This window comes from Pseudomonas sp. P1.8 (genome assembly GCF_001269805.1).
Lineage (GTDB): Bacteria > Pseudomonadota > Gammaproteobacteria > Pseudomonadales > Pseudomonadaceae > Aquipseudomonas.
This window is the reverse complement of sequence record NZ_LHVM01000005.1, coordinates 1-48,835: the sequence shown is the minus strand read 5'-3', so window position 1 is coordinate 48,835 and position 48,835 is coordinate 1. Positions and strand designations below refer to the sequence as shown.

Sequence of the window (48,835 nt, the reverse complement as noted above, 5' to 3'; positions counted from 1 at the left end):
TGATAATCTGTTGACTAGCAGTCTGACTCCACAAGCACCCACACGAATTGCTTGATTCAGTTGTTAAAGAGCGGTTGGTTAAGATCTTTCGTCTCAACCGAGGCGCGCATTCTACAGCAGCCTCATTTGCTGTCAAGTGGTATTTTTCAGAAGTTTTCAAGGATTTCCTTAACAACTTCAACCACTTGCGCTTCAGATCTCTCGTCAGCGGGAGGCGAATTCTACAGCGTTACACGCTGCTGTCAACACCTCTTTTTCAACTTCTTTCTAGCTTCGATGACCTGAAGCAACCCGCTGCCGAAAACTGCGTAACTCTTTGTTTTCCAAGGAGTTTTCAGTTTCTACTGCGCCGGAAGTGGGGCGAATTATAGACATCTGAAATCTGCCGTCAACACCTATTTTCACAAATCTGTCATATAGGTCAAAACCGCCCCGAAAACAAAAAGGCCGACCCAATGGGTCGGCCTTTTGTGCCCCTCTACTTACAAGCTAGGGAACGCGAACTGCGAAGCTTCATGGCTTGCACGCTGCGGCCAGCGCTGGGTAATAGCCTTGCGGCGGGTATAGAAACGCACGCCATCCGGACCGTACGCATGCAAGTCGCCGAACAGCGAGCGCTTCCAACCGCCAAAGCTGTGGTAAGCCACTGGCACTGGCAGCGGTACGTTGACACCCACCATGCCGACTTCGATCTCGTCGCAGAACAACCGTGCGGCTTCGCCGTCACGGGTGAAGATGCAAGTGCCGTTGCCATATTCATGATCGTTGATCAGTTGCATGGCTTCTTCCAGGCTATTGACCCGGACAACACACAGCACCGGCCCGAAGATCTCTTCTTTATAGATGCGCATTTCTGGCGTCACATTGTCGAACAGGCAACCACCCAGGAAGAAGCCGTCCTCGTGACCCGCGACGGTCAGACCACGACCGTCTACGACCAGTGTCGCGCCGGCAGCTACGCCGTCTTCTACATAACCGCTGACTTTGTCGCGAGCCTGACCAGTGACCAAAGGGCCCATGTCCAGACCGCAGGAGGTACCGGCACCGATTTTCAGCGCCTGGATTTGCGGAACCAGCTTGGCCACCAGCGCATCAGCCACTTGATCGCCCACGCACACGGCAACCGAGATCGCCATGCAGCGCTCGCCGCAAGAGCCGTAAGCCGCGCCCATCAGTGCGCTGACGGCGTTATCCAGATCCGCATCCGGCATCAGCACCGCATGGTTCTTCGCCCCACCCAAAGCCTGAACGCGTTTGCCGCGCTTGGTGCCTTCGGAATAGATGTACTCGGCAATCGGCGTCGAGCCAACAAAGCTCAACGCTTTGACTTCCGGAGCTTCGATCAATGCGTCCACCGCAGTCTTGTCACCGTGCACCACGCTCAGCACGCCTTTCGGCAAGCCGGCTTCGATCAACAGTTGGGCGATCAACAGCGTCGAACTCGGGTCACGTTCGGATGGCTTGAGGATGAAGCAGTTGCCGCAAACGATCGCCAGCGGGTACATCCACAACGGCACCATGGCCGGGAAGTTGAACGGCGTGATACCGGCGACCACGCCCAGCGGCTGGAAGTCCGACCAGGCATCGATGTTCGGGCCGACGTTACGGCTGTATTCGCCCTTGAGGATTTCCGGTGCAGCGCAAGCGAACTCGACGTTCTCGATACCGCGTTTGAGTTCACCGGCCGCATCTTCCAGGGTCTTGCCGTGCTCTTCACTGATCAATTGCGAGATGCGAGCTTCGTTCTGCTCCAGCAGTTGCTTGAAGCGGAACATCACTTGGGCGCGCTTCGCCGGCGGGGTGTTGCGCCAGGCCGGAAATGCTGCCTTGGCGGCGTCGATGGCGCTCTGGATGGTTTCGCGGGTCGCCAGTGGCAACTTGTGGATTGCCTGACCGGTAGACGGGTTGAACACATCCACTGCGCGACCGTTCTCGGTCACCAGTTCGCCATTGATCAAATGCGGAATAACGCTCATGGAAGCTCCTGAAAAGTTGTCCACAGGCACCCGTTACCGGGCACCCGTTGTTTATAGGTATATAGAAGGAGAAATCAGTCGATCTTGCTCAGCACTTCGCCGACCGCGTCGAACAGACGATCCAGGTCCTGCGGCTTGCTGTTGAAGGTTGGGCCGAACTGCAGGGTGTCGCCACCGAAGCGAACGTAGAACCCGGCTTTCCACAGCGCCATGCCGGCTTCGAACGGACGCACGATCGCGTCGCCGTCACGAGGGGCGATCTGAATCGCGCCAGCCAGGCCGAAGTTGCGGATGTCGATGATGTTCTTGGTGCCCTTCAGGCCATGCAGCGCATTTTCGAAATGCGGTGCGACTTCGGCCACGCTCTGCACCAGGTTTTCCTTCTGCAGCAGATCGAGTGCTGCCAGGCCCGCGGCGCAAGCCACCGGGTGTGCGGAGTAGGTATAACCGTGAGGGAATTCCACTGCGTACTCAGGCGTCGCCTGGTTCATGAAGGTCTGGTAGATCTCGGAGCTGGCAATCACCGCGCCCATCGGGATCGCGCCGTTGGTGACTTGCTTGGCGATGCACATCAGGTCCGGAGTCACGCCAAAGGTGTCGGCACCGAACATGTTGCCGGTACGGCCGAAACCGGTGATCACTTCGTCGAACACCAGCAGTATGTTGTGCTGATCGCAGATCTCGCGCAGACGCTTGAGGTAACCCTGTGGCGGAACCAGTACGCCAGCGGAACCGGCCAGCGGCTCAACGAACACGGCGGCGATGTTCGACGCATCGTGCAGTTCGATCAGCTTCAGTAGTTCGTCGGCCAGGGCGATACCACCCTGCTCCGGCATGCCACGGGAGTAAGCGTTGCTTGCCAGCAAAGTGTGCGGCAAGTGGTCGACATCCATCATCGCCTGACCGAACAGCTTGCGGTTGCCGTTCACGCCGCCGAGGCTCGTGCCGGCGATGTTCACGCCGTGGTAGCCACGGGCACGGCCGATCATTTTGGTCTTGGTCGACTGGCCTTTCAGTCGCCAGTAGGCACGCACCATTTTCACGGCGGTGTCGGCGCACTCGGAACCCGAGTCGGTGAAGAACACGTGATTCAGATTGCCCGGCGTCAGGTCGGTGATTTTCTCAGCCAGCTGGAACGACAGCGGATGGCCGTACTGGAAGCCTGGCGAGTAATCGAGGGTGCCCAGTTGCTTGGCGACCGCGTCCTGGATTTCCTTGCGGGTGTGCCCGGCGCCGCAGGTCCACAGACCGGACAGCGAGTCATAAACCTTGCGCCCCTTGTCGTCGATCAGCCAGCTGCCTTCAGCACCAACGATCAAGCGCGGATCGCGCTGGAAGTTGCGGTTGGCGGTGTACGGCATCCAGTGAGCATCGAGCTTGAGCTGGCTGGCCAGAGAAGTCGGTGCGTTTTCGGGCAAGTTCATGAGCGAAACCTCGCAAGGCAATAAGCGGCGTAAGGATTAAAAACCGTTGTTGCAGCTAAATTGCCACGGAGATAAAGTCTGTGAAATCCAACTTTTGTAACCTTCAGTCAGGACTCCACTAAACTATGTCCAGTCGCCGACCCGATCCTCTGGCGCAAGTCAGCGACTTTGATATCCGCCTGTTGCGGATCTTTCGCAGCGTCGTCGAGTGCGGTGGTTTCTCCGCGGCCGAGACAGTGCTCGGCATCGGTCGCTCAGCGATCAGCCAGCAAATGAGCGATCTGGAGCAGAGACTCGGTTTGCGCCTATGCCAGCGTGGACGGGCCGGCTTCTCCCTGACTGAAGAAGGCCGCGAGGTCTATCAATCGGCCTTGCAGCTATTGAGTGCGCTGGAAAGTTTCCGCACCGAGGTCAATGGACTGCACCAACACTTGCGCGGCGAGTTGACGATCGGCCTGACCGACAACCTCGTCACCCTGCCCCACATGCGCATCACCCACGCCCTTGCACAACTGAAAGAACGTGGCCCGGACGTACAGATTCAGATCCGCATGATCGCGCCCAATGAAGTTGAACAAGGCGTGCTCGACGGTCGCTTGCATGTCGGCGTGGTGCCCCAGGCCAGTGCGCTGTCTGGCCTGGAGTATCAGCCGTTATATAGCGAGCGCTCGCTGTTGTATTGCGCCGTCGGCCATCCGCTGTTTTATGTTGATGACAGACAACTGGACGACTCGCGCCTGAACAGCCAGGACGCCATCGCGCCGACCTTTCGGTTGCCGGCGGACATCCAGGCCCACTATCAGGCGCTCAACTGCACCGCCAGCGCTTCGGACCGCGAGGGCATGGCGTTCCTGATTCTGACCGGGCGTTACATTGGTTATCTGCCGGACCATTACGCTGCACTTTGGGTACAACAAGGTCGCCTGCGTGCGCTGAAACCCAAGGCGCGGTTCTATGACCTGAGCCTCGCCTCGGTCACGCGCAAGGGTCGCCGCCCTCATTTGGTGCTGGAAAGCTTTCTGGAGAGCCTGGCCGCGACGCGATAGAAACCACCGAAAGCCCAGCAAACAAAGGCTCTGGAAGTAATAAAGATTCAATAACCTGAGCACTTGGACAGCTTTTTGCAATACATGGACAAACGTCCCGCTTGCGAAAAAGAAGACCCATGCCCATGCAGCCAGAAACTCCAAGCCAAAGTGATCTGATCTACGGCCTCGACGATCGCCCAAAACCAGCCGCCGCCCTCCTCGCCGCCCTGCAGCATGTCCTCGCCAGTTTCGTCGGCATCATTACGCCGCCGCTGGTGATCGGCTCAGCCTTGGGTTTGACCGCTCATCTGCCTTACCTGATCAGCATGGCGCTGATGGTCTCCGGGGTCGGCACCTTCATACAGGCACGTAGGCCTTTTGGTATTGGCGCCGGAATGATCTGCCTGCAAGGCACCAGTTTTGCGTTTTTGGGTGCAGTGTTGTCCGCCGGGTTTCTGGTCAAGCAACGAGGTGGAAGTCCGGAAGACATTCTGGCGATGATCTTCGGCGTGTGCTTCTTCGGTGCATTGGTGCAAATCGTGCTCAGTCGCTTTATCGGGCAACTTCGCCGGGTGATCACACCGTTGGTGACCGGTATCGTCATTACCCTGATCGGCATCAGCCTGATCAAGGTCGGCATTACCGACCTGGGGGGAGGCTTCAATGCGCCGGACTTTGGTGCGCCGGGCAATCTGGCCCTGGGCCTGTTCGTGCTGCTGACGATTATTTTGCTGAACCGCTCGAACACGCCGTGGATTCGCCTGTCCGCCATCATCATCGGGCTCGCGCTGGGTAGCCTGGCAGCCTGGTTCAGTGGAAAACTGGTCCCGCAGCCCTTGCCCGACCTGCCGCTGGTCAGCCTTGCGACGCCCTTCAAGTTCGGCTTCAGTTTCGACTGGAGCGCGTTCCTGCCGGTGGCGTTGATTTACCTGATCAGCACCATTGAAACCGTCGGCGACCTCACCGCCAACTGCATGCTTGCCCGACAACCCATCAGCGGCCCGTCCTATATCAAGCGACTCAAGGGCGGCGTGCTGGGCGACGGCGTCAGCTGCCTGATCGCCGCGACGTTCAGCGCGTTCCCCAACACCACATTTGCACAAAACAATGGCGTGATCCAATTGACCGGCGTCGCCAGCCGCTACGTCGGCCTGTACATCGGCGTGCTGCTGTTTTGTCTCGGGCTGTTTCCGTTGATTGGTGCGGTGTTGCAACAAATTCCGAAGCCCGTACTCGGCGGTGCCACGCTGGTGATGTTCGGCAGTGTCGCGGCGGCCGGTGTGCGCATCCTCGCCCAGGCGCCACTGGATCGGCGCAGCATGCTGATCATCGCCACTTCGTTCGGCGTCGGCCTGGGCATTGCAGCACAACCAAACTTGCTGCACTTGTTGCCAAAAGTGGTGCAAAACCTTTTCGACTCGGCCATTACCAGCGGCGGTCTGACCGCAATCCTGATGTGCGTGTTGCTACCGGAGTCGAAAGCCGATACACGTGCGAACAGTCACGAACCGATCGAGCAGGTATAAGGGTTTTATCGCTTCAGGACTTGTCTGAAACCGGTGGGTGCGCTATCAACGCACAGGCTGCACCCACCCACCCGTTCGGAAGTGCCCATGACCTTTGAAGTCCCAGCCCACGGCGGAAAACCCGCCAGCCGCATTCGTCAGAAGAACGAAGAGACCATCATCAAAGCCGCCGAAGACGAGTTCGCCCGTCACGGTTACAAAGGCACGAGCATGAACACCATCGCCCAGAATGCCGGATTGCCCAAAGCAAACCTGCATTACTACTTCACCAACAAACTCGGTTTGTACGTGGCGGTGTTGAGCAACATCATCGAGTTGTGGGACAGCACCTTCAACACCCTGACCGCCGAGGATGACCCGGCCGAAGCCCTGAGCCGCTACATTCGCGCGAAGATGGAGTTTTCCCGTCGACAGCCGCAGGCATCGCGGATCTTTGCGATGGAGGTCATCAGTGGCGGCGAGTGCCTGACCGAGTATTTCAACCAGGATTACCGCGCCTGGTTCCAGGGACGAGCGAGCGTGTTCCAGAGTTGGATCGACGCTGGCAAGATGGACTCGGTCGATCCGGTACACTTGATCTTCCTGCTGTGGGGCAGCACCCAGCACTATGCCGACTTTTCCACGCAGATTTGCCGAGTCACAGGTCGTTCCCGGTTGACCAAGCAAGACATGGAAGACGCCGGCAATAACCTGATCCGAATCATTCTCAAGGGCTGCGGCCTGACACCTGCCATTTAAGTACTTATGCCTTTTACCCTCAGCGACTTTTGCGAATACCGCGAAGAAATTCGCAAAAGCCGTTTCATCACATTCGCCGCCCCAATCTCCAGCCCAGTTGAAGCCCAGACTTTCATCGAACAACACAGCGACTTGAATGCCACCCACAATTGCTGGGCGTGGAAACTCGGCGATCAATATCGCAGCACCGACGATGGCGAACCTGGGGGCACCGCAGGTCGACCGATCCTGGCAGCAATCGAAGCGCAGGATTGCGACCAGGTCGTGGTGCTGGTGATTCGCTGGTATGGCGGCATTCAACTCGGCACCGGTGGCCTTGCCCGAGCCTACGGTGGCGGCGCCAATAAATGCCTGCAAGCGGCACCGAAGGTTGAGCTGATCAGCCGGGTACCGCTCAGTTGTGCCTGCGCCTTTGCCGAGTTGCCCCTGGTGAAGCTTCGGGTGGCGGAGGCAGGTGGACTGGTTGTGGACGAAACTTTTACCGCCAATGGCGTGGAGTTGCGGTTGGCGGTGGGTGAAGCGCGCATCGACTCCTTGCAATTGCAGCTTGCCGACCTGAGTCGCGGGCGGATTCTGTTGCAGCGGTGAACTGCGATCTTTTGGGGCACGGCGTTTTTTCGCCCATTCAACATTTGCCCACATCTACTGTGCACCCGGCTGTGGATAACCTGAGCACATACGTCTGTAACCCTTCTGTCATGCGGCTTTGCGGGCATTGTTCAAATTTCATCCAATTTTTTGTTCTGAACACCAAAATCTCGCAAAAACAATCAGTTACAGTGGTTTATCGCCTTTAGAAGAAAGCCACACAGTGCTTATGCCCGAGCTTTGCGCTTGCGCACAAATACTGTGGAGCAATCTGTGGATAACCCGTTCATGGCGGTCCCGGCGCCACGCACGGTATGGCCTGCATTCGATTGATCATTTTTTAATCAAAACACCACGATCAAATTCGGGGCCTGACCGAGGGCTCTGCCCTCAAGTGGTGCCGGATCCAGATCGACTGCTAGCGAAGCCGCGCACTGAGCAACTCGGCGGACGGGGCTTAAGCAATTTCCTGACCTAGTGGCCAGAAAATTGCTTTATCCACAGGCACAAGTCCAACAGCACCGAGCCTGCCATGTCCAATCCTGCCTCTACCCTTGATCCAACTCCACGGTTGCAACTACGTCGAATCAGCAAACGCTACCCCGGCTGCCTGGCCAACGATGCCATCGACCTGAGCATTGCGCCCGGCGAGATCCATGCCCTGCTCGGCGAAAACGGCGCAGGCAAGAGCACGCTGATGAAGATCATCTACGGCGTTACCCACGCTGATTCGGGCGAAGTGATCTGGCAAGGACAGCGGGTCAACCTGCGCAACCCGGCTCAGGCTCGCGAGTTGGGGATCGGCATGGTGTTCCAGCATTTCTCGCTGTTCGAAACCCTGAGCGTGGCGCAAAACATTGCCCTGGCCATGGGCTCGGCAGCGGGCACGCCGACACAGCTTGAACCGAAAATTCGCGAAGTGTCGCAACGCTATGGCATGGCACTGGAGCCAGAGCGACTTGTCCACAGCCTGTCCATCGGCGAACGGCAACGCGTCGAAATCATTCGCTGCCTGATGCAGGACATTCGCCTGTTGATTCTCGACGAACCGACTTCGGTGTTGACCCCGCAGGAAGCCGATGACTTGTTTGTGACCTTGCGCCGCCTCGCTGTCGAGGGCTGCAGCATTTTGTTTATCAGCCACAAATTGGGTGAAGTTCGCGCGTTGTGTCATAGCGCGACGGTGCTGCGAGCCGGGCGAGTAGCCGGGCATTGTGTACCGGTCGAGTGCTCGGATCAGCAACTGGCGAGGTTGATGGTCGGCGAAGCGGCGGACTTGATAACGGACTATCCGAAGGTGACCGGGGGGGATGTCTTTCTTGAGGTCAGCGGATTGTCCTGGCACAACCCGGACCCGTTCGGTTGTTCGCTCAAGGACATCGCGCTTGAAGTGCGCAGTGGCGAAATTGTCGGGATCGCCGGAGTGGCCGGTAATGGCCAGGATGAGTTGCTCGCGTTACTCAGCGGTGAAGAACCACTGACCGGCGACGAAAGCGCCAGAATCAGTTTCGGCCACGAGCCCGTCGCGCATCTGCGCCCCGACGCACGCCGTCAACTCGGACTGGCGTTTGTTCCTGCCGAACGACTGGGCCATGGTGCCGTACCGGAACTGAGCCTGGCGGATAACGCCCTGCTTACCGCGTTCCAACAAGGGTTGGTGAGCAAAGGACTTATTTCGCGCAGCAAGGTTCAGGCGCTCGCCGAAGACATCATCCACCGCTTCGGGGTCAAGGCGCCGAACAGCCAAGCCCCGGCCCGCAGCCTGTCCGGCGGCAATTTGCAGAAATTCATTCTTGGCCGTGAAATCCTTCAGCAACCCAGGTTGCTGGTGGCGGCGCACCCGACCTGGGGTGTGGACGTCGGTGCCGCCGCGACCATTCACCGAGCATTGATTGCCTTGCGCGACGCTGGCGCGGCGATCCTGGTGATCTCCGAAGACCTCGACGAACTGTTCCAGATCAGCGACCGCCTGGGCGCACTGTGCGGTGGTCGGTTATCCACGCTCAAACCTGCGGTCGATACCTGCCTGAGCGATGTCGGCGGCTGGATGGCCGGCCAGTTCGACGCGCCCCCATCATCCGCATCAGCCACGCGTTAACGGAGCCACACATGCTGCTTTCTCTTGAACCTCGCGGCCAGCAATCACGCCTGATGTTGTGGTGCTCGCCGTTGCTGGCAGCCGCCCTGACACTGGGCTGCGGCTCGCTGCTGTTTCTTACGCTCGGGCATGACCCGCTGCTGACCTTGCATACGTTGCTGATCGCACCAATCAGCGACTTGTACGGTGTCTCTGAACTTCTGGTAAAAGCCTTGCCAATCTTGCTGTGTGCGTTGGGTTTGGCCGTCGCCTACCAGGCGCGGATCTGGAATATCGGCGCAGAAGGCCAATTGCTGTTAGGCGCATTGGCCGGAAGTGCATTGGCGGTCAATATCATTGGCGTGCAAAGCCGCTGGGCGCTAGTGGCGGTCCTCCTCACGGGGACCTTCGCGGGTGCAGCCTGGGCCGGGCTGACCGCCTGGTTGCGCACGCGTTTCAACGCCAATGAAATCCTCACCAGCATCATGCTCAATTACATCGCCCTGAACCTCTTGCTGTACTGCGTCCACGGGCCGCTGAAAGACCCCGAGGGATTCAATTTCCCGCAATCGGCGATGTTCGGCGACGCCAGCCGCTTGCCGCTGTTGATGGAAGATGGCCGGGTGCACGCGGGGGTGTATTTCGCCCTCCTCGCGCTGGTGACCGTGTGGGTGTTGCTGCAGAAAAGTTTTGTCGGTTTCCAGATCAAGGTGCTCGGGCTGGATAAACGCGCGGCCAGTTTTGTAGGTTTTCGCGAGAAGCGCCTGATCTGGCTCGCGCTGTTGATCAGCGGCGGGTTGGCGGGGTTGGCGGGCGTGTGCGAAGTCACCGGGCCGATCGGGCAATTGGTGCCGCAGGTCTCCCCAGGGTATGGCTACGCGGCGATCACGGTGGCGTTTCTCGGCCGACTCAATCCTGTCGGCATTCTGTTTGCAAGCCTGCTGATGGCGTTGCTGTACATCGGCGGTGAGAGTGCGCAGATGAGTCTGAACCTGCCCCAAGCGATCACCCAATTGTTCCAGGGGATGATGCTGTTTTTCCTGTTGGCCTGTGATGTGCTGATTCTCTATCGACCCCGTTTGAACCTGCGTTGGGCACGCCGCGCACCCGCCACCGCCGTACACGCTGGAGCGCTGTGATGGATATCGATCTGTTGAGCAATATTTTCTACGCCATGATCCGCTGCGGTACGCCGCTGCTGCTGGTGGCACTGGGTGAACTGATCTGCGAGAAAAGCGGCGTCCTCAATCTGGGCCAGGAAGGCATGATGCTGTTGGGTGCGGTGACCGGTTTTATCGTCGCATTCAGCACCGGCAATCTTTGGCTCGGCGTGCTGCTGGCGATGCTGGCCGGGATGCTCTTGTCGTCGCTGTTCGCATTAGTGGCGCTGGTATTCAATGCCAATCAGGTCGCGACCGGCCTGGCGTTGACGATCTTCGGAGTGGGTCTGTCGACTTTCATAGGCGCAGCGTGGGTGGGCAAACCCCTGGCGGGATTCGAACCCTTGGCAATCCCTTATTTGAGTGAAATCCCGTTGATCGGGCGAATGCTGTTTGCCCAGGACCTGCTGGTGTATTTGTCTTTCGCACTGTTTGCGCTGGTGGCCTGGGTGATTCTGAAAAGCCGCGTCGGTCTGATTATCCAGGCAGTCGGGGAAAACCCGGACGCGGCCAGTGCCATGGGCTTGCCGGTATTGGCGGTACGTACATTGGCTGTGCTGTTTGGTGGGGCGATGGCCGGGTTGGCCGGGGCGTACCTTTCCCTCGCCTACACACCGATGTGGGCAGAAAACATGAGTGCCGGGCGTGGCTGGATTGCCTTGGCGCTGGTGGTGTTTGCCAGTTGGCGAGTCTGGCGTTTGCTGCTGGGTGCTTACCTGTTCGGACTCGCCAGCATCCTGCACCTGGTGGCGCAGGGGTTGGGGCTGGCGATACCGTCGAGTCTGCTGGCGATGCTGCCGTATGTGGCGACGATTGTGGTGTTGGTGTTGCTGTCCCGGGATGCGCTGCGTACTCGGTTGTTCGCGCCGGTTTCGTTGGGGCAGCCCTGGCAGGCCGGGCACTAGTGGTTGACGGGTCTGGCCATTTCGCGAGCAGGCTCGCTCCTACATTTGACCGAGTTCACACCCATCAAATGTGGAGTGAGCCTGCTCGCGATGGCTGCCGAACAGGCAACACCTGAGCGATGCCCAACGCCAGTTCAAACATCAGAAAAGCCATCAGAATCGAACTCGCGCCATGGATAAGCGCGTATGCCTGCCAAGTCGAAAACAGGAATCTGGCCACCGCGTCATATCGACCATACATCGCCCGGGGATCACGAATCCGCAGCACCGCCCACACGCAGACAATCGACCCCAACAAATTTGCCAGCAACATATGCACAGGTTCGAACGACGGCAGCTCGCCGGGCAGACCCAGCGCCTGACTTATCCCCAGCAAAACCCCATGCAATGCCGCAAAACTCCACGGCGTGACAAACGCCACCATCACGATCAGGTCATACCAGGCACTGCCTTGCACCAAACGACGATATTGCGTAGTAGTCCACATCGACATTGCTCCATCAATTCAGGGAGCAACAAGGCTAAAGCCTGGAGTATGCTCCAGGGTCAAGCCCCTCCATGAGACGTCATGATGCGCATCGGTGAATTAGCCCAGGCCAGCGCCGTCAGCCGCGACACACTGCGTTTCTACGAGCAGCGCGGTTTGATCGCGGCTCAACGCAGCGCCAATGGGTATCGCGATTATCCGGCGGACATGGTGCAGCTGGTGCAATACATCAAGACCGCTCAACGGCTGGGCTTCAGCCTCAGCGAGATTGGCCACAGCGTCGCGGCAATCTGGCAGTCGCCCGATCCCGACAGCGCTGTCACGCAATTGCTGCAAGACAAACTCAAACTGATCGAAGCCCGAATGGCTGAACTCGGCGCGTTGCGCGATGAGTTGCAACAACGACTCGGGCAACAGTGTCCATTGAATCCACGACCCTGACTTTTCAAGGAAGCCACTCATGTCCACGGCAAAAAACGCACTCATCATTGGTGCCTCTCGCGGGTTGGGCCTCGGCCTGGTGAAAACCCTGCTGGCCGATGGCTGGCAAGTCACCGCTACCGTACGCAATCCACAGAATGCCGAAGCCCTGCAGGCGTTGGGCAAGGTGCGGATCGAAAAACTCGACATGGACGATCAGCAAGCCGTGCTTGCCCTGAGCCAGCAACTCAATGGCGAGGTATTTGACTTGCTGTTCGTCAATGCCGGCGTCAAAGGCCCGGACGTTCAAACGCCGAACGGTGGGGCAACGATGGCCGAAGTCGGTCAGCTGTTTTTTACCAATGCCGTGGCGCCCATCAACCTGGCCCAGCACTTTGTCGGGCAGCTTCGTCCCGATACTGGCCTGCTGGCATTCATGAGTTCGGTGCTGGGCAGCGTGACCATGCCCGACGCGCCGGAGCTGGCGCTGTACAAGGCCAGCAAGGCGGCGCTGAATTCGATGACCAACAGCTTTGTCACTCAATTGGGCGACACCCGACTTACCGTGCTGTCGTTGCATCCGGGCTGGGTGAAAACCGATATGGGCGGTGAAGGCGCGGATATCGATGTGGACACCAGCACGCGCGGCCTGGTCGATCAGGTGAATGCGTTTGTTGGCAAAGGTGGGCATCACTTCATCAATTACCGGGGTGAGACCATTCCCTGGTAACACTACCGCCCACCTGTAGGTTATTTGTTGTCTTGTCGGGCCGGGCTTGCCGGCATCGACGTTTTGATCGACACTGCGCCCCTCGCCTCCCCGGCGACCCTGGATCAGCAGACAGGGCAACACTGAGCTGGCAACCCTGAACCCAACTTTCAGAGGAGCCGGCCAACATGCCTGCGACCCGTACCTGGTTAAAAAATCCCCTCGCCATTTTCACCTCCAACGAGCTCGATGCCCGTGGCGGCCTGGTGTTGCAAGACGGTGTAATCGTCGAAGTGCTCGGCGTCGGCCAGCAACCGTCCGCGCCATGCAATGAAGTGTTCGATGCCCGCGAACATGTGATCCTCCCGGGCCTGATCAACACCCATCACCATTTCTACCAGACCCTGACCCGTGCCTGGGCGCCAGTGGTCAATCAGCCGTTGTTCCCATGGCTGAAAACCCTCTATCCGGTCTGGGCACGCCTGACCCCGGAAAAACTCGCCCTCGCCACCAAAGTCGCCTTGGCCGAATTGCTGCTGTCCGGCTGCACTACCGCCGCCGACCACCATTACCTGTTCCCCGAAGGCCTGGAAAACGCGATTGACGTGCAAGTCGAAAGCGTTCGCGAACTGGGCATGCGCGCCATGTTGACGCGCGGTTCGATGAGCCTCGGCGAAAAGGACGGCGGCCTGCCACCCCAGCAAACGGTGCAGGAAGGTCAGGTGATTCTCGACGACAGCCAGCGCCTGATCGCCGAGTACCACGAACGCGGCGACGGTGCGCAGATCCAGATCGCCCTGGCGCCCTGCTCGCCGTTCTCGGTGACGCCGGAAATCATGTCCGCCAGCGCCGAACTGGCCAACAAACTCGACGTGCGCCTGCACACGCACCTGGCCGAAACCCTCGACGAAGAAGACTTCTGCCTGCAGCGTTTCGGCCTGCGGACCGTGGATTATCTGGACAGCGTCGGCTGGCTCGGCCCACGCACCTGGCTGGCCCACGGCATCCACTTCAACCCGGACGAAATCGCCCGCCTCGGCGACGCCAAAACCGGTATCTGCCATTGCCCGAGCTCTAACATGCGTCTGGCTTCGGGCATCTGCCCAAGCATTGACTTGACCGATGCCGGCGCCCTGCTTGGCCTGGGTGTGGACGGGTCGGCGTCCAATGATGCGTCGAACATGATGCTTGAAGCGCGTCAGGCGCTGTACATCCAGCGCCTGCGTTACGGCGCCGAAAAGATCACGCCAGAGCGCGTGCTGGGTTGGGCGACCAAGGGGTCGGCCAGTCTGCTGGGACGGACCGATATCGGCGAATTGGCCGTGGGCAAGCAGGCCGACCTGGCATTGTTCAAGCTTGATGAGCTGCGCTTCTCCGGCAGCCATGATCCGGTCTCGGCATTGCTGCTGTGCGGTGCGGATCGCGCGGATCGGGTGATGGTCGGTGGCAAATGGCGAGTGATTGACGGGCAGGTTGAAGGGCTGGATCTGAAGGGATTGATTGCCGATCACAGCCAGGCGGCTCGGCAGTTGATCAGCGGCGTCTGATAGGACGCCATCGCCAGCAAGCCGGCTCCTACAGGGTTGCTTTCGTAGGAGCCTGCTTGCTGGCGAAGCTTTTAAAGACCCAACAGCGACAACATGATGAACGTCGCAAACAAAACAAAATGCGTCATGCCTTCGATAGCGTTGGTTTCGCCGTCGTTGAGGTTGATCGCGCTGACGATCAGGGTGATGAAAATCATCACGGTCTGCACCGGGGTCATCGCCATCTGAAAGGGCTGGCCGGTGTAGAGCGCCATCGCTTCCATCACCGGTACCGTCAGGATCACCGTCGACAGCGACGCCCCCAACGCGATGTTCACCACCGACTGCATGCGATTGGCCAACGCGGCGCGCAACGCGGTCAGAATTTCCGGCGCCGCTGAAATCGCCGCGACCAGAATCGCCGTGATCACCGGCGGTGCACCCGTTCCTTCCAGGCCCAGGTCGAGGGTCTTGGACATTACCTCGGCCAGCGCGCCAATCACCACCACGCCAAATACCAACAGCCCGATGGACAGCGTCAGATTGACCGGCTGAGGTTCTTCGCCTGGCTCTTTCCTGCGGCGTTTGTCCGGGTAGCTGTAACTGAAAAAATAGCTGTGCGGACCGACCTGCATGCGCAAAAACAAAGCGTACAGCACCACCATTGCGCCGATGGTAAACGCGGAATAAAGCTTCCAGTTGGCTTCTGGAATGAACTCCGGCACCACCATCGACACGCCCATGGCCGTGAGAATCATCACCCCATAGCTACGCGCAGAATCATCGTTGTAGGACTGCTCGCCATGCTTGAGCCCGCCCATCAATGCGGCCAGGCCAAGGATGCCGTTGATGTCGAGCATAAGTGTTTTCTAGACATATTAATGGGTATACCAAACCTATACTCATTAAAATCAATGGGTTACGAGCATTTTTTGACACTGAAAATTTGACACCGTCAAACGAGCGGCTACTTTTGAAGAAGACCTCTGCTACGGGCCTCATTCAAATGCTCAGTTACGAAATCACCGACGACTCCCTATATTTCAGTTGGCCAGACGACGAGACGATACTCGGGTTTCGCTCTTCTACCCTGGCCGTTCCCTCTTGTTTTGACAGAGCTGCGCTCATTCAAATGGCTGAAGGAATCAAAAGCTTGTGCCTGAGTAATGCTGTGACCAGCTACAGGGGCCACTTCAGGTCTGCAAGAAACATTTTCAGCCAGGTTAAAAGCGATTCCCGACCGTTTCCGCCAGAACCAGAAAATTGGGACAACTTTGTCTTATCGCATTACGGTAATTTCCTTACAGATTCCCGGCGGAAATACGAAACGAGAATTGACCATTGGTCAGGGATTGCTTTTCTCTACAAGAAGCTGCAACGCAGCGGATTTATTCCCTCAGATGTTTATATCCCCAATGAAACGCTTTCCTCTAATGCGACATCAGATAGTAACAATGGCAACCCCCTTGGCCATCAACGTGAAAGGGCCCCCATACCAAAGGACATCGAATGTTTGCTACCAAAAAAATATCTAATCGAGGATGGCTTAAGTCTAAATGATGACGCATATCTTCTGAATCTCAAAAAGACCCTAGACCTTCGGACAGGCACAGTTGTTGATTGCTGCGTCGACTACTGGGAAAAAATGCTTCGGTGCCATGAGAAAGGTAGAGTTATTATTGAGAGCATTTCAATTGAAGAAATTGAAGATGTGTTGTCGTCAGGCTGCTTCCGCAAAAACGGTAAACATATTGCAGATCCTTCTACGGAAGACGGAATGCGCTGGTTTCTCGCTGCAGCGCACTATTACTTAAATTTTACCGACGAGCTCCCAACCTTAACCTACAAAGAGCTTAAAAAAATACCATTTTTTCACGGCGTTATACAAAACTCACACACCAGACCGAAAATAACTTCTGGTATATGGAGGGTCGCGCAAGATGATGGAATTGAAAACAACCAGGTAAATGAAACGTTTAATCGCCTACTTGGAAACCTCTCACCTAGAGATTGCGCGGTTGCTTGCGCAATCATCATCACTGAAAACCCAACGTTCAATCCAACTGCTCTAGGCAATGTCAAGCTTTACACACAAAATGGAAAATTTTATCTTCGAGGAAATTCTGATACGAAACGCATTACACTAAGCGTGAGCAAGCCTCGCGGTAGAGAGCGTAAAGTTTCGGTTCTTCCATCCCTCAGTACACGAATTATCCAAGATGTGATTCGGTGTACAAGAAATGTCAGGAAGCGACTTCTTGATAAAAAGAAAAGCGGCTGCCGGAAACTCTTCCTAATTTCAACACGCAACCAAGTAGGGTCTAACCCCGACTTTGCTAAATCGCTCTCTACCAATCCAGGACTTTCTCTGTACGACATTTACACATCGCAGCTAAAAAATGTCGGCATAACTCCACCCATGGTTAACCTGTATCGACTTAGATGCACGCAGGGAATGCTGGAATTTTTACGTACAGGAAGCCTCCAGGCAGTAGCTGATTTATTAGGAAATTCCGTTCAAGTTGTTGAGGCCAAATACATTCCTAAATGGATGGTTCACCGCTGGAATACTAGACTGTTAAGAGTCCTACATCAAAAATTAATCCTAGTTTCCACCGAGGGTAGCCCATGGCAACAGGAGGCTTCTGATTTTGAAACAAGAGAAGATCTTCAGAACTTTATTCGAAAAGTACTCCTGGGCCTAAACAGGGGTGACGCTTTGAGCGAAGCCATCCGCTCTCGACTGGGGCATTACGCTGCTGATCCAAGCTCGCTTATTCAGATGTTCGTAGAAAGTGAGATATTGTTTCAGTTATGTCCAAAAAGCCTCGCAGCGATTTATGCGTATGCAGACGTGATTGAAAAAATGCCACGCGAGGAAACAATGAAAATTGATCCCGGAACAGATCTCCCACTCTGGGTCTATGTAATCCTAAAAAAACTTTTTACCCAAACCGCTAATCTGGACTTCAATACTGCCTCGAACGCAGAAATCGCAATCGCGGACAGGATTGGAGGCGATTCATTGAGTTTATTAAAAAAAGCACACACTGAAGCACAAAACCTAGCCAAGAAATTCCAGCCATTAGTTGAGACTTTATAATGAACCCACTGATGGTAACTTCTACATGAATGATCTCCAAACAGATTTAAACGAAGCACGCATCCGAGCCATGATCGATCAGGCCGAATCGAAAAGTAGATTGAACAAACGTGATCTTACGTATAAGGCTGACTGGTTGGTGTCGGGTGAAATAGGCAGTGATAAATGGGAAGTCAACTTTCCAAATATTAATGAACCTACCTTTATTGACTTTAATCGTCTAATGCCGGACGGGAGCAACTTAGCCGACGAAAGTAATCAGCGGCTTTTGACGACACTACAAAAGTGGCTCTACCACTGTCGAATGGGTACTCTTACCGGCAAACTCGTCGCTCCAGGTCGCTGGATGAACTACCTCCAATTCTCGTTCAACCTAGCATCTTGGATAAAGCTACACCGATTCATTTATAAGCCTGAAGCAAATGGATTTATGCTGCTTGATACTGATGCTTGTGAAGCGATAGCTGATGAGCTGAGTACAGGGGGCTGGAATTCGGCACTGCTACTCAAAGAAAGATTCATTACACATCTTTTTCAAGTGATTGAGACGCAGTGTACCCTTGAAGCAATCCTAGACAATTTAGACGAGCTTGATGAGCAATTCAAGTCATCAGCCATTCGCTACTTTCAGGATAATAATTTGTACGTAGGTATCGCACAAGACAGTAATTACACGAAAGGAATGCTTTCTCGAGAATATATTGCAGAAGTCTTGGGAAAAGCACCTACAGCACTTCACGCGCCGAGCTTCAGATTATTTATTAGGCAATTCGAGCCAAAACTTACAAACGCAGATGTTTTGCAGGTCGGCACGCGCAAAAACCTTCATTACACCCAAAATACCAAATCGATAGAGGACGCAGCCGATACCAGTTTGAGCGTTAAACACTTCAAAGATCAGCTTTACTTTATGAAGTTGTTTTTTAACGGGCATAGCAAATTACCTGATGACATCCCAAAAATAGATATCGATATTGAATCTTTGGTCAAAGAATATGCGACCAACCTCAAAAGTCCGGGACACACTAATTTAATCCCGCTCACCATTGGTCTGGACGCGCTAAATGAAGCAGCGAAGTGGGTAACGGTATATGGCGAGGCAGTTGTAAACTCCTTGATTTTTTACATCGAGAAATTCAGAGAAATCGACGAAAATTATTCACTTTCTAAACAATCCGTGAAGAAGCAAGAGCTTTTTGAAGAAACTAAACATCTATGGATGACTAAGGATATAGAGGGATTGCCTGCCCAGCGCTTAGATGAAGCGTTAAACATTACCAAACTGCAAACCAAAAAGAAAAAAAAATTCCCAACTGGCGAAACGCACTATAAAGCTGTTATGGAGAGCTTTTTTGGCGCCTGCGCACTAGTCATCGGTATGCTTAAGCCAATTCGCAACAAGGAAATAAGCCATCTCGATCGGGCGTGCCTATGGCTTGATAATCCTGGCGGCGGAGCATTCTTGGAACATGAAGCCGGGAAAGCGGGCCAGATAGGAATTAACCCAGATATCATACGCCCGATACCATCACTGACTGCCCGAGCCATTCAACTCCTTCAAGTTCTTGGTGTTGGACTCTCTAAAATTTATAATGATGAACGGCCTCACGCCGAGAAATTGTTTTATATACCCGGCAGGGGTTTCAAGCTCCCGCCACCGAAATGCAATATGTGGAAAGTAAACTTATGCTTGAATAGCTTTTGCGAGATTATTAACACGCCAATAGACAAAAAAGGTCGACGTTGGTATATCCGCGTGCACGAAATGCGAAAGTTCTTCCTCCTGATAACTCACCGCCACTACGGGGACGGGTCTAAAGAGTTGCTTAGATATTTAGCAGGGCACGCTGACCGGAGGAACATTGATGACTATACTGCTTATGACATATCCGATGCCGAAGCGATACGGTACGAATCCGAGTGTATCGACGACAAGCTTATTGCTTTAGAACTGGGAATATTAACAAAAGAAGGAAATGATGGGTTAGTCGCTCTCCACGCCGAGGCACTTAAGCACTTCGATGCAACGAGCATATCAACCATAAGCAAAAGCGAATTCATGAAATATCTAGACAAAGTGGGATATCGCTCCGACTTTGATATGAAAACTTATTCAATCAGGCTGGAAAATTACGACGCTGATGTCTATGCCATCGATTTTGCTATTAAACTAGGCGAAAGAAAAGATGAGAAATACGACAAGTGATAATTTTAGACTTCGTCTAAAGTGGTTAGCAGAGATCACCGAGAGAAAAATTAATCCATCTAAACTGGAAATAAATGCGCTAAGCACAATGCGTCTTTTTTGTGGCCTGAGGGTATCAAAATGGTTCGATAAAATCTCGTTGAACTCATTAAAGAGCGCTGCTTTAGAACTTAGCGAGCAGCAACGTGGACTGGATCTCTGGATTGATCTCAAGTCCATGAGGGCAGCAGCTTTCGCTTTGCATGTTCCCAACGCCGCTACACCGCCAACCGCCCCTATGCCTTCCGCTGAAGACCAGGCAAAAAGCGCCTTACTAGATGCGCACATAAGCTCTATGGCTTATTTTGAACTTTACAAATTTATGTCGCTTCTCGTCCAGCAAAACTCAAATAATGCAAGCGAAATATTGGCAAGTATTGATATAAAACTTCAGACCTCAAAGGCAAAACATTATTCTTTTCTGATACACCACAACAACTTTACCGCATCCAGCCTTACTGTGATCAAAGGAGGAAAAGACGGTGGGTAAGCAATTATATACCATTTATGAGAAAGCTAGGCTGCCCGGAAAGGCAATACCCATATACAAAAAAAACAAAGATAATTTCATAGGAAAAACCAAAGTAATTAATAATTTGGTGCTAGTTCGATGGCCTAATGGACGCCCGTGCCATTTGATAAACATGTGGCTTACTAATATATGTGCTACTACCAATGCAACAGAAACCGCCAAAACATATGCTGCTCAAATTTCATCATTCGTTCGATACTGCTACAGGAACCAAGTTTCAATTACAGAGTTCACCGAACACAATTTCGTAGCCATGAAGGAATTTTTAGTTCAAGAAACGATTGTGACGCCATCCGGTGTACGGCTGGCTCGTAACAACAACCAAACAATACAGATTCAAAAACGCACATTAGATTTCCTGCACTGGATAACCGACAATCACCCAGAAGTATCAATATTTAAACTCGTCGGGGTCAAGGATACTGGTGCGAACATCACAGTAGAGGTAAAATTTAGCAAGTGGAATGGAAGAAGCTATCTATATCACCCAGAAATAGTTTCGCCAGTCCCTTACAACGATGACAAAGTGCCAATCGACGAAGAAACCATCCAAAAACTCCAAAATGAGATCATCCGAAAGCACGACGTGGAACATTTGCCAGTTCGCTCAAAACTCAAATCGATAAAAGATATCGACCTGTTCACAGCTACCAACATATATTTATATGAGCGGCGAATGTGTCTTATTAGGACGATGAAACTTATGGGGCTTCGCCCAGAAGAGCTGCATGAACTCCCTTTGGAGCTAAATAACAACATCACGAGGACAAAGCAAATTACAGCCCCAACAAGGAAACGAGGCGACCCAAGCCTTGTTCGCAGATTTAAAATCGACTTTCCGTCCGCCCGACGTTTCAATCAATATCTAGAGGCTCGTCAAGAGTACATAGATTTTTTACAATCAAAAGGCATTTATTGCTTACATCCAAATAATTTTTTTATAGGTGAAAACGGCAAGGCGCTAAAGAAATCGTCAATTACCAAGGAGTTTGATCGATTGTGCGAAGGTGCAGGCCTAACGAGTTCACGCGTATGCCTCTCAATGTTTAGGCATCGCTTTGTTACTCGCGAAATCAACATTAGGCTTGAAGCACGGTTCGCTAAAAATCCGCACCTAAAAAATGGATGGACGCCTGAACTTAGGGATAGCGTATGCCTGGAGGTGGCTGAACTTACAGGGCACGCTGATCCCGACTCACTGTACAATTATTTTTACGCAGAATATAAGGCCATCACTTCGATCTCTAGCTATAGTGAAAAATTGAGGATTCGTGATGAACTCGAATCGGCTAAAGAGGACTTAGTCAATCTGGAGCATCAATCGCGGCTACGAAAAATCGATTTGACGTCAGAACTCCAGTTGATAAGAACTCGTATAAATGAAATGCATTCAAAGCTGTTCGGATTTGAGTGAGCAAGGCTCAAGCGCAAAGATGGTAGGCGTACAGTTACGCGTAGTGCAAATGCATTAACTGTGCGCTCTATATGCCTTAACGATTTCTCGTAACAATTTATATCCGCCTATGGAAAACGGTTACTCAGCCATAATTTTGTCCCATCGATGCTGGCAGTAACTACATTTACCCTCGGAGTACAACCGTTCTTCCAGGGATAGTGGCTCTTCGCAGTCTTCGCAACTGGAGTACTCCAGCTCACTGAAGCATGCCGCACATTCACCCTCGTCAACCAACAACGCATCTTCTCCACATTCGGGGCATGCGCAGGTGACTGGTTCATCGCCATCCTTAACGCGCCAGTGATTTCGACCCGCCATACGAGCAGAAACAGCCGGCCCAACGACGGCTGCGTATAAAGCTTCCTCCTGACAACTGCTACAGATGAACGTGATAGCGTCACGCGTTGCTGTTGGATCAGCTACTTTCACCAGCCGAGATTCACATTCAGGGCAAACCATGGAATCAATAGATTCCGTTACAGCATCAAAAGGCCAACTTACCGAGTTGAGGTTTTCCTGGCAAGCTCTCAGCTCTGCTTCAAAAACCGCCGTGACACTAAGCATGAGATCCCAACATTCCTGTCCTAGAATGTCCACAGGCCTCTCATCTAAGTGAGGCTCACAAAACTGTGTTATAAGGTGCAACGCGTTCGCAACCGCTTCCTTCATGCGCTCGACAGGTAACTGGCTATAGTAGTGCTCAATATCGTTGCGAATATCTTGCAGCGCTTTGAGGAGCTTCCAGTCCACTCCAGTAATGCCCAAGGCATTCAGTCGCTCAATGATGTCCTGAACTTCAACAGTTTTTTTACCCTTTCCGATCCAAATAACCTCTCCGGTTGCAGGGTCAGTCACTGGGATAACCCTGGTCTTAAGAAGTGCTTCATCTGAATTTATAGGGCTTAGCTGCTGTAGCTTGTATTTGAATAGCAGAAGTATTCCCGCGTACAGATTTCGAATTGCGGAAAGCACTCTGCGATCATCATCTTCGTGGAAATCCTCCATCCCAACCTGGATGGATTCCACTGCATTCCTTAGCATCGACATAAGAAGCGTCCTCACGGTTTCAGCGCATGAGTGTAGCGCGTCCTCAGGGTCATGGAAGCACATATGACACCGTTCGCTGATGGAGAAAATCTCGAAGGTGGGGAGCTCTGGGCTCTGAGTCCGTAGGCTCTGGGTGAACGCTCCCAGAGCCCCTCGGGCGGTGTAGAGCGGGGTCTGGGGCAGCGCCCCAGGGTGTTGATCTTCAGTAACCATCGGGCGAGCTCACCTATCGAATCTCACACGAGCCACCCGCGCATATATATAGCGCCCGCAGTCAGTCACGGAGCGAGAGCTGCCTCAATCAAGCGTGCGTTAGGCACGGCTCTGCGCACGTCTTCTATGGCGCCCTCAATTGCGTCATGTGCAGAGGATGCTTCGCGGACAAACTCCAACGCCAGTCGACCTGGCTGTCCGACTCCGACCAATGCATCATCACAGCCTGCTTCCGCCAAGCGATCCATAATCGCATCCATATCGTTGTCGTCAGACAGCAATTGGTACGTCAGGGTGAAAGTACATTCCATCTTTAATCCTTCGTCTCAGCAGGTTCTTGATTGGTGTTTATTCTGACGGGATGTGACAAGCAGTAGCTCATAAGGTTGGAGCTGGTTGATCGATGACAGCACCATACTACCGTCTCCAGTCAGAGCCCTCGAAGTCATTGAAGCTGGCTCAGCCGGGCCCGTCGGCCCGAAGCAGCGACTTTAAGAAAATAAATCGACGCACCACCTGTTACTGAGCCGGCCTACCTGCAAAGACGAGCGCACTGCACTGTCATAAATTGTCTCAGCTGAAGCCCGTCCCGTGCTTGAAATGGTCTCCTTTTGCCGGTACTTGTAAGACACCAATCTCATGCACGGAAAGCAACCATGCACGCAAGATTCAGAGTGATTGAAACCACCACACTGGACGATGGCAGCAAGCTATATCGAGTTGTTGATCTCGTAGAGGGCGGTTCAGCCAGCAAGCATGGTGTGTTCAAAGTTAGGACTGAGGCAGACGCTGTTTGCTCAGCGCTGAACGCTGAAGGCTCTAAATTACCGGATAAAAACCGTGCTGCATCGGAAGCTTCCCTTTCAATAGGCTATTAGCTTCAAGCCAGGAGAGCACGGAGCTTTCTTGATAAAGTCGCTATAGGGACGGCATGGACTCACGCCCAGATATCATGCTCTGCAGCCGCTCCCGATTAAGCTCTACGCAAGCACTCTCAGCTTCAGCACGTTTTTGATAGAGAGTTTTCAGACGCAGCTTTTCTTCGTTGTCGTAAATGTTGAAACCTATCGGAGCGGTTTCGCAGTAGAAGCGCGCTCCGCTGCGTGTAGATCCCGTTTCTGTTGGGATTGCGGGGACAACAACGAACCTCAAAATCATCTTCATCTCCTCATCGATTACCCATTCACTATTAGCGGCTCTTGGCCACTACAGCAAGGAATCACTGATGGTTTCCGATGAGGGACATGGCTGAACAATAGACGCTGGATGAAGTCGTTCCAGGGTTCAAGAAGTGCTCTTAACCACCCTCACTGCTACGCTGTCCTCTTCCAAGGAGGAATCATAATGTCGAACGCAGACCTACTCCCTTCCCTACTCTTCAAAATCAATCAGAATCAACTGGCTCTCGAAGCCGCGATAATGGAGCTGACGCTTTGGGTCGAACAACGCGGATCAGCGGAGGTCGCCGCCAACGTTCGCGGCGTTTTGGACACAATCAGTAAGAACGAAGAGTTCGTCAACATGACACTTGCGGTGCTGATGTCGCCGGAGTGAGTAGTTTTCGAGTTTGTGAGGCTAGCCGGGCCTCGTTGGCCCGAAGGATCGACCACCCCGTTGACGCCACTTCATACCGCAGCTTAGCTACTAGCAAGCGATGGCTCGAAAGCAAAATGAATTGAACACAACCTCCCCTCTCACCGCACGCGAGGTTTGCCAGGTACTGACGGACGTCGTGCTCGGCAAACGCATCATGACACGAAGCTCCAAACAGTCCTGGAGCTGGCCTCATGCCTAATCCGTTGGTATCAGAAAGCGACGTAAATGCGATCCTGAGAGTAGGATCTTGAAGCCAACGAATTCAAGATCCTTAGAGAAGACTCATTGATCTAGCTTTCGCTACTGCCTGAGCCCTGCGCCTAACCCCGAGCTTGCCACAGATACGCTGTATATGGCTTTTCACAGTAAACATTGAGATGTACAAGCGCCGCCCAATTTCTGCATTGGATAGGCAAGCTTCAACCAAACGCAAGACCTCTTTTTCTCGCTCCGAAAGCAGACCATCTTGTTTATCCCGCTCCACCAAGGAACATAGTTCTGGAAAAGTTCTCTCCAGATACTCCATTGGCAAACGATGCTGTATTGGCTTGGCAGCCTCAAGTCCTTTTTGCAGCCATAATTTCGCTTCCTCTTTATTGCCGGCTTTGTAAGCAATACGTGCCAGCTTGAAAATTAAGTCGGCGGCGCTGGCAAGATAGCCATGGGAATAAGCCTTAGTGATTATAGTTTGGATTTTACTGCTAGCCTGCAAGTAATCACACGTGCCAACCTCAACAATTAAACCTTCACACTCGAACATCAGTTCCATGGTGGAAAGAGGTTGAGTGCTATTTCCCGACGCATGCCGTTGCTGAATATTGGCGAGCAACGGCAATGCACGTTCGGGCTCGCCACGACGGATCATTACCTTGGCTTGCGCTAACTCTAGGCAAGCCAAGTAACTCGATGATACCATTCCGCTTTCAGCCAATAGTTTGGCTGCCTTATCAACCAAACTATTGGCCCTGCCCACTTCGTCGTCCAGTAGTGCCAAGTCTACCAACGCTAAAAGAGACTGATAGGCGGCAGGTTCTAAAGCATTATGCATAATGCGAAAGCTCGTCCAGAATTGCTCCTCAGCTAAAGCCATTTTCCCAAGCCGCATCTGTACCTGTCCAAGCTTTAGATAAGTGCGGCCAACCCACCCTCGCTCGGAATAAATGGTGTTGGAGACAAGCAACAAATTACGTTCAAGCATTGCCTCCGCTGGTGCCAATTGCCCTCGCACCATCATCACGTCAGCTTGATAGTTATCCACTACTAGCGCTGGCAGATCACTTTCGAACAACTTCAAGAACTGTCTTGCAGACACTAATAGGTTATCAGCAACCTCAAGCTGACCGGCAAACAATGCGTGATTGATTAAACTTGAGCGGCAAACCAGGTGTACCGCCCAATCTTGCACTGGTAAGACTTCAATGGCTTCTCGGCAATGTCGCCCAGCGTTCAAATGATCACCCGATGCCTGGGCTAGAAGACCTAGCAGAGCTTGAGCCCGACCTAACGTTCGCCGCTGGTGCTCGGCATCTGCTACAGGTAAAAATTTGTTAAGACTTTCTAGGCAGGTTGCTGCTTTCTCAACCTGAAAGGTTGCTCCAAATGCAAAAGCGTTGAGTAGAACTAGGTCGATGCTGCTATGGGTAAGACTGACAGGCAAGTCATTGAACCATTCAAAAACCTGTGTGGATTGGAACCCATATAGCAAACGTCTATTGGCAAGCTGCTCCAGCAATTTCGTAGCTCGGACATGCATGCCTGCAGCAAGCGCATGGTCGATTGCGAAGCGGTATTGCTCTCGATTTTCCAGCCAGTTACATGCCCGTAAGTGAATACGCTCCGCCTCCTCTGCAGTCAACTCCATCGTCAGAATGGATGCTGCAGTAGGCATTAGCCGAAACCAGCCGGGATGCTCAGCAATGGGGTAAAGAAAAGCGCCTTGGCTTTCCAAATCACGGAACCACGCGTGGCTGTTTTCAAGCTCGAGGAGGTACGAGCAAAGCGCGTCGTTGAAAGCTGAAGCAACGGCCAAAACGGCCAGCTGCCTCCGAAGCTTCTCGGGCAGCGTGCCAAGTAACTCGATCTCAACGTAATCGCGTAGCAACGATTCGAGTTGGTAGTTAATGCTAAGGTGGTTACGCCGACTTTGCTGCGCGGCGAGCCAGATTGAGGCAGCAGCAAACCATCCTTGAGTCTCTCGGAAGGTGCTTTCGAAAGCGTTGGTATCGCTCACTTCGCCCAAAAGAATGGGCAGTTCGCCTTCGGTAATAGCGAGATCTACACCGTTTACTTCAAGAAGCTCATCAGCAATAAGCAATTTCGCCAAGTTGATACCAATCCGCCGCCTGGTAGTAACCCACCATTGCACAGAGTTATTGGGCAAATTCAGTAGCCGCCCCAGCAAGGCGTCAAGCTCAGGCGTAGGTCGATGCGGGTAGTCATCGAGCATAATCCAGAGAGAATCAGAGACCGCCATCAACGTTTTGGTCAAGAGCAATTCGGTATTGTTCTCTGGCGCACTATCGGTTAAAGCAGTAAGGATGTCCTGAAGAAATGCTTCGCTGCTTAGCTCCGCCCCATGCATAGAAAGCCAGATAATTCGCCCCGTATTCCTAGTCCGCGCACAGTCCGCCATCAAGGTGGTTTTGCCGCTACCTGCCGCCGCACAAAACAAGCGCAGTCGGACGTCCCGAGAGAGCACCTTGTTCATCAGTGGCGTGCGAATGATGTGGGATCTCGGTTTTCGTGGGAGCTGGGGACGCGAGGAGTTAAAAGGGGAAGCTGCTGGAATCATGGGTTCACTTATCTCATAGCAATGAAGCCTGTCCAATCTCTCAGCTCATAGTATGCGGCCAGTCCCTCTTGTACGCCAATCACCCCAAAGCACTAACAGCGAAATCAAAAGAACTACGGTTACGTTTATACACCCTAAAAAGCACAAATAAACTATATATATCAATGGTTTATCTACAATCTATTAATTTGGTGCTTTGGGGTTAATGCGATCAAGCATACCTGAGACGTAGTGTTCAGCTCTCTCATGAGTCCGGCCAGCACAGAGGGCTCATGCTGCTGAAACGCGCCTGCAATCCTGCCGACCGAATACAGACATGGATTGCGCTCAATAATAAAAACAAGTGAGACATAGGATGCATAACCCACCTAAATTAAGCCGAGCAGTACGTGTGGCAGTCCATGGCAACTCCCGCCCCAGTCTGGCTCTTGGGGCATTGGCTCTATGCCTGGCGCCTTGCGGATCAGCTTTCGCTTTTCAGTTTGAAGGCGAAACAGTGTCTGGCTCGCTCGACACTACGGTCTCCTACGGCACCACTTATCGTACGCAGGCTGCCTCAAAGAAGCTGATTGCACGCTCCAATGGAGGCAGTGTGGATAATGGCCCCATCGTTTATGACGACGGTGATCTGAACTTCCGCAAGGGAGAATTGGTATCCGAGGTGGCCAAAGTCGTATCAGATCTGGATCTGCGCTTCCAGGAAAATTACGGTGTGTTTGTACGTGGTCGCGCGTTCTATGATTTCGAGCTAAAGGATGACTCCCGTCGTCAACGTGAACTCAGTGACGATGGTGAGGATCTTGCTGGCTCGAGCGCTGATCTGCTTGATGCATTCGTTTATGGTTCTTGGGAGCTAGGGGATCATCAGTTCTCGGCTCGCTTGGGCCGACAAGTCATCAACTGGGGCGAGTCGATATTCGCTCAAGGCGGCATTTCAGCGACCAACCCCTATGATGTAGGCGCCCTCCGTGCACCTGGATCAGAAATCAAGGAAGCCTTTCTTCCGACTCTGATGGGTTCGTTCTCTTTTGAATTGACCGAGAACATGACCCTTGAGGGCTACTGGCAGCCGGGTTCATCTTGGGAAGCAGCGAAGCTGGACGCCTGCGGAACCTTCTTCTCGACCACTGATGTGATCGGAGACGATGATTGCGATTATCTGCCCGTCTCCGCCATCCAAGAGTCTGTTACGGGCCTGCTTGGTAGATCCACTGCATTCGACAGCCCGGACGAAGTGCGTGCCTATCTCAATGGTGTGCCTGCCGGCACGAGGTCTCTCGCTGAGTCCCTGCTGATGAGTACTTTTGTGCCTCGCTCGCATGATGTCGAGCCGGATGGTGATGCTCAATATGGCATTAGCCTGCGTTGGACGGCTCCAGAGTTGAACCAATCGGACTTCGGTCTTTATTACCTTCGCTATAGCACACAGACACCAGTAGTGAGCGCGAAAGCGGGATCCATCGTGGCAGTGCCTGGTGTTGGCGAAATTCCGTTTGCCAATCGCGCGACCTACTTTGCTGAGTACTTAGGCAAGCGTGATCTCTACGGCTTCAGCTTCAATACAACAGTCAACGGCGGCCCGCTGGATGGCTTGGCTGTCGCTGGTGAGCTTAGTTATCGCCCCGATTCGATTGTCAGCAAGTACACCTCTCGAGCTGTGATCTCTCCGGCTGTGGTTGGGGGCTTACCCGAAGGGACATACATCCCTGGCTATGTGAAAAGGGATCGGGCACAAGCAACTCTTTCCGGTATCTATCTGTTACCCAGCGGCGTGTTGAGTGCGGACTCTGGAAGCATCGTTGCCGAAGTAAGTGCTAACCGAATCTATGGAAGTCTGCCCCAACAGACGTTTGACAACCCAGACCTGCCCGGCGGCATGACCAACAGCTCATGGGGCGCTACAACCACTGGCTCTCTAACCTACAACGACATCTTCGGGCAATTCACCGTTTCTCCTGGCGTAAGCGTTTACAGCGCCATCAACGGGCGTAACGGCGCTAACAACAAAGGCGAACGCGCTTACACCGCAAAAGTGGATACCACTTATAAAGAAGTAATTGGTGCCGGCATCAGCTACACGGCGTTCAACGGCGGAGGGCGCTACAACCGTGACCGCGATTTTCTGAGTTTCAATCTCAAGTACAGTTTCTGAGGTTTAGTGATGAATGCATTCTATAAGACTCAAATTGTTGCTGCACTCGTGTTGGTGTCCTGTAGCCATGTGCTCGCGGCCTCTGATGTAGAACGCCTGGGCAAGGATCTCACTCCTGTTGGTGCACTAAAAGCCGGCAATGCCAATGGTACGATTCCCGCCTGGACTGGCGGCCTAACAATGACCAAGGATGCCTTTGATTCGGTAAAGGGCTACAAGAACCCATATGAAGCAGAGAAGCCGCTGCTGACTATCACCGCTGCCAACGCGGAGAGCTACAAAGACAAAATCAGTGAGGGACAGTTGGCGATGCTGCGCCGACACCCCGATACCTGGAAGATGAACGTCTATCCAACTCACAGATCTGCGTCCTTCCCGCAATTCGTATACGACGCGGTTAAGGTGAATGCCGAGCACACTAAGCTGACAGAGGATGGCAATGGTGTATCGGAAGTGAAGGTGGCCACGCCGTTTCCGGTACCGAAGTCTGGCTTAGAAGTGCTATGGAACCATCTGCTGCGCTACCGTGGAAATGCAGTACAGCGAACCAATGCAGGGGCCAATATCCAGGCTGGGGGTAGCTATACCCTAAACAAAAACCGGGATATCTACCTCTACAACCGCGACTTTCGTAACGACGGCTCAACTGAAGGGAATATGCTCTTCTACTACCTTCAGGAGACGTTGGCCCCACCGCGCGATGCCGGTGTAGTACGACTGATCCAAGACACCGTCAACCAGACGGTCGCTCCGCGTCAGTCCTGGGTGTACACACCGGGTCAACGTCGCGTTCGGCGATCCCCCACTGTCGGCTATGACACTCCTACCGCAGGGGGCTTGATGACGGTGGACGACGTAGACATGTTCAATGGTGCCCCGGATCGCTTCACTTGGGAGATTCTGGACAAGAAAGAGATGTATGTCCCGTACAACAACTACCGTTTTGCATCTCGCACCAATACATACAAAGACATCATTCAGACCGCCCATGTTAATCCGGATCTCACTCGTTATGAGCTGCACCGAGTGTGGCATGTGCGAGCCAAGTTGAAGCCAGGAATGCGCCACGTTTACTCCCAGCGCGACTTCTACTTCGATGAAGACTCCTATCAGATACTGGTGGCTGAAAGCCGTGATAGCCGAGGTGAATTGTGGCGTCTCGCCGAGACCTACATCATCAACTACTACGACCATCAAATCGTGTGGACTGCAGGCGAAGCCCAATACGACCTCATCTCTGGACGCTATACGATCAACGCCCTTGCTCAGGAAGAAACGCCAGTCAACTTCGACGCGAAGCCCGATCTGCAGGATTTTACCCCCGCACGACTGAGGCAGGCCGGAGTGCGTTAACGCAATCCGGTGCTACTCAATTTCAAACAGTTCCAAGGGGATGAAACAATGCTTCGTCGACATTTTCTGGCAAACACATGTGCTCTGTTGGGTGGGATAACCGCCAGCGGGTTGGTGAATGCATTGGCGGGGAGCGATAAGCAACCGCTTACTTTTCCACTCAACTCGCACCAAGCCCAGCTTTGCTCGGTGCTATCGGACATCGTTATTCCCCGTACCGATACACCTGGGGCAGTAGATGCCAATGTTCCTAACTTCATCGAGAGTGTGGTTTCCGACTGGTATACCCATCGAGAAAGAACGATCTTCCTTGATGGGCTCACTGAGCTCGATGAGTATTGTTTGAACAAATTTGGAACAAGCTTCCTGAATTCGAGTTCAGCACAACAGCTTGCCTGCCTGCATGACGCCGAAACTGTGGCACAAGCATATACAAAGGCGCATCCACAACCTGTTACCCCCGCCACTTTGATGGGCAAGGGAGCCATTGACCAGGAGGCTCCTTTCTTCACCAAGCTTAAGGAGTTAGTAGTGGTTGGCTACTACACCTCCGAAGCAGCCTCCAACACGGAAATGCAATATCTGCCTGTGCCTGGCAGATACGACGGTGAGGCAACTTTGCAAGCGAATGGCGGACGCCAGTACATCTGGTAACTCCCAGCCACGGTGCGTGAGGCGCTGTGCTCGGCAGCTTTTTAATGGTGATTTATGCAGACTAATTTTGATGCAATTGTCATTGGTTCAGGGATCACTGGCGGCTGGGCTGCAAAGGAACTCTGTGAAAAAGGTCTCAAAGTTCTTGTGCTGGAGCGCGGCAGAGAGATCAAGCATGACGTCGATTACAAGGGAATGTTTCAACCGCCATGGAAGGTACCTTTTGGCGGCAAGCCCCTGCGTGATCTTTACGACTCTGAGTACCCCGTCCAAAGTAAAATTTATGCTTTCGACGAGACTACTCGCCACTTCTTCAATAACGACAAAGCCAACCCCTACGCGTTCAATCCAGAAAAACCCTTTGTTTGGACTCGTGGCGGTGTGCTAGGTGGAAAATCGTTGGTATGGGGAAGACACGTCTATCGATATAGCGATTTGGATTTTGAAGCGAATAAAACGGATGGGCATGGCTGCGATTGGCCCATTCGCTATAGCGATATTAAGGACTGGTACAGCTATGTAGAAAAATTCATCGGCGTGAGCGGACAGAAAGAAGGTTTGCCGCAGCTCCCGGATGGGGAGTTCCAACCGCCGATGGAAATGAACCATGTTGAGAAAGTGTTCGCCACTAGAATTAGGGAGACGTATGGGAATTCGCGGTGTGTGACGATGGGGCGTATGGCTATCCAGACCGAACCGCAAAACAACAGGGGCTCCTGCACATACTGCTATAAATGCGAGCGTGGCTGCACCTTCAAAGCATACTTCAATAGTATTGTCTCGACATTGCCTGCCGCCAAGGCTACAGGCAATCTGACAATACGCTGCGATAGTGTTGTAGAGAGTATTGATTACGACCCTCTAACCAATCGTGCTTCGGCTGTACGAGTAATAGACGCAAATACCCGTCAGAAGCTAAGTTTTACATCTAAGATGATATTTCTCTGCGGCTCAACCGTCGGCAGTACGCAAATCCTGCTCAATTCCAAAAGTGAGTCGTTCCCCAACGGCCTCGGTAACACCAGTGGTGTATTGGGACGCTATCTGATGGATCATACCTATGGCAATGGCGCTCTCGGAGTGATGCCTGGTTACCTAGATAAGTATCCCTACGGTTATAGGCCAAACCAGATATACATCCCGCGTTTCAAGAATTTACAGAACAGCGATCAACCCTTTCTACGTGGCTATGGCTACCAGGCGGCAGCTCAACGTTTGGGCTGGAACTCTAAGTTCTCGATGATTCCTGGAGTCGGAGCGAAGTTCAAGGAGGCCATGAAAGGCCCTGGCCCGTGGCTCATGTATGTGGCCGGGTTTGGTGAAGTTCTTCCAAACCGTGAAAATCACATGTTTCTGCATCCAACACAAAAAGACTCGTATGGCATTCCATTGGCGTGCTTTGACTACGTCTATAGGGACAACGAGAAGGCCATGATCAAGGATATTGTTTCCGAGGCGCACCAGATGCTGGCAACTGCCGGAGCGGTGATGATTCAAGACTTTTCCGGTACACCTCCTGGCGCGAGTGTCCATGAGATGGGGACGGCACGTATGGGGCACAACCGCGAGGACTCGTTCCTCAATCGATGGAACCAGAGTCACGAGGTGCCAAACCTGTTCGTAACGGACGGCTCCTGCATGACCTCTGCCTCATGCGTGAATCCTTCGCTCACTTTGATGGCGCTCACCGTCAGAGCCGTGGATCACGCCGTGGTCGAATATCAGGCAGGTCGGATCTAACTATGAACCTCGGTGTATGCATGAAAATTGTACGTCGCTTATCGCTCCTTCTGTTTCTGATCGTGATCTGCGTTGGCGCCTTTGTGTATTTCTTCCTGCGTTCGCAAGGAATGTTTCGCGAGCCGCAATATGATCAAGATCGTCCTACCGATGTGAATATCAATACACCAGCAATATTAGTGTTCGACAAGACTAATGGTTTCATTCACAAAGACGCGATACCTGCAGCCAATGATATGCTCAGCCTGTTGGCGAAGAAAAATGGCTGGTCTCTCTACCACACTGATAATGCGGCTGTGCACAACCCAGACGACCTAAGAAAATTTCAGACAGTGATCTGGAATAACGTATCTGGAGATGTGCTGACTGAGCCGCAACGCCAAGCCTTAAAAACCTACCTGAGCAATGGTGGAGGGTTTGTGGCATTGCATGCCTCAGGTGGAGACCCCCAGTACGCTTGGGGTTGGTATGTGAATGATCTCATTAAGGCTCAGTTTAAAGGGCATCCGCTGTTTCCGCAGAAACAACCAGGCACTTTAGTTATCGAATCTCCCGACGATCCGATAGTTGCCCACCTGCCATCCAGATGGGTTATGGATGATGAGTGGTATTCATTCGATAAAAGCCCTCGTCCAGGCGTTGAAGTGCTGCTAAGCATCGACGAAACAAGCTATTCGCCAAAGATGGCTGGCAAAGATATCAGTATGGGTATCGATCATCCGATGATATGGAAGCACTGCCTCGGAAACGGGCGAGCATTTTATTCTGCGTTGGGGCATTACGCTGAAACATATCGAGATGTGAATTACTCACAGTTGGTGGAGCAAGCGATCATTTGGGCAAGCGGCAAAAATGGTTCTCCTTGCAAAGCTTCAGTTTCAAATTAACGAAATTCTGACAACGGGTTGGGTTTTTGATGGTCGATAAAATCAAAATTGAAAGGCGGGGGCGGGTGCTGTGCATCGGGTTAAATCGCCCTGAAAAATCGAACGCGATGGACATCGAGCTTTATATCGAGCTGGCCGTGGCATACGGTGTCTTGGATGCAGACCCAACACTACGCTGCGGCGTGCTATATGGCGAAGGGAAAAACTTCACCGCTGGTTTGGAACTGGAGCAGTGGGTCGGTCAGTTCGATAAGGGGTGCTTTCCTGAGCTTCCAGCAGGGGCCTGCGATCCTTTTGGCCTAAATCAGGCACACCGGGTAAGCAAGCCCATTGTCGTGGCGGCGCATGGAATCTGCTACACACTTGCGTTGGAGTTAATGCTAGCTGCTGATATTAGGGTCGCAGCTGACAATTGTCGTTTCGGCCAGATCGAAGTGCAGAGAGGTCTTTATGCCGTGGGAGGTGCGACGGTTCGATTCGTTCAGAACATCGGCTGGGGTAACACGATGCGCTACCTATTGACCGGCGACGAATTTGATGCAAATGAAGCCTATCGTATGGGTTTGGTGCAGGCTGTATGCCCTGCTGGCCAGCAATTCGAAGAGGCGATGAAAATTGCAGAACGCATCGCTCAGCAGGCTCCGCTGGGCGTCGCGGCGACTCTCGGAAGTGCACGGTTGTCCATCAGTCATGGTGAGCAAATAGCGATAAATCGGTTGATACCGGATCTACTGCCGATCTTGGGGAGCGATGATTTCAAAGAGGGAGTTAATTCATTCTTGGAGCGTAGGAGTGCGAGTTTCACCGGAAACTAAAAACACAGCCAACCGCCTACACCATCATGATTAAGATAGTCAGTTTTTTGATACGGGCTTGATACACTCAGCACATGCAAATCCCTCTATGAAAGACAATGTAATTATAACTGTCTGAACCGCACCCCTGGTCGGTGTCACAGTACTGGTGGCTGTTATTCTCGCCAAAAATATCTTCAGCATCAGGCAGTGCAAACGACTGCTTAGCTAGCCACCTAACAATCTTCAAGCATATCTCAATGCCAGAGTTACGGCGATGGTGTGCAACACCATCCGAGTGAAGCGAATGAGCATAAGCATAATTAAGCTACACGGCTGTGTCAGGCATTTCCGCATTTAACCTTTTGGCCAAACCAGTCAGAAAGATTGAGTGTTCAGAACATAGTTACCCGCAGCAGCCGGAGCTATTATCAGAGCTCAACAACACTAATAACAATTACAGGATTTCGGGATGTACGACTACCACACCGCCGCAAGCCAGTTCAATTACCTGCAAACCGCCGCGCAAGAACTGCACGGTAGTCTGGACGGCCTTAACGCCTGCGTGGAGTGCTGTGACCGACATACTGCCGGCCAAGATGTAGCCTTATACTGCGAAGCTCAGGATGGTACCGCCTCGCAGTACACATTTCGCGAGCTACAGGATCAGGCCGCTCGATTCGGCAATTTCCTCCATGAGCAGGGTGTGCGACCTGGAGACCGCGTCGCAGGGCTTTTGCCGCGAACTGTCGAGCTCTTGATAACTATCCTTGGAACTTGGAGGGTTGGGGCAGTCTACCAACCGCTGTTCACCGCGTTCGGGCCGAAGGCGATCGAGCAACGACTGGAGTGTTCTAGCGCACGATGGGTTGTCACAGACACCCGCAACCGATCCAAACTAGACGACGTCATCGGCTGCCCGACCGTGATCACTGTTGGCGCTGATCCACAATGCATCGGCGATTATGATTTTTGGAGTACCCTGCAGCGCCAGAGCAACGACTGCGAGCCGTTGCTTCAGGACGGCGAAGCCCCGTTCCTACTCATGTGCACTTCCGGTACCACCGGGCCAGCCAAGCCACTGGAAGTACCATTGCGGGCCATTTTGGCTTTCAAAGGTTACATACGCGATGCAGTAGAGCTGCGAGAGGACGATCGCTTTTGGAACCTCGCCGATCCAGGCTGGGCATATGGCCTTTATTATGCGGTCACCGCGCCCCTGGCTTTGGGTCACTCGACACTTTTTTACGATGGCCCGTTTTCGGTCGATAGCACCTGTTGGGTAATCAACAAATATGGAATCACTAACCTCGCCGGCTCCCCGACGGCCTTCAGGTTACTTATCTCCACGGGCATGGAATTCGCCGATAGCATCCGAGGTCGATTACGCGCGGTTAGTAGCGCCGGAGAACCTCTCAATCCCCAAGTCATCCGCTGGTTTGCCGAGAACTTAGGTGTAGTCATCCACGACCACTATGGGCAGACCGAGCTAGGCATGGTGCTTAGCAACCACCACGGCCTAAGCCACACTGTGCGTGAAGGCTCTGCTGGCTACGCCATTCCTGGCCACCGAATTGTAGTGCTTGATGACCAGCATCAGGAGTTACCGCCCGGCCAGCCTGGTACGTTGGCAGTCGATCGCGAGCGCTCGCCGCAGTATTGGTTCAGTGGTTACTTCGGCATCCCAACCAAGGCCTTCGTGGGGCGTTACTACTTGAGCGGCGATACAGCAGAACTCAACGACGATGGCAGCATTAGCTTCGTAGGCCGTAATGATGACGTGATCACTACTTCCGGCTATCGGGTAGGGCCGTTTGATGTTGAAAGCGCGCTGGTGGAGCATCCTGCCGTAATTGAGTCAGCCGTAATCGGAAAACCCGACCCGCAGCGTACAGAGTTGATTAAGGCCTTCGTGGTGCTAAACAAGCAATATCTACCAAGCCCAGAACTAGCCGAAACATTGCGGCTACATGTCCGCCAGCGCCTCGCGGCTCATGCCTACCCCCGGGAAATCGAGTTCGTCAATGAATTGCCGAAAACACCTAGCGGCAAGCTACAACGTTTCATCCTGCGTAACCAGGAGATTGCTAAGCAGCAAGCTTGATGATTAAGAGTCAGAAATACGCGAAAGTTCTAAGCTCACTACCTGACAGACTTGATGATTCATCATTTATGTACTTGACGATCTTGAAAAATTCTTTAGATGCTTATGGAACAGGGCATCTTAATACACTACGCATACAGACAGCAGCTTACTAATTCCAAGCTGCGCTGTGAAAAGAATGCAAACTTTTCTTACAGCAGACTGCCAGCTCGGAGGCTCTTCTCACGAAGTGGCCTAATATCACACGCCCAAATCGATGTGCACTTCATAAATACAACAATACTGAAGGATACATAATATGCAGAAAGTTAACGTGTACGCGCTCGCCAGCGATTCAAAGTTCAACCGTTTTCACCGACTCATACTTTTTTGGTGCATGCTAATTCTTGTGATCGATGGTTACGACCTTGCCATCGTCGGTGCGGCCCTTCCCGCTATTATGCAAGATATGCAGATTGCCCCCACTAGCGCAGGAATTATGGCGGGTTCCGCCCTATTCGGCACGATGCTTGGAGCGATCTTCCTTGGAACACTTGCCGACCGTATTGGCCGTCCGAAAATGGTTGCTATGTGCGTCGCACTGTTCAGCCTTTTCACAGCCGGTGCGGGCTTCACCAACGACCCTGTCAGTTTCAGCATCATGCGCTTCATCGCCGGCTTGGGTATTGGCGGCGTATTGCCTGTGTGTACTGCTCAAATGAGTGAGTTCGCCCCTTTGAAACTCCGTACTCGCCTGGTCACTCTGGTCTTTGCTGGCTACTCGGTAGGCGGCATTTTGGTTGCCATTACGTCCAAGCAGTTAATTGAGAGCCATGGTTGGCAGTGGGTGTTCTACGTAGCCGCACTACCGGTGCTGCTGATCCCCTTCATCCTGAAAACCATGCCTGATTCCATCGGTTACATGCTGAAGGAAGGTCGTCAGGATGAGCTGCGCAAGGTTGCGCTGCGTATTGAGCCAACATTGAATATCACCAGCCAAACTGAGATGACCGGCAACCTAGCGATTCTGGCTGAGCTGGACGCTCCAGTACGCAATCTATTCAAGGATGGCCGTGGCTTCAGCACGGTGATGATTTGGACAGCGTTCATGACCGGTCTGTTCATGGTTTACGCGCTCAACTCCTGGTTAACCAAACTCATGGCGATGGCTGGCTTCAGCCTGGGCTCAGCACTCAATTTCGTTATCGTATTCAACCTCGGTGCGATCGCTGGAGGTCTAGGTGGTGGCTGGCTGGCCGATAAGCTCAACATCAAATACGTTCTGGTCAGCTTCTACATTGTCGGAGCCATTGCTCTGACCCTCATGGGCTATACACGCGATGTCTCTCTGTTGTACGCAGTCGTCTTCGTTGTTGGGGCATCCACACTGGGTACGCAGTTGCTGGCCTATGCCTATGCAGGTGACTTCTACCCCTCCACGATACGCTCGGCGGGTGTCGGATTTGCATCAGGTGTCGGACGCATCGGGGCGATCGTTGCACCAGTGCTGATCGGCTGGCTGGTGTCAATGAACCTGCCACTTGAGCACAACTTCATTGCCATTGGCTTGGCCGGATTGATAGGTGCAGTGGCGGTGACATTGATCAACCAGTCTTGTGCTGATTCCACTCGAGCAAAGAAATCTTTGGCGTTCTCAGCTGAGTGAAGCTTGGCTGACTCCACTCGATTTTACTTGAAGAGCGATTGCTGCTTCCGCCTCGCCTCGGCCCTGGCGAGCCGGGGCTTGGGCGAAGGCGACATGGTCTCCGCCCTCCACAAGCGGCAAGCTACCGCGCATATAACAAAAACAAATGGTGTTTGTCATGCTGAAAAAAGCAACAAAACTAACAATAGCTTTAGCTGTTTCACTCCCAACTCCATTCGCCTCGGCCGATTTTTTGAAGGATGCAAAAGGAAGTTTGGAGCTACGTAACTTTTATTATAATCGTGACTTTCGTAACGATGGCGCCAGCCAATCGAAGCGAGATGAATGGGGACAAGGTTTCATTCTCAACTTACAGTCTGGCTTCACTGAAGGGACAGTTGGCTTCGGTGTTGACGCGCAAGGCCTGCTGGGTATCAAGCTGGATTCCAGCCCAGATCGCACCGGCTCCGGAATTCTCGCGTACGACTCCGAACGCAATGTAGAAGATGAATATAGCAAGATCATGCTTACAGCCAAAGCTCGTATGGGAAAAAGCGAACTGCGGGTAGGCGGCATCAGCCCCCTCATGCCATTGCTGTGGAGCAATAACAGTCGCCTCCTGCCACAGGTGTTCAGGGGGGGATCACTGGTATCCAGCGACCTTGATCCCTTGACGATTTCGGCCTATAGCATCAATGCGGTGAAGCAACGCAACTCCACTGATTTTCAATCTCTTACCGCGTTCGGTTACCGGGCGGTTGAAGCCGATCACTTCAACTACCTCGCACTTGACTACAAGGTGCTACCAACCCTCGCAGTGAGCTATCATATTGCGGATTTGGAAGACCTTTATCGCACGAACTACTTCGGCTTGAAACTTAATCAGCCATTGTCGACGGGCGCGCTTATTACCGATATTCGCTATTTCGATGCAAAAGAAACCGGTGACAAGGGAATAGGTGAAGTCGATAACCGCACTCTCAGCAGCTACTTTGCTTATAACCTGGGTGGTCATACGATCGGCGGGGGTTATCAAAAAGCATGGGGAAGCACTTCCTTTGCCATGGTCAATGGTGCAGATAGCTACCTCTTCGCTGAGTCATTGGTCAGTACGTTTACCGCTCCGCAAGAACAAGTTTGGTTTGCACGCTACGACTACAACTTCGTCGCTTTAGGCATTCCAGGGCTAACACTGGGAGTAAAATATGCGAAAGGTGAGGATGTCGATCCTACCTTGCTTACAACTCGCCAAGCAGCAGGTCTGCGCTTAGAGGGCGAAGACGGAAAGGAATGGGAACGCATGACCGACCTCACCTATGTTCTTCAGAGCGGCCCGATCAAAGGTCTCTCGGTACAGTGGCGCAATTCAACAAACCGCTCCACCTACGCCGACAGTGCTAATGAAAATCGGTTTATCGTGCGTTATACATTTAACTTCTAAAACTTACATCCACTAATGCTTGCTCCACTTTTGCCAGAGCTGATCGAAAGAGAGGCCTGGCATTTTTTACGTGAGATCCAGCTAGAGAATAAATAGGCATTCCAATGTCGAAAGTGAACATAGCCAAGCCATAGCTCGGCCCCGGCGCGCCCTGTACCGGACAGCGTGTGTAGCCTCGCGGATGTACTTTTTTAGAATTTACAGCGTTGATTACAACTTAAGTTAAAACCGGCGGCCGCCAACAATTTGGTCTGCGGGCCTTTTGTATGCCAATTGTCCGCTTATTCGGCAAAACCAATTTCATGAGGAAACATCATGCGCATCGAAAACTCAGTCTTCCTAATTACTGGCGCAGGTTCTGGACTCGGGCTGGCTTCGGCGCGAGAGCTGGCGGGCCGGGGTGCAAACGTGGTGCTGGTCGATGTGAACGAAGCCGTTGGTGCAGCCCTGGCTGATGAGCTGGGAAAACGTGCGATTTTCGTGCGAGCCGACATCACAAGTGAAATTGAATGCCGCGCAGCAATTGCCTCTGCAGTCAGTGTCTTTGGCGCGTTGCATGGAGTAATCAACTGCGCGGGTGTTGCACCGGCCGAACGGGTTTTAGGCCGTAATGGCGCCCATGGGCTTGAGAGTTTTCGCCGAACTATCGAGATCAATTTGATCGGTAGCTTCAACGTGGTTCGCCTTGCTGCTGAGGCGATGGTGAGAGGAGAGCCAAATGAAGAAGGTGAGCGCGGTGTAGTCATAAACACGGCCTCTGTCGCAGCTTTTGACGGTCAGACGGGCCAAGCCGCATACGCCGCGTCGAAAGGTGGTGTTGCTGCCATGACATTGCCATTGGCACGCGACCTGGCTCGTTCAGGTATCCGTGTTATGTGCATTGCACCCGGAATATTTGAGACCCCGATGATGGCGGGTATGCCTCAGGACGTGCAGGCATCATTGGCAGCGAATGTGCCGTTCCCTCCACGGCTGGGACGGCCTTCCGAGTACGCGGCGTTGGCAGCGCACATCATCGAAAACGCCATGCTCAATGGTGAGGTGATTCGTTTGGATGGTGCTTTGAGAATGGCCGCGAAATAGATCCAGCTAAAGGTCTGTGATCGGGCACAAGCCCCCCAACCGGAAACAGAGGATTCAGTTATGAGCCATACCGACCCTATCGTCATTGTCAGTGCTGCCCGAACTCCGTTAGGAGGCTTTCTTGGGAATTTCAAGGAAGTCACCGCTGCGCAACTGGGTGCGGTTGCAATTCGTGCCGCCGTGGAACGAGCCAGCCTGCAGCCCAGTGACATTGATGAGGTCATCATGGGATGCGTGCTACAAGCTGGGCAAGGCCAGGCTCCGGCTCGCCAAGCTGCCTTGTTGGCGAATCTACCGGAGCAAGTGGTGTGTTCAACAGTCAACAAGATGTGCGGCTCTGGCATGAAAGCGCTGATGTTCGGCCACGACCTTCTCCATGCCGGGAGCGCGGAGGTGGTGGTTGCCGGAGGTATGGAAAGCATGTCAAACGCTCCCTACCTGTTGGAGCGAGCTCGCTCAGGCTATCGCATGGGCCACAGTAAAATCATTGATCATATGTTTCTCGATGGGTTGGAAGATGCCTATGAGAAAGGCCGGCTCATGGGCACATACGCCGAAGACTGTGCTCAGAGTTATGGATTCACTCGAAGCCAGCAGGATGAGTTTTCGATCAGCTCGTTGACGCGTGCTCAGAAGGCAATCACCGAAGGGCGTTTCCAGGACGAGATTATCCCTGTGCTGGCTTCATCTGGCCGTGAGACGGTTTCGATCGAAAGCGATGAACAGCCGAGTAAGGCCCGGATCGACAAAATTCCTACGTTGAAACCTGCATTTCGCGAAGGCGGGACGGTGACTGCGGCGAACTCCAGTTCTATTTCGGATGGCTCGGCTGCCCTCGTGCTGATGCGCTTGTCTGAAGCCGAGCGTAGAGGCCTTACACCGTTAGCCCGGATAGCGGGTCACGCATCCTACGCGCACGCTCCCGGCCTCTTTGCCACCGCTCCGGTCGGTGCGATTAAACGCTTGCTCGAGCGAACCAACTGGTCAATAAAGGATGTTGATCTCTTTGAGATCAATGAGGCCTTTGCCGTGGTTCCCATGGTTGTTATCCAAGACTTGAACGTCGGACATGAGCAATTAAACGTCCACGGTGGGGCGTGCGCCTTGGGGCACCCGATTGGAGCGTCAGGTGCGCGCGTGGTTGTTACGTTAGTAAATGCCTTGAGGCAGAACAGGCTTAAGCGTGGCATCGCTTCTGTGTGCATTGGCGGCGGCGAGGCCACCGCGATTGCTATCGAGCTTCTCTCATAGAGCAGCGTTGTCTGACGGTAATAAGCCTCCTGCCGTGCCTCGCAGATTTTTTTGCACGAAGAATCTGCTTGCGAAATACCAGATCCTAACAGTTGAGCGGACGGGGTTGGCTTGATCACGCTTCACCGCCCAGAAGCAGAATGCGATCAACACAATGCCTGACCAGGCAGAAGGGATTCGAGCATTTGTGGAGAAGCGCACAGCTAAATTTTGAGCGGCGGTGTCGCGAGTTTAACGCTACAAAATCGAGGAGATACCGTGGCAGAGAAAGAGCTGTTTTGGGAAGACTTCACCCTAGGTAGAATTTGGACAGCCATGCAATCTGCTCCTATCGCAACAGAACAAATTATCGCCTTTGCTGCCGAGTACGACCCTCTCGATATACATATTGATCCTGACCTTGCCCGTTCGAGTCCGCTTGGGGTGCACTGCGCCAGCGGGGTACAAACCTTCGGTTTTTCACAACGGTTGATGTGTGATGCCTTACTGCTTCAAACAAACGTCGTTGCGGGTGGGAAGATCGATGGATTCAGGATGGTTGCTCCAGTAGTACCTGGAGACACTCTCAAGCTCTCAGCTCAAGTCGTTCGATCACTCATACACGCAGGAAACCATGCGCGAGGGTGGGTTGTGTTTAAAGTCGACGTCGCTACGATGGCGGGAAAAACCGTCCTTGTTTATGAGGTGACGGTATTGATTCTGCGCAGGGGCGGTCAGGGTGGGTCTTTACCTGGAGACGTTGATCTGTAGACGCTGACGCCGAATTGACCCACGTGCCGCCGCAAGTCTGCCCCTACCCAAGTAGGTAGAAATCCAGCATAGGCAATAGTTCGCGAGGAATAAGACTGGGTCAGTGACATCTCTGCAGTAAAGGCTGGTAGGTCAGTTTTCAATCAGCGCCGACAGATCACTATGCTGAATACTCAGAATTTGAGGATTCATGGTTTTAGAATGATCGCACCTGATGAACGCCCGGATTCAAGGTCAGCATGAGCTAATGCGGAATCTGCTAGCGAGTAGCTCGCCCAGATCCGAGGCTTGATGATGCCCGCATCTACAGCAGCCAGGACGTCCTGGGCACGCTCCTGATACTCAGCGTCAGTCGTCGTATGAGCTGCTAACGAAGGACGCGTCAGGAACAGGGAGCCCTTGGCGTTGAGCATCGATAGCTCCACGGGCGAAGGGGCACCCGACGACGCGCCGAACGACACCATCAAACCGCGTGGTCGCAGGCAGTCGAGAGACGCTTGGAAGGAAATGCGCCCTAAGGGGTCATAAACTACATCGACCTTTTTGCCATCGGTGATACGCACGACGTCCGACGCCAGGCTATCGGCATCGAACACCAAGACCTCATCGCAGCCTGACGCCTTGGCTTTTTCGACACTGGCCTGCTTCGAAACCACCCCGATCACGGTCGCACCCAAGTGCTTTGCCCACGGCACCATGATTTCCCCCAGCCCTCCCGCTACGCCGTAGAGGAGAAGGGTTGTGCCATCCCCAACGGGAAATGTGGTTTTCAATAAGTACTGCGCAGTAATACCTTTGAACATAACGGCAGCGGCGTCGTCGAACGACAGTGCATCCGGGATTTTGACTAGCCGCGCTGCCGGGTAAAGCCTATGCGAAGCATACGAACCAATTGGCCCGGTGGCATAAGCGACGCGATCACCGACTTTCACATTAGTTACCCCAACACCCACTGCAGCGACGCGGCCAGCTCCTTCGAGCCCAATTCCCGATGGCAACGCAATGGCCACTGCGCCCTTACGTTGAAGCACATCAAGAAAATTGACACCAATAGCCTCTTGTTCAAGCCAGACCTCGTCTTTACTTGGAGATTGTTGGTGCTGTACCTCCAGCATCAGTAGTTCAGGATTGCCAAATTGGTTAACCCGGATTGCAGACACCATCATTACTTCCTTTTTAAAAGCTATTAGAACAAATGAATAGACTGTTATTAGCACCATCCCATATGAACAAGATGGATTGACTGCAGAGCATTAACGCACATGTCGCATCAAAGAAATCATTGAATCGTGAGGCAACGCGTAGAGCGAGGTATCCAGCTAAAATGGATAGCTAGGAAGGCATGACCTTACAAGTCGAGCAGATCTGGAAGTGCCCCCCGGAGATCGCCGGAGTACAGCGACCAGCAGGATCATCTGCTAACGCTCGGCGTGCGATTACTCAAAAATTGAAGGTATAGCGCATGATCAAGCGATTTTCGTTGGCGCTATCTGCATAAGTTGAGCGATTCGTCGAGTTACGCCATTGTAATGCAAGGCCTTTCGCAGGCCCACTTTGGATGGCGTATGAAATATCGGTTACCCTCTCCCATTCTTTTCCCTGATCTCCGACCAGGCGCAGAGCAGCAGCTTGCCGAGTCGTGAGGGACTCTGGATTTACGTCATCCCCTTTGACATATTTGGTTGTGAGTAATAGGCCAGGCAAACCCAACGCCGCGAAGTCATAGTCATAACGAGCAAACCAAACTTTCTCATTTGGTGCAGTAAACGTGCTTACCAACGACTCGCCGAAGAGGTAAGAATCAGCGCCATTAACGAAAGCGAATGGCGTATCGCCCCACGCCTTCTGATAACCGCCACCGAAGGTATGCCCTTGTAGGTTGTAAGCGAAATAACTACTTAACGTTTGATTATCAACGCGGCCAAGCTTATTTGACCCATTCTCCCCCGAATAAAAAAAACGCACATCGGCTATTACATTCCCTTTAAGGAGTGGCTGAGTAGTTTTTATACCAGCGAAATAGGTACGGTAAAGATCTTCAAGTTCCGCCGCGTGCAAACTTAGCGCTACATTACTTGCTGGTTTAAAGTCGAAGGCCAAGTAATTATAATTGTCCGCTTCAACAGGAGCATACCCAGTAGCCGTAAGAGATTCAAAATCAGTTGAATTCCTTTGTTTGACAGCATTGATGCGTATCGCTGTGACCGTGAGTCTGTCGATGTCATTGACAGTTAGTAGGCCGCCACGAAAAACTTGTGGCAAGAGCCTGCTATTGTTGCTCCAGAGCAAGGGCATAAGAGGATTGACACCACCTATCCTCATTTCCGATTTCCCTAAACGCGCTTTTGCCGTGGCAACAAACTTACCGTACTCATCCTCAACATTGCGATCGGAATCAAAAGCAAGCAAGCCAGATCCCGTTCTATCCGAACTCGAATCCAGCTTCACGCCGAGTAACCCGAGGGCATCAACACCGAAGCCCACCGCCCCATCGGTAAAACCCGACTGAAGATTTAAGATAAAACCCTGCGCCCATTCATCACGCTTGGACTGAGCTGCGCCTTCATTTCTAAAATCTCGATTGTAATAAAAATTCCTGAGTTCAAGGGTGCCCTTGAAATCATCGACAAAATTTGCGGAAGCGAAAGGGGCAACTAACAGAGACGAGCAGACACACGCGAGTCTTTGAGAAAAATTAAACATCACTGGCACCTTGTTTTTATTTTGTGCGAGGGATGAACCACACAACTGCGGTTCATCTATTGACATTGCAGTGCTTTTCACTTCACCAAGTAGAGCGGGGTATAAACATTCCTTCCAGTCGGTTAATCACCGACGACTTCTGACCAACCCCAAAGCAACAGTTCTAAAGAAATCCATAGCAATCTGAACGCAGTCTGGAATCCAAAATCGCAGGAGCAAGTAGAGGACACTACCCGGCGACCCCATCAAGGATATACAGATGAGCTGATGAGGATCTGAATCTGAAATCGATAATATCTTCATACTCTGGGGAGTAATAAAATTCGCGAGCTTTCTCGACGGACGAAAACTCAAGAAAAATCACGCGCGGCACGACTCGCTCACCCTCAATCACTTCAGGCGAATCGGTTGCAACTAAAAATTTTGCTTCGAATTTCTTTATTACCGGCTTCACCCTGCTCATATATTCCTCGTAAAAGGCATTTGGATCGGTAACTGTAAGCTCCGCAAAAAGGTAGCCCTTCTTACTCATTTTCACCACTTTTATAAAAAGTTAATCTGAAAGTTCAGATGAGGTGGAACAATTGAGGTTCCGCCTCACACATATCTAAATTGCTTGGTGGCTGACTAAAAACCTGCTGGCAAGTGACTTGGCCGCTCGCAGGCGACTGTTCCCATTTTTGCAGGCACTGACATTTCAAACAGCTCAAGATCTGATGAGATAGCCGTTTCATTGTGTTTAAGTCCTGGCGGGATAAATAGCGATTCGCCAGTTTCAACACGGATAGTGCGCCCGTCTTCAAACTGAAGTTCAATCCACCCCCGAAGTGCGTATATAAAATGAACATCGCAGATATGATAATGCCATCCAGTCTGCTCCATTACATCAGTTGCGCAGGTGACCTGCGCCCTAGCTACACCGGCGGTTGCATCGGTTAAGCCAAGATCGCGATATTTGAAAAAAGCACGACGACCAGGAACAAAAGGGGCGTTTTGCGGAGTGACATATGTTAATTTTTTTGCCAACTCGGCAACAGATTCGGGGAGTTCCAGTGAGACTTTCGATTCAGCTTGCATCTATTCTCTCCTTACTTTACTAGGCGATAATCATGTGAACCATATTTATGGTTCGATCGACTACGAAATACGCTACAAAAACTTTAGCCAACATGCTTTTTAAAAACATACTACTGAGATATGACCAAAAAAGGGCACTACTGGCACTATTACACTATTCAAATAAGCCCGGTGGTATAGAACATCGCAATCACAAAGAACACTGCAATGGTCTTGATGATGGTTATCCCAAATATCTCCTTGTATGACTGTCTATGGGTGAGTCCAGTGACGGCAAGCAATGTGATCACCGCACCATTGTGAGGTAGCGTATCCATGCCACCGCTTGCCATCGATACGACGCGATGCATAACTTCAAGCGGAATATTTGCAGCGTTAGCCGCTGCAATAAGTTGATCGCCCATTGCGGCGAGGGCAATGCTCAGCCCTCCTGACGCAGATCCTGTGATCCCTGCTAGCGTACTTACCGAAACAGCAGCCTTTATTAAGGGATCGGGGAGGTATTGGAGAGCACTACTAACCACGAGGAACCCTGGCAGGATTGCTATGACGCTACCGAAGCCATATTCAGACGCTGTATTGAGCGCTGCCATAGAAGCGCCGGAAACAGCTTGTTTGGCACCCGCTACAAAGCGCTCGCGGATCTGCCTAAATGCAACAGCGACCACAAATAAGATGCCACAAAGTAGCGCGCCCTGTACTGCCCAAATAGCGGCTGTGCTAGAGGTTTTTCCAGTAATAAGCGCCGGCAGCCCTGGAAAAAATTCGGGACTAATTGAGTATAGAGCACTGTACCAAGTCGGAATATATACGGTGAGACAGTAGTTAACAACCCCCACTACTAGCAAAGAAGCCAACGCAAGAATGGGATTAGGTAGATTAGCGGACTGGACACGTTCAGGTTCATTAGTATGAGCCTCGCCATAACCTTCACCCGCGGACATAGCAGATTTGCGTCGATACTCCAAATAGATCAAACCTACAATTAATACAAATATGGAACCCGAAACACCTAGTATCGGAGCAGCCCAAGAAGTTGTATTAAAAAAAGTAGTTGGGATTATATTCTGGATTTGTGGTGTACCGGGAAGGGCATCCATAGTAAAAGAAAACGAACCCAAGGCTAGTGCACCAGGCATCAGACGCTTGGGAATATTGTTTTGACGATAAAGCTCCGCCGCAAACGGATATACAGCAAAGACAACAACGAATACGGAAACGCCACCGTAAGTCATCAGCGCACACGCGGCCACTACGATAAAGTTAACCTTAGAGCGACCAAAATAGCGGATTGCTGCAGCTACGATAGCTTCAGAAAATCCAGATATTTCAACGACCTTCCCAAATACAGCGCCTAGCAAAAACACCGGCAGATACAGCTTTAGAAATGTCGCCATCTTTTCAAGAAATACACCTGAGAAGATAGGCGCGACGGATGATGGATCGACAAAAAAAACAGCACCGAGGGCCGCCAATGGAGCTACCAGTATGACACTGTGCCCCCGGTAGGCCATGAACATGAGGAAACCTAACGCTGCTAAAGCAATCAGCACAGACATGGTATATCTCACACCTAATTAGATTTATTATTATTTAAAAAATTTGTTGATTTAGGCGACCTTAGGCCCATTAAGAGCCCAAGGAGTATAGCTAGTTAATTCAACTTTCCCGTCTT

Annotated in this window: 37 protein-coding genes and 2 pseudogenes; 27 read left to right on the top strand and 12 right to left on the bottom strand. The window is 52.5% G+C overall.

The window, feature by feature from the left end; genetic code table 11:
- Positions 1-482: 482 nt before the first annotated feature.
- Together AD668_RS02540 and AD668_RS02535 are read right to left on the bottom strand one after the other, a co-directional pair.
- Positions 483-1,976, bottom strand: a complete 1,494-nt coding sequence (locus AD668_RS02540) for a CoA-acylating methylmalonate-semialdehyde dehydrogenase (RefSeq protein WP_053154210.1) — start codon at positions 1,974-1,976, stop codon at positions 483-485.
- Positions 1,977-2,050: 74 nt separating this feature from the next.
- Positions 2,051-3,400 (bottom strand): aspartate aminotransferase family protein, encoded by a 1,350-nt coding sequence (locus tag AD668_RS02535; protein WP_053154207.1) that lies wholly within the window; start codon positions 3,398-3,400, stop codon positions 2,051-2,053.
- A 125-nt stretch (positions 3,401-3,525) separates the two neighbouring features.
- On the opposite strand from AD668_RS02535, the gene AD668_RS02530 reads away from it, so the two are divergent.
- The 7 genes from AD668_RS02530 (at position 3,526) to AD668_RS02500 (ending at position 11,422) form a co-directional block, all read left to right on the top strand.
- Positions 3,526-4,446 carry a LysR family transcriptional regulator gene (locus AD668_RS02530; RefSeq protein ID WP_053154204.1) on the top strand — a complete coding sequence of 307 codons (921 nt, stop codon included), beginning with the start codon at positions 3,526-3,528 and terminating at the stop codon, positions 4,444-4,446.
- Between the two features lie 125 nt (positions 4,447-4,571).
- Positions 4,572-5,954: a uracil-xanthine permease family protein gene (locus tag AD668_RS02525; protein WP_053154215.1), complete on the top strand. Its 1,383-nt coding sequence runs from the start codon at positions 4,572-4,574 to the stop codon at positions 5,952-5,954.
- An 87-nt stretch (positions 5,955-6,041) separates the two neighbouring features.
- A complete protein-coding gene (locus tag AD668_RS02520; protein WP_053154201.1) occupies positions 6,042-6,692 on the top strand; it encodes a TetR/AcrR family transcriptional regulator in 651 nt (216 codons plus the stop codon).
- 6 nt (positions 6,693-6,698) lie between these two features.
- Positions 6,699-7,280, top strand: a complete 582-nt coding sequence (locus AD668_RS02515) for a YigZ family protein (RefSeq protein ID WP_053154198.1) — start codon at positions 6,699-6,701, stop codon at positions 7,278-7,280.
- Positions 7,281-7,812: 532 nt separating this feature from the next.
- Positions 7,813-9,378 (top strand): ABC transporter ATP-binding protein, encoded by a 1,566-nt coding sequence (locus AD668_RS02510; protein ID WP_053154195.1) that lies wholly within the window; start codon positions 7,813-7,815, stop codon positions 9,376-9,378.
- A gap of 11 nt (positions 9,379-9,389) precedes the next feature.
- Entirely contained in the window at positions 9,390-10,496 is a 1,107-nt protein-coding gene (locus AD668_RS02505; protein ID WP_053154192.1) for an ABC transporter permease, read from the top strand.
- Positions 10,496-11,422 carry an ABC transporter permease gene (locus AD668_RS02500; protein ID WP_053154189.1) on the top strand — a complete coding sequence of 309 codons (927 nt, stop codon included), beginning with the start codon at positions 10,496-10,498 and terminating at the stop codon, positions 11,420-11,422. The genes AD668_RS02505 and AD668_RS02500 overlap by 1 nt, the downstream gene beginning before the upstream one ends.
- 64 nt (positions 11,423-11,486) lie before the next feature.
- Here the strand turns inward: AD668_RS02500 and AD668_RS02495 are convergent, their stop codons facing one another.
- Positions 11,487-11,909: a hypothetical protein gene (locus AD668_RS02495; protein ID WP_053154186.1), complete on the bottom strand. Its 423-nt coding sequence runs from the start codon at positions 11,907-11,909 to the stop codon at positions 11,487-11,489.
- 84 nt (positions 11,910-11,993) lie between these two features.
- Between AD668_RS02495 and AD668_RS02490 the strand changes: the two genes are divergently transcribed.
- From AD668_RS02490 to AD668_RS02480, 3 genes are all read left to right on the top strand, one after another.
- Positions 11,994-12,350: a MerR family transcriptional regulator gene (locus tag AD668_RS02490; protein WP_053154212.1), complete on the top strand. Its 357-nt coding sequence runs from the start codon at positions 11,994-11,996 to the stop codon at positions 12,348-12,350.
- 19 nt (positions 12,351-12,369) lie between these two features.
- Positions 12,370-13,059 (top strand): SDR family oxidoreductase, encoded by a 690-nt coding sequence (locus AD668_RS02485; RefSeq protein WP_053154183.1) that lies wholly within the window; start codon positions 12,370-12,372, stop codon positions 13,057-13,059.
- A gap of 167 nt (positions 13,060-13,226) precedes the next feature.
- A complete protein-coding gene (locus tag AD668_RS02480; RefSeq protein ID WP_053154180.1) occupies positions 13,227-14,585 on the top strand; it encodes an 8-oxoguanine deaminase in 1,359 nt (452 codons plus the stop codon).
- A gap of 71 nt (positions 14,586-14,656) precedes the next feature.
- Here the strand turns inward: AD668_RS02480 and AD668_RS02475 are convergent.
- Positions 14,657-15,427, bottom strand: a pseudogene (locus AD668_RS02475) (calcium:proton antiporter); the annotation flags it as partial.
- Positions 15,428-15,537: 110 nt separating this feature from the next.
- Between AD668_RS02475 and AD668_RS29370 the strand changes: the two are divergent.
- Genes AD668_RS29370 through AD668_RS02455 form a run of 4 tightly spaced genes read left to right on the top strand, consistent with a single transcriptional unit; the run spans position 15,538 to position 21,858 of the window.
- Positions 15,538-17,667 carry a hypothetical protein gene (locus AD668_RS29370; protein WP_156322299.1) on the top strand — a complete coding sequence of 710 codons (2,130 nt, stop codon included), beginning with the start codon at positions 15,538-15,540 and terminating at the stop codon, positions 17,665-17,667.
- Between the two features lie 25 nt (positions 17,668-17,692).
- Complete coding sequence (locus AD668_RS02465) at positions 17,693-19,873, top strand: hypothetical protein (protein WP_053154174.1); 2,181 nt, start codon at positions 17,693-17,695, stop codon at positions 19,871-19,873.
- On the top strand, positions 19,854-20,402 hold the full coding sequence (locus AD668_RS02460; RefSeq protein ID WP_156322298.1) for a hypothetical protein: 549 nt from the start codon (positions 19,854-19,856) through the stop codon (positions 20,400-20,402). Before AD668_RS02465 ends, AD668_RS02460 begins: the two co-directional genes overlap by 20 nt.
- Positions 20,395-21,858 (top strand): hypothetical protein, encoded by a 1,464-nt coding sequence (locus tag AD668_RS02455; protein WP_053154168.1) that lies wholly within the window; start codon positions 20,395-20,397, stop codon positions 21,856-21,858. Before AD668_RS02460 ends, AD668_RS02455 begins: the two co-directional genes overlap by 8 nt.
- Positions 21,859-21,978: 120 nt before the next feature.
- Here the strand turns inward: AD668_RS02455 and AD668_RS29735 are convergent, their stop codons facing one another.
- Positions 21,979-22,926 (bottom strand): hypothetical protein, encoded by a 948-nt coding sequence (locus AD668_RS29735; protein WP_177330206.1) that lies wholly within the window; start codon positions 22,924-22,926, stop codon positions 21,979-21,981.
- A 311-nt stretch (positions 22,927-23,237) separates the two neighbouring features.
- A pseudogene (locus AD668_RS02445) lies at positions 23,238-23,471 on the bottom strand (hypothetical protein); the annotation flags it as partial.
- Positions 23,472-24,504: 1,033 nt separating this feature from the next.
- On the opposite strand from AD668_RS02445, the gene AD668_RS02435 reads away from it, so the two are divergent.
- The gene (locus AD668_RS02435) at positions 24,505-24,714 is read left to right on the top strand and encodes a hypothetical protein (RefSeq protein WP_053154158.1); all 210 of its coding nucleotides are present in this window, start codon (positions 24,505-24,507) and stop codon (positions 24,712-24,714) included.
- A 313-nt stretch (positions 24,715-25,027) separates the two neighbouring features.
- Here AD668_RS02435 and AD668_RS02430 read toward each other — a convergent pair whose 3' ends face one another.
- Entirely contained in the window at positions 25,028-27,463 is a 2,436-nt protein-coding gene (locus tag AD668_RS02430; RefSeq protein ID WP_053154154.1) for a LuxR C-terminal-related transcriptional regulator, read from the bottom strand.
- A 439-nt stretch (positions 27,464-27,902) separates the two neighbouring features.
- Between AD668_RS02430 and AD668_RS02425 the strand changes: the two genes are divergently transcribed.
- The 12 genes from AD668_RS02425 (at position 27,903) to AD668_RS02370 (ending at position 43,380) form a co-directional block, all read left to right on the top strand.
- Positions 27,903-29,699, top strand: coding sequence for a DUF1302 domain-containing protein (locus AD668_RS02425; RefSeq protein ID WP_082344406.1), 1,797 nt, complete (start codon positions 27,903-27,905; stop codon positions 29,697-29,699).
- Between the two features lie 9 nt (positions 29,700-29,708).
- Positions 29,709-31,052, top strand: a complete 1,344-nt coding sequence (locus AD668_RS02420) for a DUF1329 domain-containing protein (RefSeq protein ID WP_053154149.1) — start codon at positions 29,709-29,711, stop codon at positions 31,050-31,052.
- A 48-nt stretch (positions 31,053-31,100) separates the two neighbouring features.
- Complete coding sequence (locus AD668_RS02415; RefSeq protein ID WP_156322297.1) at positions 31,101-31,706, top strand: gluconate 2-dehydrogenase subunit 3 family protein; 606 nt, start codon at positions 31,101-31,103, stop codon at positions 31,704-31,706.
- A 54-nt stretch (positions 31,707-31,760) separates the two neighbouring features.
- Positions 31,761-33,446 (top strand): GMC oxidoreductase, encoded by a 1,686-nt coding sequence (locus tag AD668_RS02410; protein WP_053154143.1) that lies wholly within the window; start codon positions 31,761-31,763, stop codon positions 33,444-33,446.
- Between the two features lie 20 nt (positions 33,447-33,466).
- The gene (locus AD668_RS02405; RefSeq protein ID WP_172681780.1) at positions 33,467-34,333 is read left to right on the top strand and encodes a ThuA domain-containing protein; all 867 of its coding nucleotides are present in this window, start codon (positions 33,467-33,469) and stop codon (positions 34,331-34,333) included.
- Between the two features lie 29 nt (positions 34,334-34,362).
- Positions 34,363-35,148, top strand: coding sequence for a crotonase/enoyl-CoA hydratase family protein (locus tag AD668_RS02400; protein ID WP_053154138.1), 786 nt, complete (start codon positions 34,363-34,365; stop codon positions 35,146-35,148).
- Between the two features lie 451 nt (positions 35,149-35,599).
- Positions 35,600-37,231, top strand: a complete 1,632-nt coding sequence (locus tag AD668_RS02395; protein ID WP_053154135.1) for an AMP-binding protein — start codon at positions 35,600-35,602, stop codon at positions 37,229-37,231.
- Positions 37,232-37,529: 298 nt separating this feature from the next.
- Positions 37,530-38,876 (top strand): MFS transporter, encoded by a 1,347-nt coding sequence (locus AD668_RS02390; protein ID WP_053154132.1) that lies wholly within the window; start codon positions 37,530-37,532, stop codon positions 38,874-38,876.
- A gap of 157 nt (positions 38,877-39,033) precedes the next feature.
- Positions 39,034-40,296 (top strand): OprD family porin, encoded by a 1,263-nt coding sequence (locus tag AD668_RS02385; protein ID WP_252857206.1) that lies wholly within the window; start codon positions 39,034-39,036, stop codon positions 40,294-40,296.
- Between the two features lie 315 nt (positions 40,297-40,611).
- On the top strand, positions 40,612-41,379 hold the full coding sequence (locus AD668_RS02380) for a 3-hydroxyacyl-CoA dehydrogenase (protein ID WP_053154126.1): 768 nt from the start codon (positions 40,612-40,614) through the stop codon (positions 41,377-41,379).
- 60 nt (positions 41,380-41,439) lie between these two features.
- Entirely contained in the window at positions 41,440-42,630 is a 1,191-nt protein-coding gene (locus AD668_RS02375; RefSeq protein WP_053154123.1) for an acetyl-CoA C-acyltransferase, read from the top strand.
- 258 nt (positions 42,631-42,888) lie between these two features.
- Positions 42,889-43,380, top strand: coding sequence for a MaoC/PaaZ C-terminal domain-containing protein (locus AD668_RS02370; protein ID WP_053154118.1), 492 nt, complete (start codon positions 42,889-42,891; stop codon positions 43,378-43,380).
- 188 nt (positions 43,381-43,568) lie between these two features.
- On the opposite strand, the gene AD668_RS02365 is transcribed toward AD668_RS02370, so the two are convergent.
- The 5 genes from AD668_RS02365 to AD668_RS02345 form a co-directional block, all read right to left on the bottom strand.
- The gene (locus AD668_RS02365) at positions 43,569-44,543 is read right to left on the bottom strand and encodes a quinone oxidoreductase (RefSeq protein ID WP_053154115.1); all 975 of its coding nucleotides are present in this window, start codon (positions 44,541-44,543) and stop codon (positions 43,569-43,571) included.
- A 277-nt stretch (positions 44,544-44,820) separates the two neighbouring features.
- Positions 44,821-46,083, bottom strand: a complete 1,263-nt coding sequence (locus AD668_RS02360) for an OprD family porin (protein WP_053154112.1) — start codon at positions 46,081-46,083, stop codon at positions 44,821-44,823.
- Between the two features lie 229 nt (positions 46,084-46,312).
- The gene (locus AD668_RS02355) at positions 46,313-46,615 is read right to left on the bottom strand and encodes a DUF1330 domain-containing protein (protein ID WP_053154109.1); all 303 of its coding nucleotides are present in this window, start codon (positions 46,613-46,615) and stop codon (positions 46,313-46,315) included.
- Between the two features lie 95 nt (positions 46,616-46,710).
- Entirely contained in the window at positions 46,711-47,160 is a 450-nt protein-coding gene (locus AD668_RS28460; RefSeq protein ID WP_082344403.1) for a cupin domain-containing protein, read from the bottom strand.
- A gap of 158 nt (positions 47,161-47,318) precedes the next feature.
- Entirely contained in the window at positions 47,319-48,719 is a 1,401-nt protein-coding gene (locus AD668_RS02345; protein WP_053154103.1) for a GntP family permease, read from the bottom strand.
- Between the last annotated feature and the right edge of the window lie 116 nt (positions 48,720-48,835).

Coding starts and splice junctions, on each gene's coding strand:
- AD668_RS02540 (WP_053154210.1), bottom strand. CDS start 1,976: ATGAGCGTTATTCCGCATTTGATCAATGGCGAACTGGTGACCGAGAAC.
- AD668_RS02535 (WP_053154207.1), bottom strand. CDS start 3,400: ATGAACTTGCCCGAAAACGCACCGACTTCTCTGGCCAGCCAGCTCAAG.
- AD668_RS02530 (WP_053154204.1), top strand. CDS start 3,526: ATGTCCAGTCGCCGACCCGATCCTCTGGCGCAAGTCAGCGACTTTGAT.
- AD668_RS02525 (WP_053154215.1), top strand. CDS start 4,572: ATGCAGCCAGAAACTCCAAGCCAAAGTGATCTGATCTACGGCCTCGAC.
- AD668_RS02520 (WP_053154201.1), top strand. CDS start 6,042: ATGACCTTTGAAGTCCCAGCCCACGGCGGAAAACCCGCCAGCCGCATT.
- AD668_RS02515 (WP_053154198.1), top strand. CDS start 6,699: ATGCCTTTTACCCTCAGCGACTTTTGCGAATACCGCGAAGAAATTCGC.
- AD668_RS02510 (WP_053154195.1), top strand. CDS start 7,813: ATGTCCAATCCTGCCTCTACCCTTGATCCAACTCCACGGTTGCAACTA.
- AD668_RS02505 (WP_053154192.1), top strand. CDS start 9,390: ATGCTGCTTTCTCTTGAACCTCGCGGCCAGCAATCACGCCTGATGTTG.
- AD668_RS02500 (WP_053154189.1), top strand. CDS start 10,496: ATGGATATCGATCTGTTGAGCAATATTTTCTACGCCATGATCCGCTGC.
- AD668_RS02495 (WP_053154186.1), bottom strand. CDS start 11,909: ATGTGGACTACTACGCAATATCGTCGTTTGGTGCAAGGCAGTGCCTGG.
- AD668_RS02490 (WP_053154212.1), top strand. CDS start 11,994: ATGCGCATCGGTGAATTAGCCCAGGCCAGCGCCGTCAGCCGCGACACA.
- AD668_RS02485 (WP_053154183.1), top strand. CDS start 12,370: ATGTCCACGGCAAAAAACGCACTCATCATTGGTGCCTCTCGCGGGTTG.
- AD668_RS02480 (WP_053154180.1), top strand. CDS start 13,227: ATGCCTGCGACCCGTACCTGGTTAAAAAATCCCCTCGCCATTTTCACC.
- AD668_RS02465 (WP_053154174.1), top strand. CDS start 17,693: ATGAATGATCTCCAAACAGATTTAAACGAAGCACGCATCCGAGCCATG.
- AD668_RS02460 (WP_156322298.1), top strand. CDS start 19,854: ATGAGAAATACGACAAGTGATAATTTTAGACTTCGTCTAAAGTGGTTA.
- AD668_RS02435 (WP_053154158.1), top strand. CDS start 24,505: ATGTCGAACGCAGACCTACTCCCTTCCCTACTCTTCAAAATCAATCAG.
- AD668_RS02430 (WP_053154154.1), bottom strand. CDS start 27,463: ATGAACAAGGTGCTCTCTCGGGACGTCCGACTGCGCTTGTTTTGTGCG.
- AD668_RS02425 (WP_082344406.1), top strand. CDS start 27,903: ATGCATAACCCACCTAAATTAAGCCGAGCAGTACGTGTGGCAGTCCAT.
- AD668_RS02420 (WP_053154149.1), top strand. CDS start 29,709: ATGAATGCATTCTATAAGACTCAAATTGTTGCTGCACTCGTGTTGGTG.
- AD668_RS02415 (WP_156322297.1), top strand. CDS start 31,101: ATGCTTCGTCGACATTTTCTGGCAAACACATGTGCTCTGTTGGGTGGG.
- AD668_RS02410 (WP_053154143.1), top strand. CDS start 31,761: ATGCAGACTAATTTTGATGCAATTGTCATTGGTTCAGGGATCACTGGC.
- AD668_RS02405 (WP_172681780.1), top strand. CDS start 33,467: ATGAAAATTGTACGTCGCTTATCGCTCCTTCTGTTTCTGATCGTGATC.
- AD668_RS02400 (WP_053154138.1), top strand. CDS start 34,363: ATGGTCGATAAAATCAAAATTGAAAGGCGGGGGCGGGTGCTGTGCATC.
- AD668_RS02395 (WP_053154135.1), top strand. CDS start 35,600: ATGTACGACTACCACACCGCCGCAAGCCAGTTCAATTACCTGCAAACC.
- AD668_RS02390 (WP_053154132.1), top strand. CDS start 37,530: ATGCAGAAAGTTAACGTGTACGCGCTCGCCAGCGATTCAAAGTTCAAC.
- AD668_RS02385 (WP_252857206.1), top strand. CDS start 39,034: ATGCTGAAAAAAGCAACAAAACTAACAATAGCTTTAGCTGTTTCACTC.
- AD668_RS02380 (WP_053154126.1), top strand. CDS start 40,612: ATGCGCATCGAAAACTCAGTCTTCCTAATTACTGGCGCAGGTTCTGGA.
- AD668_RS02375 (WP_053154123.1), top strand. CDS start 41,440: ATGAGCCATACCGACCCTATCGTCATTGTCAGTGCTGCCCGAACTCCG.
- AD668_RS02365 (WP_053154115.1), bottom strand. CDS start 44,543: ATGGTGTCTGCAATCCGGGTTAACCAATTTGGCAATCCTGAACTACTG.
- AD668_RS02360 (WP_053154112.1), bottom strand. CDS start 46,083: ATGTTTAATTTTTCTCAAAGACTCGCGTGTGTCTGCTCGTCTCTGTTA.
- AD668_RS02355 (WP_053154109.1), bottom strand. CDS start 46,615: ATGAGTAAGAAGGGCTACCTTTTTGCGGAGCTTACAGTTACCGATCCA.
- AD668_RS28460 (WP_082344403.1), bottom strand. CDS start 47,160: ATGCAAGCTGAATCGAAAGTCTCACTGGAACTCCCCGAATCTGTTGCC.
- AD668_RS02345 (WP_053154103.1), bottom strand. CDS start 48,719: ATGTCTGTGCTGATTGCTTTAGCAGCGTTAGGTTTCCTCATGTTCATG.